The following is a 57,671-nucleotide window of genomic DNA, read 5'->3' on the forward strand; positions in this document are numbered from 1 at the left end:
ATGGGCCGCCTGCAGGATTTCGTGTCCTGGGGCCGGAAGAATTCGATCTGGCCGTTCAATTTCGGCCTCTCCTGCTGCTATGTCGAAATGGCGACGGCCTTCACCAGCAAATACGACATTGCCCGTTTCGGGTCCGAAGTGCTGCGCGCCACCCCGCGCGAGGCCGACCTGATCGTCATCTCCGGCACCGTATTCGTGAAGATGGCCCCGATCATCAAGTATCTCTACGATCAGATGCTGGAACCGCGCTGGGTCATCTCGATGGGCTCCTGCGCCAATTCTGGCGGCATGTACGACATCTACAGCGTAGTGCAGGGCGTGGATTCCTTCCTGCCGGTCGATGTCTACGTGCCCGGCTGCCCGCCGCGCCCCGACGCGCTGCTGGAGGGGCTGATGCTGTTGCAGAACGCCATCGGCACCCAACGGCGCCCGCTGAGCTGGATGGTCGGCCCGCAAGGCATCGAACGCGTGACACCACCCAGCATGCGCGACGCCAGGCGCGACATACGCCGCGCGGCGCGCGACCTCCGCTCTCCCGACGCGCTCTGAACGGAGGCGACGATGATCGTGGCCACCCCACCCCGGCCGGCCGATCTTCGCGCGCCCGACACCATGTTCGCGCAGGTGACGCGCGCCTCCACGCCCGCGATCCTGGCCATCGAGCCAACACGCGACGCCGTGCCGACGGTCTGGATCGCACGGCACGATGTGCATGATGTCCTCGCCCGCCTGAAACAGCCGGACACGGCACTGCGCATGCTCTTCGACCTGACGGTGATCGACGAGCGCGAACGCACGCATCGCGGCAACCAGCCCGCATCCGCCTTCACCCTGGTCTATCACCTGCTCTCCTTCGCCGACGCCGGCGACGAACTGCGCGTGAAGGTCCCCCTGCCGGCAGACCGCCCGCACGCCCCCACCATCACCGACCTGTGGCCGAACGCGAACTGGTACGAATGCGAGGCCTGGGACCTGTTCGGCATCGTCTTCGACGGGCACCCGTTCCAGCGCCGCATCCTGACGCCGCCAACATGGGTCGGCCACCCGCTGCGCAAGGACCATTACGCCCGCGCCACCGAAATGCCGCCCTACAGCCTGACCGAGGACCAGGAGAAGCGCGAGCAGGAGGCCCTCCGCTTCGATCCCGGCCAATGGGGCATGCGGCGCCATTCGGCGAACACCGATTTCATGTTCCTCAATCTCGGCCCCAACCATCCCAGCGTACACGGCGTGTTCCGCATCGTGCTGCAACTCGAAGGCGAGCGGATCGTCGATGCCGTACCCGATATCGGCTTCCACCATCGCGGCGCCGAGAAAATGGGCGAGCGCCAATCCTGGCACAGCTACATCCCCTACACCGATCGCGTCGATTATCTGGGCGGCGTGATGAACAATTTCCCCTACGTCATGGCGGTGGAAACGCTGGCGGGCATCCAGGTCCCCCCCCGGGCGCAGATGATCCGCGTGATGCTGGCGGAACTGTTCCGCATCGCCAGCCACCTGGTGTTCTACGGCACCATGAGCCAGGATGTCGGCCAGCTTTCGCCCGTATTCTACATGTTCACCGACCGCGAGCGGGTGTTCGAGATCATCGAAGCCATCTGCGGCTTTCGCATGCACCCCGCCTTCTTCCGCATCGGCGGCGTCGCGATGGATCTACCCGTCGGCTGGGACGCCCTGATCCGCACCTTTCTCGACCATCTGCCGAAACGCCTCGACGAATACGAGAAAATGGTGATGCGCAACGGCATTTTCCGCGCGCGTACCAAGGGTGTTGGCGCCTACACGCTGCGCGAGGCGATCGAATGGGGCGTCACCGGCCCCGGCCTGCGCGCCTGCGGGCTGGAATGGGATTACCGCCGCCGCGCGCCCTATGCCTGCTACGACCAGCTCGAATTCGACATCCCGACGGCCACGAACGGCGATTGCTACGACCGCGTGGTGGTACACATCGCCGAAATCCGCCAGAGCCTGCGCATCGTCCGCCAATGCGTCGACAACATGCCCGCCGGCCCGACCAAGGCGGACCATCCGCTCACCATCCCGCCGCCCAGGGCACGGACGATGCACGACATCGAAACCCTGATCCATCATTTCCTGAATGTGAGCTGGGGCCCGGTCATTCCACCCGGCGAGGCGCGCGGCTGCATCGAGGCCACCAAGGGGCTCAACCAGTATCACCTGATCAGTGATGGCGGCACGATGTCCTACCGCACACGCATCCGCACCCCCTCTTTCCCCCACCTGCAGATGATCCCGCTGATCAGCCGCGGCGCCATGATCGCCGACCTGATCGCCATCATCGGCAGCATCGATTTCGTGATGGCCGATGTCGACCGCTGACGCCCCGCTTCCCCCCGATTTGCGGGCCCGGATCGCCGATCTCGCCCAGGCCGAGCACCGGCTCCGCGCAGCCTCGGTCTCCGCGCTGACGATGGTGCAGGACTATTTCGGCTGGGTCAGCGACACGCATCTGGCCGAAACCGCCTCCCTGCTCGGCATGTCACCGGCCGATCTCGACGGTATCGCCACCTATTTCAACCTGATCTTCCGCCGCCCGGTCGGGCGGCACGTCATCCTGCTGTGCGACAGCGTCTCCTGCTGGATCATGGGCCGAGACGCCGTCTGCACGCGCCTGCAAGCCCGGCTGGGCATCCGGCCGGGCGAAACCACGGCGGACGGCGCCGTCACGCTGCTGCCGATCGTCTGCCTCGGCCATTGCGACCACGCACCTGCCATGCTGGTGGACCGGACCCTCCATGGCGACCTGACCGCCGAGACGGCGGAGCAACTGGCCGACACCCTGCGGGCCCCCACGCCATGACCATATCCGACCGCCCCCTCACCGCCATGATCGGCCTGCCCGACGGCCCGCCCGATTGCGCCGCCTATGGCCGCGCCGGCGGCTGGCAGGCGGTTCGCCGCGCCCTGCGCGACATGACCCCCGATGCGGTGATCGACATGGTCACCGCATCGAAACTGCGCGGCCGCGGCGGGGCGGGCTTCGGCACCGGCCAGAAATGGAGCTTCGTACCCAAGGACCCCGCCGCCACCCGCCGCAAATACCTGATCGCCAACGCCGACGAGATGGAGCCCGGCACCTTCAAGGACCGAATATTGCTGGAAGGCAACCCGCTGCAACTGATCGAAGGCATGATCATCGCCGGCTACGCCATCCAGGCCGGCCACGGCGTGATCTTCCTGCGCGGCGAATATCATCTGGCGCTGGAGCGGCTGAACCGCGCAATCGCGGAAGCCCGGCAGGTCGGATGGCTGGGCGAGGACATCCTGGGCTCCGGCTTCGGGTTCGAGATCCACGTCCATGCCAGCGGCGGCCGCTATATCTGCGGCGAGGAAACCGCCCTGCTGACCGCGCTGGAAGGCCGCCGGGCCCAGCCGCGCAGCAAACCGCCCTTCCCGCAGGTCGGTGGCCTGTGGGGCGCGCCCAGCGTCGTCAACAATGTCGAGACGCTCTGCAACCTGCCGCACATCGTCACCAACGGCGCGGAATGGTTCGTCTCGCTCGGCCTAGGCCCGGACAGCGGCACCAAGCTCTACGGCGTCAGCGGTCGCGTGCGCCGGCCCGGCGCGTGGGAACTGCCGATGGGCACCCCCCTGCGCGCGATCATCGAGGAGCATGCCGGCGGCATACGCGACGGCTACCGGCTGCGCGCACTGCTGCCCGGGGGTGCCTCCACCGCGTTCCTCGACGCCGGACAGATCGACATACCGATGGACTATGGCGCGGTGGAAAAGGCCGGCAGCCGGCTGGGCACCGGCCTGGCCATCCTGCTGGACGACCGGACCTGCCCCATCGGCATGCTCCATAATCTGGAACATTTCTTCGCCCAGGAATCCTGCGGCTGGTGCACGCCCTGCCGCGACGGCCTGCCCTGGGTCGAGCGCCTGCTGGACGCCATCGAGAACGGCACCGGCGAGCCCGAGGATCTGGACCGGCTGCACGACCATGCCCGCATGATCGGCCCCATGGGCCGCACCTTCTGCGCGCACGCACCGGGCGCCATGGCCCCGCTGGCCAGCGGCCTGAAACTGTTCCGCGAGGATTTCGACACCCACATCCGCCTGCGGGCCTGCCCGCTGCGTCACGCCGCATAGAAGGAACGACGGGACCATGGCGACGATCCTGATCGACGGCCGCGCCTGCCCCGCCCGCACGGACGAGAATCTGCTGCAAGCCTGCCTGGAGGCCGGCGCCGACCTCCCCTATTTCTGCTGGCATCCGGAGCTGGGCTCGGTAGGCGCCTGCCGCCAGTGCGCCATCAAGCAGTTCAGCGGCCCCGACGACAAGACCGGCCGCATCGTCATGGCCTGCATGACGCAGGTCACCGACGGCGCGATCCTGTCCATCGACGATCCCCAGGCGCGGGAATTCCGCGCCGGTGTCGTCGAATGGCTGATGACCAACCACCCGCACGACTGCCCCGTCTGCCCCGAAGGCGGCGAATGCCACCTCCAGGACATGACGGTCATGACCGGCCATGATTCACGCCGCTATCGCTTCGCCAAGCGTACGCACCGCAACCAGGATCTGGGGCCGTTCATCAATCACGAAATGAACCGCTGCATCGGCTGCTATCGCTGCGTGCGCTTCTATCGCGACTATGCCGGCGGCGAGGATCTGGCGGCCTTCGCAGCCCATAACGACCTCTATTTCGGCCGCCACGAAGACGGCGCGCTGGAAAGCGCCTTCAGCGGAAACCTCGTGGAAATCTGCCCCACCGGCGTCTTCACTGACAAACCGTTCTCGGCTGTCTACAGCCGCAAATGGGACATGGGCGGCGCGCCCTCGGTCTGCGCGCACTGCGCCGTGGGCTGCAACACCATCGTCAATGCGCGGCAGGGCTCGGTCCGCCGGGTGATCAATCGCTATCACGAGGCGGTCAATCGCTATTTCCTGTGCGATCGCGGGCGTTACGGCCATGGGTTCACCAACGCCCCCACCCGCCCGCGTGCGCCCATCCTGCGGCAGGGCGGCATCCCCGTTCCCATCTCGATGGCAACCGCACTGGAACGGTTCGCCACCATGGCCAAGGACGGCCCGATCGTGGGCATCGGATCGACACGGGCGTCGCTGGAATCGAACTTCGCCCTGCGCTGTCTCACCGGCCCTGACCGGTTTTCAACCGGACTGGCGCAGCTTGAGCATGACCTGACCATGCAGGTCCCAGCCCTCCTGCGCGCAACGCCGGCCCGCAACCCCAGCCTGCACGACATGGAATCCGCCGACGCCGTCCTGGTACTGGGCGAGGATGTCTGCGTCACCGCCCCGCGCCTGAGCCTGGCCCTGCGCCAGACCCTGCGCCGGGCTGCTTTCCCCGCCGCCGACGCGGCGAAGGTGCCGCACTGGATGGACGCCGCCGTGCGCATGTTCGGCTCCGACGCCCCCTCGCCGCTGATGGTGCTGACACCCGCCGCCACCGACCTCGATCCGATAGCGGCCACGGCTCACCGCGCGGCACCCGACGCCATCGCGCGCCTGGGCTTCGCCGTCGCCCACCGCCTCGACGGTTCGGCGCCCGATGCGCCGGACCTGTCGGAGACGGAATCCCGACTGGCGGACACGATCGCCACCGCCTTGCGCACCGGCCGCCGCCCCTTGATTGTCGCCGGCCTGCAATACGCCAACGCCGCTCTCATCCACGCCGCCGCCAACATCGCCACCGCCCTGCATGCCACCGGCGCGGACGCGGCGCTGTCACTGGTGGCTCCCGATTGCAACAGCATGGGCATGGCTCTGACAGGCGGTATCCCGCTCGACGCGGTGCGCACCATGGCCCGCACAGGGCACATCGGCACGCTGGTGGTGGTGGAAAACGACCTGACCCGCCGGCTGGATACCGCAACACTGGACGAACTCCTGGCCGCCGTGCCCCACCTCGTGGTCATCGACCATATCGCCACAAGACTGGCCGAACGCGCGGACCTCGTACTGCCGGCCGCCAGTTTCGCCGAGAGCGGCGGCACGCTGGTCAGCACCGAAGGCCGCGCCCAACGCTTCCTGCCGGTAATCACCCCCACCATGCCGGTTCAGGAAAGCTGGCGCTGGACCCAACAGTTCACCCGGGCCGCCACCCACGCGGACGCACCCGAATGGACGAACCTGGACCAGATCGTAGCCACAATAGCGCACGATATTCCGGCCCTGTCCCGTATCATCGATGCCGCGCCCGACGCCGGATACCGTCTCGACGGCCGCAGGCTCCGCAGCGAACCGGCACGCATCAGCGGTCGCACGGCCGTCCGGGCCAATATCAGCGTCCACGACCGCCCCTTGCCGCAATCGCCCGACACCCCCCTCTCGCCCTCCATGGAAGGCGCCTATTCCCCGGACACGCCCGGCGCCCTGGTGCCCTTCTATCACGCCCCTGGCTGGAACTCCGTCCAGTCCCTCAACCGCTTCCAGCAGGAAATCGGCGGCCCGATGCGGGGTGGCGATGCCGGCGCACGCCTGCTGGATGACGGCATCCCCGCCCAGGCCCCCGAATGGCATCATGACATTCCCGCCCCCTCCACCGCCGCCCCCGACGACCTGCTGCTGCTGCCCGAACCCCGCCTGTTCGGCACCGAGGAACTCAGCGCCCTCTCGCCCCCCATCGCCGCACGCGTAACGCCAGCCACCCTGCGCCTCGGCACGCTGCCGGCAGGACTGCAGGATGGCGGCATGGTCAGCCTCACGCTGGCCGGCGAACGCCTCACCCTGCCCGTCCGGCACGATCCGGCACTGCCACCCGGCATCGCCCTGTGCCCGCCCCATCTGGCCGCCCGCGCCTTTACCGCCCCCGTCCGCGTGCAACTGCACAGGGACGATACGCCATGACCGTTCCAATGCCGCTGATCATCGGCGTGACCCTTGCAGTGCTGCTGGGGCTGGCCACCTTCCTGACCTGGTTCGAACGGCGGCTGCTGGGCCTGTGGCAGGACCGCTACGGCCCCAATCGCGTAGGGCCGGGCGGCATCCTTCAGGCCGTGGCCGACGGCGTCAAGATCCTGTTCAAACAGGACTGGATACCTCCCTTCGCCGACCGGGGGGTGTTCGTGCTGGCGCCTGCGATCGGCATGATGACGGTGCTGCTGTCCTTCGGCGTCGTGCCCGTCACCGCGTTCTGGAGCATCGCCGGCAATCTGAATGTCGGGCTGCTGTTCGTGCTGGCGATGATGGGGATGGGCGTCTACGGCGTGGTGCTGGCCGGCTGGGCCTCCAACAGCAAATACGCGCTTCTGGGCGGCATGCGCGCGGCAGCCCAGATGATCAGCTACGAAGTGTTCATGGGCCTGTCGGTGCTGGGCGTCGTGATGCAGGCAGGCTCGTTCAGCATGCGCGACATCGTGCTGGCGCAGTCCGGCCTGTGGTTCATCGTGCCGCAGGTGCTGGGCTGCATGGTGTTCATGCTCGCCGGCGTGGCGGAGACGCATCGCCTGCCCTTCGACCTGCCGGAAGGCGAGAACGAACTGGGTGCCGGTTTCCACACCGAATATTCGGGCATGAAGTTCGGCATGTTCTTCCTGGCCGAATATGCCGGCGTGGTCCTGATTTCGGCCCTGCTGGCCACACTGTATCTGGGCGGCTGGCAGGGGCCGTTGCTGCCGCCCCCATTGTGGTTCGGCCTGAAGACCGGGGCGCTGGTCTGCCTGTTCATCCTGCTGCGCGCGGCACTCCCCCGCCCGCGCTACGACCAGTTGATGGCCCTGGGCTGGAAGATCCTGCTGCCGCTCTCCCTGCTCAACATCGCCGCCACCGGCGCGATCCTGCTCCTGCATGCGCCGGGATAGAGGAAGACCATGCCATGTTCGGAATCCTGCGCACCCTCTGGCTGACCTTCCTGCATATGGGCCACCGCCGCGTGACGGTGGGCTATCCCGAGCACAAGCCTCCCCTGCCGCCGCGCTATCGCGGCCGGATCATCCTCTCGCGCGATCCCGATGGCATGGAACGGTGCGTGGCCTGCAATCTGTGCGCCGTGGCCTGCCCGGTGGACTGCATCAGCCTGCAAAAGGCCGAGCAGGACGGCAGATGGTATCCCGACTATTTTCGGATCAACTTCTCCCGCTGCATCTTCTGCGGCATGTGCGAGGAAGCCTGCCCGACCTACGCCATTCAGCTCACCCCCGATTTCGAGATGAGCGAATATCTGCGGCCGAACCTGGTCTACGAAAAGGAAGATCTGCTGATCAGCGGCACCGGAAAATATCCCGACTACAGCTTCTTTCGCGTCGCCGGCGTGAAAATTCCCGGCAAGGACAAGGGCGAGGCCGAACGCGAGGCCCCGCCCGTCGACATCCACACCCTCCTGCCATAGCCGGGAGAAGCACCATGTCGGACCTTCCCTTCATCCTCTTCTCGCTGGTCGCCGCATGCGCCGCCATCATGGTCGTGACGCGCGCCGTTCCGGTGCATGCGTTGCTGTATCTCGTCGTGCTCCTGCTGTCGCTCGCCGGCATATTCCAGGCATTGGGCGCACCGTTCGCCGCGATGCTGGAAATCATCATCTATGCGGGTGCCGTCATGGTGCTGTTCGTCTTCGTGGTGATGATGCTCAATCTGGGCCGGACGGACCGCGACCGGGAACGGCACTGGATGGCACCCGGAATCTGGATTGGCCCTGCCATCCTCTCATGCCTCCTGCTGGCCGCACTCTGCATCACGCTGCGCGCCCTGCCGCCCGCTGCAGGTCCCGATACCCTGGTTTCGATCGGGCCGCAGGCCGTCGGCATCATGCTCTACGGCCCCTACGTGCTGAGCGTGGAGCTGGCCTCCTTCCTGCTTCTGGCCGGTCTGGTCAGCGCCTTTCACATCGGCCGCAACATCCGCGGTACCGTGACGGGAGAAGCGTGAGATGAGCACGCCCTCTCCCACCGAAGCGCTGCTGCTTGCCAGCATCCTGTTCGCCACCGGCCTGCTGGGCGTGCTGGCCCGGCGCAACCTGCTGCTGATGCTGATGTCCATCGAGATCATGCTGAACGCGGCGGCGCTGGCCTTCATCGCCGCCGGCGCGCGCTGGCATGCGGCACAGGGGCAGGTGATGTTCCTGATGATCCTGTCGCTCGCTGCCGCCGAGGCCGCCGTCGGGCTGGCTATCATCCTGCGCCTGCATGCCGCCGGCCGCCCGACATTGGACGCCGATACCGGCAACCGACTGAAGGGATAGGGAAATGGACGCTCTACTCCTGCCGTTAATCGTCTTCTGCCCCCTTCTCGCGGCTGGAATCCTGTTCGTTTCAGCCGGCCGCATGCCTGCGCGCGCCTCCTGCATGATCGGTGCCGGGTCGGTCGGGCTCTCGGCCCTGCTTGCCGGCCGGCTCGCTGCCAGCTTCCTGGCGGCTCCCCTACCCGCCGGTACCCTGCATATGGCGCTTTGGTCGTGGATGCGGGTCGAAGGCTTCAGCACCCGGATCGCATTCGCCCTCGACCCGCTCTCGCTGGTCATGATGCTGGTCGTCACCGGCGTCGGGTTCCTGATCCTGCTTTACGCCTGCGGCTATATGCACGACGACCCCGACATCGCGCGCTTCTTCGGCTGCATGACCCTGTTCGTCGCGGCAATGCTGGTCCTGGTCTTCTCGTCGGACCTGCTGAGCCTGTATATCGGCTGGGAGGGCGTGGGGATCTGCTCCTATCTCCTGATCGGCTTCTGGCATACCGACACCGCCAACGTCGTCGCCGCGCGCAAGGCCTTCATCGTCACGCGCATCGGCGACGCGGCGATGCTCTGCGGCCTCCTGCTGCTTGCCACCCAGGCCAGCACGCTGGATATCGCGGCCCTGCTGCACATCGTAGCCACCGGTCCGGCCCAGTTGCTGCCGGCAACGGCCGCTTTCCTGTTGCTGGGGGGCGCCGCCGCCAAATCCGCGCAGGTGCCGCTCCAGACCTGGCTGCCCGACGCCATGGCCGGACCGACCCCGGTCTCCGCCCTGATCCATGCCGCGACCATGGTCACCGCCGGCGTCTATCTGATCGCACGCCTGCACCCCCTGTTCATGGCGGTCCCCGTCGCGATGAAAGCCGTCGCGCTGGTCGGATTGATCACATTGCTGCTGGCCGCCGGCAGTGCCCTGGTACAGACCGACATCAAGCGTATCCTCGCCTATTCGACCATGAGCCAGATCGGCTACATGTTCCTCGCCCTCGGCTCCGGCGCCTGGCAGGCGGCAATCTTCCATCTGGTCACCCACGCCTTCTTCAAGGCCCTGCTGTTCATGGCGGCCGGCGCGGTCATCCTGCGCGTCCATCACCGGCAGGATATCTACCAGATGGGCGGACTGGCACCCGCCATGCCGGTCGTGTTCTCCGCTTTCCTGGCGGGTGCTGCGGCATTGGCCGGCCTGCCGTTGCTGACGGCCGGCTTCTACAGCAAGGAGATGATTCTCCAAGGCGCGTGGCACGCCAATCCCCTGCTCTGGGCCGGCGCCCTGCTCGGTGCCTTCGCAACGGCGATCTATATCTTCCGCTGCGTCTTCATCGTGTTCCTCGGAACCCGGCACACGGAGCCTACGGGCCGCACCGGCGCGACGATGGCCATTCCCCTCGCCTGCCTCGCCATTCTCGCACTGGCGGGTGGATGGATGGAAATGCCCGACACCATCGCCCCGGTGCATCTCCTGTCGCACCTCCTGTCGCCCCTGTTCGGCACAGCGACGGCCGAGGGCCCCTCCTGGCTGTTGTGGGCAGGCTCGCTGGTGCCGCTCGCCGGTGTCGGCGTGGCATGGCTATTGTGGCGCCCCCGCACGCAGGCACGAACGGCGCCGGAGGATGCAATCGCCCGCCTGGCACGCACCGGCTGGGGATTCGACACGCTCTATGACACGCTGCTCGTGCGCCCGTTCATCACGCTCGGCCGACTGAACCAGAGCGATCTATGCGACCGCCTGTCCGACGCCACGGCGGCGACCACCCGCGCCGGCAGCCGGATGCTCAGCCGCATGCAAAGCGGGCAGGTCCGCCGCTATGCCGGCTGGATCGCGGCGGGCACGGTCGTGGCCCTGTGCCTGGGCATCCGGCCATGATCGCGCTTCCCGCCCTCATCCTGCTGCCGGCAACCGGTGGCCTCACCGCGTGGCTGTCCGACCGGGGCAGACAGGCATCGTCCCTGTCCTGGTGGGTTGCGATCACGACCATCCTGTTGCAGGCGCTGCTGCTGCTCTTCATCACCTGCACGGCCGAATGGGGCCACGGCCCATGGCTCGCCCATTTCTCCACACCCTGGATTCCGGCGCTGGGCATCGCCGCGCGCATGGACATGGACGGTCTGAGTCTCGTGATGCTGTGGCTGACGACCCTCCTGTCCTTTCCCTGCGTGATCCTCTCGGCACGCGACGTCGGTGAGCAGCCGGGTCTCTTCCATCTGCTGCTTCTCGCGACGATCGCCGGCATCAATGGCGTCTTCCTGGCCACCGACCTGTTCCTGTTCTTCTTCTTCTGGGAACTGATGCTGGTACCGATGTATGTGCTGATCCTGCAATGGGGGCATGAGGACCGGCGCCGCGCCGCCATCAAGTTCTTCCTGTTCACGCAGGGCAGCGGCCTGCTGATGCTGGTCGCCATCCTGGGCCTCGTCATCCTGCACCAGCACGCCACGGGCATCGTCACCTTCGATTACTTCGTCCTGGCCGACACGCCCCTGATGCCGACAACCGCCATGGTTCTGATGCTGGGCTTCTTCGTCGCCTTCGCCGTCAAGCTGCCGGTGGTGCCGCTGCATGTCTGGCTGCCCGATACCCATACCCAGGCCCCTACCGCCGGCAGCGTGCTGCTGGCCGGCATCCTGCTGAAAACCGGCGGCTACGGGCTGATCCGTTTCGTCGCCCTGCTGTTCCCCGAGGCTGCGGCCCGGTTCGCGCCCGTGGCCCTCGCACTGGGCGTGGCCGGCATCCTGTACGGCGCGTGGCTGTCACTGGCACAGGACGACATGAAGCGGCTGATCGCCTACAGCAGCGTGAGCCATCTGGGCTTCGTGCTGTTGGGCATCTTCTCCGGCTCACCCATGGGCATGCGCGGCGCAGTTGTGCAGATGGTGGCGCACGGGCTGAGCACCGGCGCCCTGTTCGTCATCGCCGGCTCGCTGCAGGACCGGCTGCACACGCGCGACATGCGGCGCATGGGCGGCCTGTGGCAGGCCCTGCCGCATCTCTCTTCCGTCGGCCTGTTCTTCGCCATCGCATCGCTCGGCCTGCCCGGCATGGGCAATTTCGTGGGCGAGTTCCTGACCCTGCTTGCTACCTGGCGCGTCAGCCCGCCGATGGCAATTCTCGGCACCGCAGGGCTGGTACTCTCGGCCGTCTATTCCCTCACCATGGTCGGCCGCGCCTTCCTGGGCCCGCCCCATGCAGGCCAGGGGACTATCCACACGCCACCGCCGGCTGATTTCGGCCCTCGGCAAATGACGGTGCTGAGCCTCACCATGGCCCTTCTGCTGTTGCTGGGCACCTATCCCCAGCCGGTCCTGGACCTGTCATTACCGGCGCCCGCCCACGCCACGCCGCAGCCGGAGGGCCTCCACCCATGACCACCCTGCTTTCGGGTCTGCCACCCTCACTGCCGATCCTGAGCGGCGGCATCGCACTCCTGCTGCTGTGCATCGCGTGGCGCCGATCCGAAGGACGCGCCATCGTCATCGCGCTGGCAACGCTGCTCCTGGCCTTTGCCAGCCTGTGGTGGCCCCTCCTCCCCTGGCCGGGCGATCCTATGGGCATGCTGTTCGTACCCGACGGATGGTTCACCTACATTGCCGCGCTCATCCTGCTATCCTCGACCGCCACCATGATCATGGCATGGCGGGAGACCGGCACGTCTTCCGACGAATTCTACCTGCTGCTGCTGCTCGGCACACTCGGCGCGCTGGTCATGGCCGGCAGCGCGGACATGGTGATCTTCTTCCTGGGGCTGGAGACACTGAGCCTGTCTCTGCTGGGCCTGATCGCCTGGCGCCGCACCCATCCCACGGCTGACGAAGCCGCGATCAAATATCTGATCCTGGCCGGCCTCTCATCGGCGATCCTCCTGTTCGGCCTCGCACTGTCCCACGCCGACAGCGGCAGCCTGCGTTTTGCAGCACCCTCCCTGGAGGGGCCGGAAGGGCCGGCCCTTCCCCTGGCGGCAACGGCTCTGGTGCTGACCGGACTATTCTTCAAGCTTTCGGCCGTGCCCTTCCACACCTGGCTCCCCGACGTCATGGAGGGCGCCCCCACACCGGTCGCGTCCTTTATCGCCGTCACCTCCAAGATTGCCCTCTTCGCGGCACTGGCACGCTATTTCGCAGGGGCCGATCTGCTCCGCCCCGACGCCGCAGGCACGGAACTCGCCATCGTCGCCTTACTGAGCATGTTCGGCGGAAACCTGCTGGCACTGGGGCAAAACAATCTCAAGCGCCTGCTGGCCGGGTCGTCCATCGCGCATGTCGGCTACCTGCTGCTCGCCCTTCTGTCTCCCGGGCCGTTCGGCCTCGCCAGCGCCGCCATCTACCTGGCGGCATACGCGGCCGCGACCTCCGGCGCATTCGCGGCACTCGGCGGCGCATCCGTCCCTGCCGACATCGCCGGCTGGCGCGGCATGTTCCGCCATCGCCCCGCCTTGGCATTCGCCATGGCCATCATGCTGATTTCATTGGCAGGCATCCCACCAGCCATCGGATTTTTCGCCAAGACCTATATCGTCATCGCCGGCGTGTCGGCGCGCCGGATCGTGCTGCTGGTCGCGCTCGTCGCAAGCAGCATCATCGGGCTCTATTATTACCTGAATGTCGTGCGCGCGATGATGGAACCGGCCCCGGAAGAGCACCGCGCGGCACGCGGCACACCCGCAAATGCCGGCCTGATCGCCATCCTGGCCATCGTTACCGTCCTGGCCGGACTCTTTCCCGAGACGCTCGTCCGACAGACCCATTCGCTCCTGCGTCCCGCGCCCATCATGCGCGAAGCCAGCCTGCGCCCCGCGGCGCCTCACGACATCCTGTACAGGGAATGAGCGGATGCCGCACCCGCACCCTGTCTTTTTCCATTGCGCTTCCCATCTGAGCGATACGGACAGGTCCGCGACGCACACGCCACATCAATAATCCGAAAAAAGGGACACGACGTCATGACCGCCACCGTTCTCCAGGCCCTGGAAAACAAGGACCGCCATCTCTTCACTGTGCATGAAGACACACCAATCCGCGAAATCGCCAGCCTGATGACGCGGAACCGGATCGGCGCCGTTCCCGTGCTCGACGAGCACACCCATCTCCGCGGCCTGGTATCGGAACGCGACCTCGTCGCCGCGCTGGCCGGCCACGGCATGGACGTGGCTCATCTGGCGGCCCACGACATCATGACCCGCAACGTACCGACGACAACGCTGGATGAACAGATCCTGAAGGTCGGGCGCAAGATGACCGATTGCCGGGCACGTCATCTCCCCATTATCGACAACGGTGCCGTCATCGGGATCGTGAGCATCGGCGACATCGTGAAATTCCGTGTGGACGAAGCCGAACGCCTGGCATCTGCGATGCAGGATTACGTCTGGCGCAACGATCACGGCTCGGTCGGACATTGAAAGACTGAACGGCCATTCCAAACGGCCCACTGGCAGCACACCCCAGCAGGGGTAAATTTTTTCTTATTACATATAAGAAACAACAAAACAACCAAGTTTCCCCGCACCATTGAATGTGACATTGCACGTCTTTTCTTTCATTTTATTTCTAAATAATAACAACGAATGTCACACGCGATATATATGCAACAATGTTTGTGCCCCGAACAAATTCGTTGCAGACAACATGATTTTGTATTGAAACGAAACCGCGATCCGCCTCACGTTATCTCGATAACGTAGCAAATGGCGCGGGAGCACAGTAATTCTATGACCCTAAGGCGAAGCCTGATCGCAGCTACCATTCTTGCCATCCAGTGCGACGTCGCCAGCGCGATCGCTCAGACCGCCACGACATCCGCAGCCTCCACAACCGGCCACCGCACTGCCACGAAGAGCCGGAAAGTGACCAGCACGCCCGCCGTTTCCGCCGGGGCGCCCCCCGCTCCCATTCCCGCTGCAGCTCCCTATCAGGCACCGCCCGATGCGGGCGAAGCCGTGATCGTGACCGGCACCCACGACAGCAACCGCCACGCCCGCCAGAGTACTTCGCCGGTCTCGGTCGTGACCGCGGCCACCCTGACCCGTTCAGGACAATTGAACCTGGCTGACGCGCTGACGCGCACCTATGCCTCCATCAACATCCAGGCCAAAGGCAGCGACACCGCAGCCCTCACCTCCTCGATCCGCATGCGTGGCCTCAACCCCAATCAGGTTCTCGTCCTGGTCGATGGCAAGCGCCGTCACGTGACAGCCAACATTATCCAGAATTCCGGTCCGAGCTTCGGCGCAACCGGCGTCGACCTGAACATGATCCCCGCCAACATGATCGATCATATCGAGGTTCTGGAAGATGGCGCGGCGGCCATGTACGGCTCGGACGCCATCGCCGGCGTGGTCAACATCATCACCAAGAAGACCAGCCACGGCCTCAACGTTTCGGCGCAGACCGGCGCGAACGCCTATAACGGCGACGGCTGGCAATATCAGGTCAACGCCGATGGCGGGTTCAAGCTCGGCAATGATGGCTATATGCATCTGAGCGGACAGGTCTACCATACCGACCATTTCGTTCCGAAAGGTACCAAGGACCACCGTCTTCTCGGCTACTGGCCACAAGGGGCCACCACCAGCGGCTATTATAACGGCATCGTGGCCAACCCGCTCAAACTTCCCCTCGACTCGAACAAGATCATGAGCACGCCGGAAGAAACGCGCGAGAATCTGGGCATCGATTTCGGAAAACCGATCGGCGAGAAGGTCGATTTCTACGGGCAGATCACCTACGGCCACCGTCATGCGGAAGCGATCCAGAACTACCGCATTCCGACCATCGCGCCGACGCTCTACCCCGCCGGCTTCTCGCCTTTGGAAACGATCGAGGAAAATGACTACGCGGCCATGCTCGGCATCAAGGGCCACGATTTCCTCGGGTTCGACTGGGACCTCAGCACCCAGTATGGCGCAGATGAAGACAATATCGGCAACAAGCACACAGCCAATCCGGGGCTGCTGAGCAGCCGATGCAACAATGGTAACGTCGCGAACATCTCAACCACCGGCTGCGGCTATTCGCCGACCACAGTACACACCCAGAGCTACCGCAACGCCCAGTGGACCAACAATCTGGACTTCCGGCGGCATATCGACATCTTTCACACCGTACCGATGACCCTGGCCTTTGGCGGCGAACATCGCCTGGAAACCTACGAAATCGTGGCCGGCGAACCCGCCTCCTACGAAGTCGGCGGCACGCAGGGCTATGTCGGCATCGCGCCGCAAAGCGCCGGCAACTGGAGCCGCGACATCTGGGCCGCCTATATCGACGGCGATTTCCGTCTCCTGAAGAACTGGGATCTCGATTTCGCGGGACGTTTCGAGCATTATACCGATGTCGGCAATACCCAGAACGGTAAGGTCTCGACCCGCTACGACATCACGAAGCGGATTGCCTTACGTGGCACCATCAGCACGGGCTTCCGCGCCCCCACGATGGCGGAACAGCATTTCAGCACCATGAGCGTCAGCCCGACAGGTGCGGCCGGCCTGCTCCCCGTCAGCTCCGCCGCGGCCGCGCTTCTCGGTGCCCAGCCGCTGAAACCGGAATATTCGGTCAATGCCAGCGGCGGCCTCGTCGTCGAACCGGTTGATGGCTTTCATGTCGAAGCGGACGTCTACCAGATCAACCTCCGCAACCGTATCGGCCAGGGCGGCGTGACCAAGGGGCTGACCGCGATCAATGCGATCCAGGCGATGGGCTATGTCCTGCCGGTCAACGATATCGATCCGCAGAACGTCTCGGCCTATTATTTCGCCAATATCGGCAGTACACGGACTCAGGGCCTCGACATCAAGGCCGACTACACGTTCCACCTGCACCGTTACGGCAATCTGATGCTCTCCATGGCGCTGGACCTGAACCGCACACGCCTGCATCATGCCGCCACAGATGCGAATGGCAGGTCCTTGCTCAATGCCCAGACTATAGGATATCTCACGACCGCCTATCCGCGCAGCAAGATCATCCTGAATGCCTATTATACAATCGGGAAATGGGACATCAACGTCCGCCAGACCCGATACGGCGAGACGACGGATATGATGACCTATCAGGACTGGACGAACGGCGCGCTCACCTGCGCCAGCGGCGGCGCCCTGCGCTACTCCAATTCGTGCTTCGGCCAGTTCAAGAACACGCCGCGCTGGCTGACGGATCTCGAAATCGGCTATCGTTTCGACCGTCACTGGCATTTCGCGATTGGCGCGAATAACGTCTTCAATGTGCGCCCGCGCCGGCTGCCCGATATCCTCAATAGCGGCGGCACCGCCGTGTATGACGCCAGCTCGTCGCAGGTCCCTATCACGGGTGGGTATTATTATGGGCGCGTGAATGCCACATTCTGACATCCGTTCCTGCGGATGCAAGGGAGGGGCATAATGCCCTTCCCCGGCGCTATTTTTTCACTAGGCTTCGTGCATGACCAATCGAAACAGAAATATCGGGCGGAGGCATCTTGTCGCCGGCGCCTCCGCCTCCAGTCTCGTCGGGGCACTCGCTGGCAGCCGCCTCCTCCATGCCCAGACCCCACCTGTCTCTCCAGCTCAGGCTTTCACGCCACAAAAGCCGCGTATCAGGCTTCAGCCATTCGACCTGCGTGCCGATCAGATCACCGACATCAAGGTCTGCCTGCGCCCTTTCCGTCCGATGGGGCCGCGCTTTGATGTCGAACGCGTGGGGAACAAACTCGTTTTCCATAATTACGGGCACGGTGGCAGCGGGTGGTCCCTTTCCTGGGGGTCGGCGAGCCTGGTGGTCGAGAAGGTCTCCACCACCCTGCAACGCAAAGTCGCGGTGATCGGCTGCGGCATCATAGGCCTCACCACCGCCCTGACGGCGCAACGCGCCGGATTCGACGTCACGATCTATACCAAGGACCTCCTGCCCCGGACCCGCTCGGTTCGTGCCAATGGTAGCTGGACACCGGATTCCCGTATTTCCCTGACGGCACCCGCAGGGCCGGGCTTCGCCGATCTGTGGGAAAAGATGGCGCGGATATCATGGGCCACCTACCGCGACTATCTCGGCCTTCCCGGTAACCCTGTCGAATTCATCGAACATTTTGTGCTGTCCGACCGGCCGTTCAACACACCCCACGAGGAAGGTCCGGATGGTCGCACGGGCGATTATGCATCCACCGGCATGCCCCAGCATGGCACGGAGTTCGCGCGCTATTCGGATCGCATCAAGGATATCGTGCCGACGGCTGAAGAGCTACATCCGTCGGAAAATCCCTTTGCCGCCCCCTATGCCAAGCGCAACACCCTCATGCTCTACAATTTCGCCTCCTATGGGCATCTGCTGATGTCGGAATTCTTCCAGGCAGGCGGGCATGTCGTAATCCGGGAGTTCCACGACCCCAGCGAACTGACTTCCTTGCCGGAGAAGGTCATCATCAATTGCCCCGGCTATGCGGCACGCGACTGGTGGAACGACAAGAGCCTGATCCCCGTCAGGGGGCAGACCGCCTGGTTGCCCCCCCGTCCGGACCTCCCGTACGGCCTGCATTATCAGGGCGCCTCAGCAGTCTCAAAGACGGATGGACTGATGGTTCAGGCATACGACCTGAATAACGAAGGAGAAATGGGCAGCATCGGAAATTCCTTCGAACATCCGGACCGTTCCGAATCGGAACGGGCCATCAAGGTTCTGGCAGACCTATTCGCCCGTTCGCCCCTTTCGGAAGGCTGACTCATGCCCCGCAAGTTTTTTTTTCGCCTCATGCGTTCAGGCCCGTTGGGCGCAATGGCCCTGTACGTAGCCTCCGCCTCCCCGCTTCACGCCGCCAGGCCCGCGGCCTCCTCGATTCCGTCATTCTCTGCCGAGCAGGCGCAAAGCGGAGCGGATCTCTACCAGAGAGCCTGCGCCATGTGCCACGGTGCCGATCTGAGTGGAAATTTCCAGACACCGTCCCTCAAAGGACGGCTGGTGGCAAGCTGGGCCGGAATTCCCCTTTCGCGCCTGACGGGCTATATCCAACGTGCCATGCCACTGATGGCTCCCGGCACGCTGTCGCCGGAAGATGCCACCGCCCTGGTCGCGTTTCTCATGCGTGAAAACGGCGCGTCTCCAGCCAAGACCGCATTACCGGTCACGGAAAAACGTCAGGCATCCCTCAAATTTCCCGCATTGGCCATACAGCCCGACACATCGCCCTCAAAATAGACCACGCATAAAAACGGGGCTGTATCCGTAACCCACATGAACGGATACAGCCCCACCACATTCCGGCGAGGCGGCCCAATGGCCCACCCGCCCGCGTTTCAACCGATGAGAATCAGGCGAAGACCCTGTCGGTCGCCGCACAGAATTTCTTCATCTCATCAGCCGATCCGACCGTAATACGCGACATATTGGGCCAGATCGGCCAGCTCCGACCGATATCGATCCCCTGCGTGGCGTACTGCTCCTTCACATGGCGGGCAGGCTGGTTCCAGTTCACCAAGAACATGTTGGCATTGCTGGGGATGAACGCGATCTTGCGCTGCTGGCCGTTCGCTACCCCCACAATCACCGGTGATGGGGTTCGCTCCATCACCAGGCTGATGATCGCGGATCCACAGGTCACTCCCCTGATAAACCACTACAAGACACCCCTCCCCGCCGACCGCCTGGACCATGTCCCCGCATCCGGCGAAAGGGTCGTTCTCGGCACGGTCGCCTCCCTGCGCGTCGACGGGCGTTATGAAAATGCCATGCGACTGAACATTCCGGATCTCGAACAGAAGGTCGAGGCCATCGCACATTCGATGAACGGCTGCCATTTTGGCCGCCTGGACGGACGCTTCAGCAGCGAAGACGCCCTAAATCGGCGAGAATTCAAGATTATCGAGCTCAATGGTGCCGGATCGGAAGCCAGCGAATTCCGGGACCCGACACTGAGCCTGTGGCGGCCTATCGCGGCGTCTTCGCCAAACAGAAAACCCTGTTCGAGCTGGCGGCCGAAATGCGTAATGCCGGCCACATCCCAATCGGCATCGCTCCTCTCTTTCGCACACGCTACGGCAATTGAGATTGATACGCCACTACCCCCGTCAAGTTGAGGGGCAACCAAACAGATCGGACTTAGCCCAAACCCATCAGGGCCTGAAGCTCCCGGTTTCGATCAGGTTTTTCACGGCCAAACCACGCATGCGCGCGCCCGAAGAGTCATTCATGTGGCGGGTGAACAATCCGAACCATGAAGCGTTATCAGGACAACCACTCCCGGAGTCCCCACGATGCTGACCCTTCTCGTGATCATCCTCATCCTCTTCGCCATCGGCGGCGGCGGTTACGGCATTCGCTCCGGCTGGTATGGCGGCCCGCGAAGCACGGGGTTCAACGGGCTCGGCCTGTTGCCGATCATCGTAATCATCATTGCGCTGTTCCTGCTCTTCCGCGGCACAGGCGGCCCATGAACCCGCTGGGAGAAGCGGAGATTGATTTGATCAGATCACGGAACATGAAAACAAAAAAAGCCCGGTTCTGCGTAATAGAATGGGCTTTTTGAATTCCATGATTGCCGGGCAAGACAATCAACGATACTTGCGATTTCTGGCCCGCGAGATATCGCGCCTCGCACATGACAAGAATAAAGATGCCAGAACGCACTCAATCAGAATCCATACCGTAGGCATGTTGCCTCCACATGATCGCATAATCCAATATATTGAGACGGTTCGGCATGTCTGAAGCCATATTCCTCGCCGAGGGCCAGACGGCCCCCTATCCGATCCTGACGACGATGCGCGATTTCCCCGCCCTCTACGAGGCGCGGTTGCGGCCCGAGGCCTTTGTGCCGGATGTCGACCTCCATGCCGCATTGGCGGACTCCGCCGCCCTCCAGGGCCACCGCCCGGTAGACGAGGACATCTGATCATGGAGGACAGGCCGCTCCGCTTCACAATCGACGGAATCACGGTCGCGGCCACCGAGGGGCAGACCATCATCGCGCCCTGCTGACCGGCCGGGAACCTACGCTTCCGTACCAGCTTCCCAAACCTGTCGATATAACGGTCGTTACCCAGTCCTTGCGACCACGTCTCGATATCAGGTGGGGCGCGGCACCACCCTGTCGGATGGCATGCGGGAAGTCCGCCGAACTGTCCCGATTTTCTCTGCCGACCGGTATATTCTTCGCCGTTCGAATGACGAGCCGATCCCCAATCCCTCCCGGTATTTGACAACCGTCCGACGTGACAGAACGAAACCGAGCCGATGGAGCGCCTGGACGATCCGCTCGTCCGACATCACCAGATCGGCGGTTTCGTTCCGAATCAGGCGACGGATATGGGCTCGGGCTGCCTCGGCGGAACGCACTTCGTTATGCGTTCCTTCGACGACCGCCGAAAAAAAGAATTTGAGAGGAAACAGACCGAACGGCGTGGCGACATGCTTGTTGGCCACGATCCGGCTGATCGTACTGTCATGCAGGCGCAAATCCTCGGCGACACGCCGCATCGTCAGCGGGCGCAAGGCCTCCGGCCCACACATCATGAAATCGGCCTGCCTGAACAGGATATGTTCGCCCACCGCCATCAGGCTGCGCTGGCGCCGCGCCAGTGCATGCACCAGCCAGCGTGCGCCGGACAGCCAGCCCGCGACACGCCTGCGCTCGTCCTCACGGCGCAGCCCCCCCAGGCGTTCCGCCAGGGACATGTTGAGGCCGACCGTATCGGACGGATCATGCCCCGCCACCAGGCACCAGGTACCGTTCTCGCCATAGCGCACGATCAGATCGGGGATGCGCGTCCGGACGGGCTCGGCCAGGTCCTCGATCCATGGCCGCGGGTTCAGCGCGCGCAATTCGGCGATCATGTCTGCCAGGTCGTCCGCGTCCACGCCGCATACCGCGCGCAGCCGCGTCATGTCGCGCCGCGCCAGCATATCCAGGTTCGCCAACAGCGCCGCCATGGCGGGGTCGAACCTGTTTTGCTCCTGCAACTGCACTGCGAAGCATTCCGCCAGCGACACCGCCGCCACCCCGACCGGGTCGAAACGCATCAACCGCTGACGGACCGCCTCGATCCGCTCCTGTGCGACATCCAGGCGGCGGGCCAGATCTGCCCTGTCGACCGTCAGCCGCCCCGATGCGTCCAGTTCGTCGATCAGCGTCGCGCCAATCCGCCGGTCGGTGCCATCGGGCATCGCCCGCATCATTTGCCGCAGCAACCGTTCGCGGATGCTCATGGGGCCGGCCTGCACGCGCAGTGCGGCATCGTCCGGCCCGCATGCCTCGGCGCGCATCGGCCCTTCGGCCGCAAAGGCTGGCGGATCGAAGCGTTCCAGCAGAGGGTTGTCATCGACCTGGGCAACGATGAAGCGTTCGAGATCGACCTGCGACATGTGCAGGACACGCAGGGTTTCGCGCATGCGCGCCGTCATCACCAGCCCATGAGCCGGCCCCTGGCGTTGGCCGACTTTCTGGCCTAGCGCGACGGACATGAGGGGACGGCCTTCACGGGCGCGGTTCCGTCGGCCGAGGCGGCAAGGTCCCTGCGCGATCGGGGACAAACCGGTCCAGCCCGGCGGACACCACCCAGATCGCCAGGAACAGGGCGGCAATGCCCAGCCCCACCACCGGAAAATGATCGCCAAGCGCCCGGGCCGCCCGCACCGCAAGCCCGGCAGGGGCGGCTTCGTCGTCATCCAGCATCTGCACGGCCTCGACCAGCCCGACGACGACGGCGGCCATGACCGAGGCCATGGTGACGACCAGGTTATAGATCATGCGCCGCCGCCCGGACCGTGCGCTCCACCCGAAGGCACGGATCATCAGCATGGCCTCGATACTGTCCACAAGCGCCATTCCCGCCGTGAACAGCAATGGAAAGACCATGATGCCCGCTATGCCCAGCCCGTGCGCGGCGTGGGCCGCCGTCAATCCCAGCAGGCCGATTTCCGTGGCGGTGTCGAAACCCAGCCCGAACAGGAAACCCAGAGGGTACATCTGCCACCCCCGGTTGACCAGGCGAAAGGCCGGATGGAACAGCCGCGCCAGCATCCCGCCCGGCACGGACGGCCCAGCGCTCTCCACGCCACGCGCGCGCAAGACCCGCCACTGGGCCAGCGCCACATCGGTATTGACCAGGGCCATGGCCAGCAGGAAGGCGATCGAGACCACCGACCCCACCGTGCCGCCGATCAGGTGCCAACGGTCCAGCCACCCCCGTGCCGGCAGGATCGCCAGCAGCAGCGTCGCCAGGACAACGACGCTGGAATGCCCCAGCGAGAACGACAACCCCACCCATAGCGGCCGTCGTCCCTGCGTCATCAGCTTGCGCGTCACCACGTCGATAGCCGCGATATGATCCGCGTCCATCGCATGACGCAGGCCGAACGACCATGCCAGCAGGGCCGACGCCATCAGCACGGGCTGGCCGCCCAGCGCGTACTCGGCCCAGTTCCAGGCCGCGATATTGACCACGGCCAGCCCCACCAGCAGCGCACGCATCGTCCCAGGCGCGACGGCGGACGGCCGGGCGTTCATGTCGGCAGATCCCATATCAGCAGATTCGCGGCAATTGTTCGCCCGATGGCATGCTCACCACGCGCTGTCCGCCGAACCGGTTGGCCAGATGCACCGCGCTCCGTCCCGGCGCGGCGGTCTCCAGGCGGCCGATGACCGCGGCGTCCCGCCCCAGCGGATGCGCCCGCATTGCCGCCAGGGCAACATCGGCGGCAGCGGCCGGTACCACGGCAGCCAGCTTGCCCTCGTTGGCCAGATAGAGCGGGTCCAGGCCCAGGATCTCGCACACGCCGGCGACCTCGGGCCGGACCGGCAACGCGGCTTCATCGATCCGTACGGTAACAAGGCTGGCCTCGGCCAGTTCGGTCAGCACCCCGGCCAGGCCGCCCCGGGTGGCGTCGCGCATGCAGCGCACATCCGGTACCGCGTCCAGCAGAGCCTCGGTCAGCCCGTTCAGGGGCGCGCAGTCGCTGCCAAGGGTGACATCCAGCGCCAGGTCGCCGCGCGCGCACAGGATCGCGGCCCCATGATCGCCCAGCATACCGTTCACGATCACCACATCGCCGGGGCGGCCGGAGGCGATGCTGATGGCGCATCCAGGCCGGATCACCCCGATCCCGGTCGTGGTGACGAACAACCCGTCGCACGCGCCGCGCGGTACCACCTTGGTGTCGCCGGTCACGATCCGCACCCCCGCCGCCCGGGCGCATGCCGCCATCGAGGCCGCAATACGTCGCACCACCGCCAGATCCAGCCCTTCGGCCAGGATGAAGGCCGCCGACAGCGCCACCGGCCGTGCCCCGCCGACCGCCAGGTCGTTCACCGTGCCGCAGACCGCCAGAGTCCCGATGTCGCCGCCGGGAAACTCCAGCGGATCGACTACGAAAGAATCGGTCGTGAAGGCCAGACGGTCACCCAGCGCAGCCAGGTCGGCCATGGCAAAGCGTGCCTGATCTTCCTGCGGTGCCGCGGGATCGTCCGAGAAGGCGCGCAGGAACACGCCGTCGATCAATGCACGCATCGCCGTCCCGCCGCCGCCATGGGCCAGGGTGATCCGCCCGTCGGCGCCGACGCCCGGAATAGTATGGTCGCTCATGCCGCGCCTTTCTGGCCCTGATACTGATAATAGGCCGCGCACGCGCCCTCGGACGAAACCATCAGCGCGCCGGACGGACAATCCGGCGTGCAACTTGTGCCGAACGCCGGGCACTGCGTCGGGCGGATACGCCCCGTCAGCACATCGCCGCAGCGGCAGGCCCCCGGATCGGCCACATGATGCGGTATGACGGCGAACCGCTGCTCGGCATCGAAGGCGCGCCATGCGGGCCGCAGGCTCAGCCCCGATCCCGCGATGGTGCCCAGGCCCCGCCACTCGCAGGCCGGCCGCGTTTCATAGACCCGGTCGATCGCCGCCATCGCGGCCGGATTACCGTCTGCGTACACCACGCGGGCATACTGGTTTTCGATCCGCGCCGTGCAGGCATCGACCTGGCGCAGCACCATCAGCAGCGATTGCAGGATATCCAGCGGCTCGAACCCCGCCACCACCAGCGGACGATGGAATTCTGAGGCAATGAAATCGTAGGGCCGGGTACCGATCACCATCGAGACGTGACCGGGGCCAATGAATCCGTCCACCCTGAAATCATCCTGCGACAGCAGGGCACGCAGCGTCGGGATGATGGTGATATGCTGGCACATGATCGAGAAATTCCCGATCCCCTCTGCCGCCGCGCGCAGCACGGTCAGCGCGGTCGACGGTGCCGTGGTCTCGAACCCCAGGGCGAAGAACACCACCTGCCGCTCCGGATTGGCCCGTGCCAGCGCCAGCGCGTCCAGCGGCGAATAGACCATCCGCACATCCGCCCCGGCAGCGCGCGCCTGCAACAGCGTGCCCTGCGCGCCGGGCACGCGCATCGCGTCGCCGAATGTCGTGAAGATCACCTCGGGCCGCCGCGCGATCGCAATGGCGTCGTCGATACGCCCCATCGGCAGCACGCAGACCGGGCAGCCCGGACCATGCGCGAATTCGACGTTCTCCGGCATCCGCGATTCCAGCGCATAGCGGAAGATCGTATGCGTATGGCCGCCGCAGACCTCCATGACCGTCACCGGGCGCGTTCGCGTCCGGCCGATCCGTTCGGCGACACGGGCGATTTCGGAAAAAAGGCGATCTGCCAGTTCAGGATCGCGGAATTCGTCGACAAATCTCATCGGTTATTCCCGACCATCAGGGCTCCGTCCTGAAACCCGCCAAAGCGCATCGCCCTCTGGAAATCCAGGCGTTTATTCATGATCGCGTGCCGGAGCCTGGGCGCTGGCGCGCATTGTCGCAAGCTCGCTGTCCAGTTCGCCGATTTCGGCCAGAAGGCGCAGCGTTTCGCGGGCTTCGTCCTCCTCGATCCGGCTCATGGCGAAACCGACATGCACCAGCACCCATGTCCCCAGCAATGACGACAGCGGATGCCCCGTCTCGGCTACGCACAGGACGTTGACCGCGCGCCTGACGCCCGAGATCTCGACCTCGGCCATCGCCGATTCCTCGTCGAGAATGGCCGTCACCTGACCGGGAATGCCCAGACACATTGCGTAATTCCCTTACTGTATTGTCCGTTGTCCGGCATTCGGCACGATTCCATACCGATCCAGCTTCGCCCGCAGGCCGACGCGCGACAGACCCAGTTCGCGCGCGGTCAGGCTCTTGTTCCAGCCGCAGCGCACGATGGTTTCCATCAGGATCTGCGCTTCCAGCACCTCCATGCGCTGTTGCAGGGGGCCGCTGTGCGGAATGCTCTCTATCGGCCCCGCGCCTTGCGGCACGCCGTCGTCGGCCCCGGTCGCGCGCACGCCCGGCGACAGCAATTCCACGCCCAGCGTATCCTGTTCGGCCAGCACCAGCATGCGCAGGACCTCGTTCTGCAATTCGCGGACATTGCCGGGCCAGTCATGGCGGACCAGCGCGGCCATGGTGTCGGGCGTGAAGCCCCGGACATGACGGCCGTGGCGCAGGCAGGCGGCATCCAGCAGATGGTTGGCCAGCACGCGCACATCGTCCGGCCGGTCACGCAGCGGCGGAATCGTCAGGACCATGGCCGACAGGCGGAAATACAGATCCTCGCGGAACCGCCCGGCCCGCACCTCCTCGCGCAGGTCGCGATGGGTCGCAGCCAGGACGCGCACATCCACCCGCGTCGTCTCGTTGGTGCCCAGCGACCGGAATTCGCCTTCCTGCAAAAAGCGCAGCAGCTTGACCTGAAACGCGGGCGAGATGTCGCCGATCTCGTCAAGGAACAGCGTCCCACCATCGGCCTCCTCCACCAGTCCGCGCCGGTTGGCGTGCGCCCCGGTAAAGGCCCCTTTCCTGTGGCCGAACAATTCGGATTCCAGCAATTCGTCCGGAATGGCACCGCAATTGACGGCGACGAACGCTCCGGTATCGCGCTGGCTGGCGTAATGCAGCGCGCGCGCCATCAGCTCCTTGCCGGTGCCGGTTTCCCCCTGGATCAGCACGGGGATATCGAACGCCGCCGCCTTGGCCGCCTGGCGGCAGGTCTCGTTCAGCGGACTGGCCGGCGTGCGGATGATGGATTCGAAATGATAGCTGCCGCGCACGCGTTCGCGCTGCCGCACCAGCCGCCCCTCGGCCACCGGAGGCGCCAGGCGCAGTTCCAGCGACAGGCGTTCGTGGTCGCGCTGCATCGCGAACAAATGCGTGGCGTTGCGCGCCGCCAGCAACAACTGGTCCGGGTGCCATGGCTTGGTGATATACTGATAGATGCCCGCCGCGTTGATCGCGTCGATCATGTCGTCAGGCTCGGTATAGCCGGTGACGATCATCCGCACGATATCGGGCCAACGGTCGCGAACCTCGGAGAGAAACTGCACGCCCGTCATGCCGGGCATCCGCTGGTCGCAGAAGATTGCCTGGATCCAGTTGGCTTCGAGAATGCCCCGTGCCTCCGCCGCGTCCGAGGCGACATGGACATCGAATTCCTCGCGCAGGATACGAGCCATGACCTCGACCGAACGCGGTTCGTCGTCGATGACGAGGATAGACGGCGGAATGCTCACGCCCCGGCTACTCCGCCGCGCGCAGCAGGGCCGCGCGAGCCTCGGCCTCAGTGGCCAGGCCGTCCAGCCATGCGCGCCGCCGCGCCGACAGCCAGTCCAGCCACTCCGCCATCCCCTCGCCGGTACGGGTCGAAACGCGCAGCACCCGCGCGGTGGGCGCCACACGCGCCACATTCGCCTCCAGGGTTGCCATGTCGACATCCAGATGCGGCAGCAGATCGGTCTTGGTCAGCAGGACAAGGTCGGCATCCTGAAAGATATCCGGATATTTAAGGGGCTTGTCCTCCCCCTCGGTCACGGACAGCAGCGTAACGCGGTGGTGCTCGCCCAGGTCGAACGCGGCGGGACACACCAGATTACCGACATTCTCCACGAACAGCACACCGCCAGCCGCAAGATGCAGGTGCTCCATCGCATGGCCGACCATATGCGCGTCCAGATGGCAGCCCTTGCCGGTATTGACCTGCACGGCAGGCACCCCGGTCGCGCGGATGCGCTCGGCATCGTTGCTGGTCTGCTGGTCGCCTTCGATCACCGCGGCGGGCATGGTGCCATCGATCCGGCGCAATGTCTCCACCAGCAGCGTGGTCTTGCCCGCGCCCGGCCCCGCCAGAAGGTTCAGCGCCAGCACGCCGTCACGCGCCAGGCGCGCGCGGTTGGCGGCGGCAAACCCGTCATTCTTCGACAGGATGCTGCGTTCGATCTCGACCATGCGGGCCTGCGACAGGCCGGGCGCATGCGCGCGCGCCGGCCCGGCCCCGTAATCCAGCAGACCCTCGGCATGCTGGTGATCATGGTGATCATGGTCATGTCCGTGACCGTGCGCATGATCGTGGCTGTGACTGTGGCTGTGGCCATGGTCATGACCGTGACCACCAGCCGCGTCGATCGTGGCCCCGTCGCCAGCGCATCCGCATGTCGTGCACATCAGACTACCTCCATATCCCTGATCCTGATTTCCATCCCGCCCGAGGGTTGAAGCCGCCCGCCGCCGCAGCGGGGGCACGGGTCCAGCCGACCGTCCAGGCCGACGGTGTCGCTGCAGTCGAAACACCAGGCCGCACCGGGAACCTCCAGGATCTCCAGTTCCGCCCCCTCGGCCACCGTGCCGCGCGTAACGGCGTCGAAACCGAAGCGCATGGCCGACAGTTCCACCCCGGCAAAGCGCCCGACCTCCAGCCGTATGCGCCGCACGCGGGTGAAACGCTCCCGTCGGGCGGCATCCTCGATCACATCGACGAGGCTTTCACAGAGCGACATCTCGTGCATCCGGCCTAGTCCTCCGCCACCGTCACGGGGATACAGGGATTGACCGCGGACAGCATCATGCAAGTCAGCACCGGCCGCCGCCGGTCCACCGGCAGGGCTGCCGCGATCCGCTCCATCAACCCCCCGGGCGCGGCATGCCAGACGGTCGGCGAAAGGATGTTATACGCCACCACCCGTCCGTCGCGCACCACCGCCTGATGCGCCAGGATGCCGCGCGCCGCCCGTGCGATGCCGATACATGGCGCGCACGACGCCGCCAGGCGGCGCGACCGGGCAAACAGGTCACCCCCCGGCGCGCCCAGGCAGGCCAGCAGGTCCAGCACGCGCGCCAGCATCCGCGCGAACAGCGACACCCCATCGCGCGCGACCAGCGCGCGCAGGACGGGACGATCCAGATGATCCGCCAGGATTCCCGCGTCCCGCGCGGCATCGATCCGGCCGTCCAGCGCCGCCCCGATATCAGCGGCCGCAAGCGCCATCAGGTCGGTACGGCCCCAGCCGGCGGGCGCAACATCCCGCAACCGTGCCAGGACACGCGGCAGGACAGGTGCCGCAGCGTCCCGCCCCAGATCCAGCCAGTCACACAAGCCGACGAGATCCAGCGCACCGATCTCAGCATCGGTACCGGTCAGCTCGCGATGCAGCGCCGCCGCATCCCCCTCCTGCCGCGCGATCAGGCGCGACAGCAGCGCCCGCGCCGGCGGCAGGCCCAGCCGCCCCGGCCAATCCAGCAACAGGGCAATGGCGTGGTCGCGCAGGATTTCTCCGCGCATCGCCGCCTCGGCGGCCCCTCCCCCGGCGCGCAGGCCCATCGCCCCGGCCGCGGCCATGCCATGCGCGGCACCGCACAGGCTGAACAGCCCCGACACGCGGGCCATGGCCTCGGCGGGCGTCAGGCCGACGCAGACCCGGCCGGCTGCGACCGGCGCCTGGAGCGCAATCCGCCAGGGACGTCCCCCGGCGCCGCCCGAAAGAGTGAGGTGACCGATCATGCGCCCGACGGCGACGCCTCCTGCCGTGCGCCGAACAGCAATCCGCGCCGCCCCATTGCGGCCGCAGGCGCGACGGGCGGCGGGGCCACGTAATCGGGGTGCAGCGTCGGGTCCAGCAGCCCGCGCAACGTGGCCTCGGCCGTCTCGACAGCCTGCAACATCGTGGAAAATTCGAACATCGGCGAAAACAGCGCGCACGCCTTGTAGGGCAGCAGATCCACCCCCTGCGTCTGGACCGTCCGGTTGACGGCGGTGAATTCGTAGGTGCCGGACGGAAAGACGATCAACTCCTTGTCGCCCGACACCGACGACGACCAGTCATCCTCCGCGCCCGGCGCCAGGATCAGGTTCATGAACCACGGCGTGACCAGAACACCCAGCAGATGTCCGTCATAGGCCCGAAAGCCCACGGCCCGGACGCCCAGGGCCTCGTTCAGCAGCGGGATACCCCTCATCTTCCCGACATGGATCTCGCGGAATGCCTCCTCCAGCCGGCCTGCCAGCAGCGCGGCCGGCGTCGGCCCGGCCTCGCGCAGCAGGGCGGCAGGCGCCGGAACCGGCTGGACCGGACCGGACGCGGCAGCGCCATGAACGACCATGAACTGGTCCCGCGCACCGTCGCAGGTGGGGCAGCGCCAATGCTCCGGCAGGGCCGCGAACGGCGTGCCCGGCGGCACCTGCCAGGTCTCGCACCCCTGCGCCGGGTCGTAGACCGACCAGCAGATCTTGCATTCCATCACCGCATCGGGCGCCAGCCGCGCGGCATCGCCCAGATACGAGCCTTCAAAACCGTGGAATGCGCCGCTCATGCGTCGCCTCCGGCCAGGGCCGCACAGATCTCGGCCAGGCGCGCGGCGGAATCCGCGATGTCCTCGGGGGCCGCGCAGGCGATCTCGGGCACCTCGGCGACCTCGATCGTATCCAGGATCAGCGTGTCCATCGAATTGAAATAGCGCACGCGCCAGACATGCGGCGTGGCCGTCGCCTCGATCCGGCAATTGCCATAGCCACGCGACAGGATCGTCACCCCGCCCCGGCCCAGCACGCTGGCGATCAGGTCCAGATCCTCGGGCGTATGCGGCAGCAGGCTGAGATTGATGACATGCGCGGCGCAACCGGGCCGCCATGCCGCGCTGCGGTCCAGAAGCTCGGTCAGGATGGCGGGCGCATTCACCACGCCAGGGCTCGCCAGGGCCGCGATATCCGGCGCGGTGGCCGAGCGGGCCGGAAAGGCCCGCGCCAGCACGGCACGGGGAAAGGCGCCGATTTCCATCTGCTCCCGCACCGCCTGGGAATCGTCAGGCGACAGGGCCCGCAGGGTCCAGATGCCCGCGAACACCGTTTCCTGCACCTCGATCCGCCCGGCCCCGTCGTCCAGCAGCACCGACACCTCGCCCTCGCCCAGCGCATCATCCACCACCGCGCGACTGGCCGCGTCCAGCCCGTCGCGCTTCAGCAGCAACGACCGGCCCGGCCCCCACTGGGCCGCCATGTCGCGCAGCCCTTCCAGAAAGGCCATGGCCGGGCGCACGCGCTCGGGGTCGTCGATCTCGGGCAGATGGGCGGCATAGACGCTGACCCCGGACGGCATGGCCAAATATTGCAGTCCATCCTCACCCTCGGGCGGGGCGGAACCGGGGCCGAAGCCGATGGGGGGGAAGGCGAAGGACGCGCTCATGCCGGTTGATCCGTCAAGGTGGAATGGGCAAAGGGAGCCAGCAAGGCCGTCAGGCGGCGGCCATATTCGTCCCAGTCACGCATGCGCGAAATGGCGCCCGCCGGGCGACCATCATGCAACAGCACCAGCGCCGGCAAGGACAGATCGTCGATTTCAGCGCGCAGGTCCACTTCCAGCGCCGCATCCGCCACCGCTCCCACAGGGGCCGAACCGGACGGTACCAGCCCCGCGCAGGCCTGCAGCAGATCGGGCAGCACGGCAGCGATATCCGGCGTTTCCAGGTGCGGCCGCGCATGGCTGGGCAGGAACAGCAGCACCAGCCCGCGCGGCGCGTCCGCCCTGTCATGCAGCAGCGCCATGCCGTAGCGGTCGATCAGCCCCGCGACCAGAGGCGAATCATGTAGAACAGACATCAGGCTTCCTCCAGACCGGCGGCCAGCGCCGCTTCAAGATGCGGGGGCAGGCGCGGCGGCGCGTCGCACAGATCGGCAAAGCCGCGCGCCACCACATCCTGCACGCGGGCAGCATCCGGGCCGGGCCCGGCCAGCGCCGCCAGGGCCCCCAGCGCCGCGCGGATGCGGCTTGCTTCCTCCGCGTCCAGCCGGCTGCGGGCCAGCCCTAGAAACACCAGCAGTTCGTCGCCGGGCCGCGCATCGGGCACCAGCGTGATATCCACCAGCTCGCGGCATGCCGGCTGGCCCTCCGACCGTTCGGCCTCGCACTCGGCCATGACACCGCGCACCGCACGCACGGTCATCGGAATCCCCACGCACATGCGCCTATGCCTCCAGCCGCGCCAGCAGGCGTTCGTCGCCATGGCGGCAGGCCGCCTGTTCATCAGGACGGCCTGCCTCGTACGGCGCGCGGGCCACCGCCGGGGTCATCAGTCCGGCGCCCATGTCGGCCGGCCCCGCCAGCGGCAGGGGCCGGACTCCATATTCGCGCGCCAGCAGGTCCAGCACCGCCTGGGCGGCAGGCGCCACCTGGGCGGCAACCCGTTCCGTCAGGCCGCCGCCATAATCCTCCATCGTCACCGGCTGCACGCCGATCAGCGAAACCCGGCGCGGCGCATGGCCCCGCAAATCCAGCAGCGCCAGAACCTCCTGAAATCCGGTCTGGTGCAGGCTCATCTTCCGTGCGCCGATGGTGGCGGGCACGTCCGCGCCATGCACCTGGTGCAGGGTCGCGGGCGGCAGGCCGAAATCGATGGCGTCAACGATCACCAGACCGGCCAGGTCCTCGAGATGCGGCAGCAGGTACAACCCCTGCGTGCCCCCATCCATCAGTTCGACCGGCGCCGGAAAATCGTGGCGAGCAGCCATATATTCCACCACACGCACCCCGAACCCCTCGTCCGCCCACAGGATGTTGCCAATTCCCAGCACCAGCACCCTGCCGCCCGTCTGTCCCGCTGCCTGTTCGGCCGTCATCCGGATGTTCCTGCCTTCGTTCCTGCCGCCGGCCGCCTGTGCAGCGCGGCAAATCCTTACGGAAAGTAAGAGAAGCAGATTTCGTGCCAACTTCCAGGCTGGTCATGCAATGACCGTTTCCAAAGCAAAACCCGTTATCACGGAACCGTGATAACGGGTTTTTTGGAAGACAAACTTCCAATTCAGGCCGAACTGGATAGATCCCGATCAGTCAGGCCGGTCGTCCCGGAACGTACGATAGCCATTGGTCATCGCTGAGATCAGGGACTGGCGGGACATGATATCCTCGCGCGAGACCGTATAGATGTGGATCATCACGAACAGGATGATCACCCACATGCCCCAGTGGTGCAGGAAATGCGTCGACAGGTTCCCCCCCAGCCAGGGCATGATCCAGCCGAACACATGCCCCTCCCAGCTATCGATGCCGGTGCCGTCGGAATAGAGCGCGAAACCCGTCACGATCATGAACAGGCCCGTCAGCGTGAAGCAGAAGAACAGCGCCGTGCGGGCCAGCGCGTTATGCCCCACCACCGTCTTCGCATGCTTCTTGACGAAAGCGTAGACCAGCACCTCATCCAGCAGTTCCTTCCAGTATTCCAGCTTCCAGAAGGGGATGAAGAACAGTTCGCGCGCATAGACATTGCCCATGAAGGCCCAGGCCACCCGGCCCGCGAACCCCACGGCAAAGATCCACGCGGCGGCGAAATGCAGATAGCGGATCCAGCCCATCTGGAAATGGCTGCTGGCCTCGCCCGACAGGCTGGGCGGGGGAGAGCCGATCAGGTACCCCGTCGCGGCCAGTACCACGATCGCGGCCGCCGTCATCCAGTGCCACAGCCGGACCGGGGCCTCGTAGACATAGACCGTGGTCAGCCGGCGCGCCCGCAGCGGACGGGCCTTCAGCCCGTCCAGATTGGTGCCCTTCAGGTCGCCATCCGTCAGGATGGCGGAATCCGGTGCGCTCATGTTCCGCCCCCTCAGCGTACGGTGACGCGGGCGAGTTCCTCGCCGTCGGGCGCCATCACATGGGTGGCGCAGGCCATGCACGGGTCGAAGGAATGCAGCGTGCGCAGGATTTCCACCGGCTGTTCCGGGTTGCTCATCGGCGTGCCCAGCAGCGATGCCTCGAACGCGCCGATATTGCCCCTGGCGTCGCGCGGGCCACCGTTCCAGGTGCTCGGCACCACGCACTGGTAATTCTCGATCCGGCCGTCGCGAATGCGGATCCAGTGTCCCAGCCCGCCCCGCGGCGCCGCGACGATACCCACCCCCTTGGCTTCCTTCGGCCAGGTGGACGGGTCCCATTTCGACACGTTGGCGGTCGCCAGGTCGCCATTACGGATGTTGGCGATCAGCGCGTCGTAATCGTCCAGAAGCTGCTGGGCGCAGTAATGGGCCTCCAGCGCGCGGGCCAGGGTGCGGCCGATGGTCGTCGGCAGGGCCTGCTGCGGCGTCAGCGCCGTGCCCGCCAGACTGTTGAAGCGGCCCAGCGCGTCATCGACCTGCGCCTTCACGTACGGCACGCCCTTGGCATAGGCTAGGATATAGCGGGCCAGCGGCCCGACCTCGCACGCATGACCGCGCCAGCGGGGGGCCTTCACCCACGAATATTTGGCGTTCTCGTCGACCTCGACGATGTTGGTACGCGTGCCCTTGGCGCCGGCGCCCAGCGCGTAATGCGGGTCGGTCACGCCGTCCCAGGGGTGCAGGCCCACATCCTCGCGCCCCTTGCCGTATTCGTACCAGCTATGGGTGACGAATTCCTGCACCTGCTGCGGGTCGCGGGGATCGACGGGGTGGATCTCGTTCCAGTTGCCGCCGATGATCGCCCCGCCCGGCAGCCGGTCGGTCGATTTGTCGCCCTGCACGGTGGGGTAGTCGCCGTAATCCATCAGATTGCTGGCCGCCAGCCCGCCACCATACAGCCAGCCCTTGTAATAGCTGGCGATGGCCAGCACGTCGGGCAGGTACACGTTCTTCGAAAACTCAAACGCGTCCTGGATCTTCTGCTGGATGAAGTTCAGGCGCTCCATGTTCAGCGGCGCGCCGGCCGCCATGTCGCCATCGATATTGATCGCGCAGGGCACACCGCCGACCATGTAGTTGGGGTGCGGGTTCTTGCCACCCAGGATGGTGTGGATCTTGACGATTTCCTTCTGGAAATCGAGCGCCTCCAGATAATGGGTCACCGCCATCAGGTCCGCCTCGGGCGGCAGCAGATACGATGCGTTGTCCCAATATCCGTTCTTGAAAATCCCCAGTTGCCCGCTTTCCACAAACTTCTTCAGCCGGTTCTGCACATCGCGGAAATAACCCGGCGAGGATTTGGGATGATCGGGCGAGACTGATTGCTGCAACGCCGAGGTCGCGCGCGGATCGGCCTTCAGCGCGTTGACCGGATTGACCCAGTCCAGCGCATGCAGATGATAGAAATGCACGACGTGATCGTGCCAGGCCAGCACCTTGGCCATGATCTGGCGGATCAGGAAGGCATTGGTCGGGATGCGGATATCCAGCGCGTCTTCCACCGCGCGGACCGACGCCAGCGCGTGGCACCCGGTGCAGACGCCGCAGATGCGTTCCACGAAGGCCCAGGCGTCACGCGGATCGCGTCCCTTCAGGATCACTTCCAGCCCGCGCCACATCGTGCCGGTGGAGACGGCATTGCGGATGATGTTCTGCGCGTCGACATTGACCTCGACGCGCATATGTCCCTCGATGCGCGTGATCGGATCGACCACGATGCGCCTTCCGGCATTGTCCAGGCTGAAGCCGTTCGGTGTCTGGATGGTCATTGGGCGTCATCCCCCTTGTAGCGGACGCGGCTGAGCGCGCTGATGGCGGCATGCGCCGCAAGTCCGGCGCCCACGGCGCCCGCGGCGACAAGGCCGACCTTGTCCGCGCTGGCCTCGATGCCGAAGCCGCTGACATCCTGAAGCCGCGCGTACCACGACCCCTTGTCCCAGAACCCGTCCTCGGAGCAGCCGATGCAGCCATGGCCCGACTGGATGGGGAAGGACACGCCATCGTTCCAGCGCACGGTGGAGCACGCGTTATAGGTCGTCGGCCCCTTGCAGCCGACCTTGTAGAGGCAATACCCCTTGCGCGCGCCCTCGTCGTCGAAGGCCTCGACATACTGGCCGGCGTCGAAATGCGGGCGGCGATAGCATTTGTCGTGAATGCGCTGCGAATAGAACATCTTCGGCCGCCCTTGGCGGTCCAGTTCCGGCAGCCGGTCGAAGGTCTGCATGTAGGTGATGACCCCGGTCATGACCTCGGCGATCGGCGGGCAGCCCGGCACCTTGATGATCGGCTTGTCCAGGATGACCTTATGCACCGGCGTCGCCTGGGTCGGGTTCGGCCGCGCGGCCTGCACGCAGCCATAGGACGCGCACGACCCCCAGGAGATGATCGCCTTGGCGCCCGAGGCCACGCGCTTCAATTGCTCCACAAAGGGCTTGCCGCCGATGATGCAGTACATCCCGTCCTCGTTAAGCGGCGGATTGCCCTCGACGGCCAGGATGTAGTTACCGTGATATTTCTCCATCACCTCGTCGAGAATGGCCTCAGCCTGATGACCGGCCGACGCCATCAGCGTGTCGTCGTAATCCAGCGAGATCATGGACAGGATCACATCCTTGACCAGCGGATGCGCGGCGCGGATGAAACTTTCGGAACAGCAGGTGCATTCCAGCCCATGCAGCCACAGGACCGGCGTGCGCGGCTTGGTTTCCATGGCGTGGGCGATCTGCGGCACGAATTCCGGCCCCAGCCCCAGCGCCGCCGCCGTCAGCGAACAATATTTGACGAACGACCGGCGCGTTATCCCCTGCCGCCGCATCACGTCATAGAAGGTTTCGAGAACAGCCATCAGCGAAGAGTTCCTCCCTCGGCTGCGGATCGCCCCGGACCCGCATCACATCAGGAAGGAAGCAGAAAGCGTACCAATTGCCGCAGGGACCGCGAACGGCGAAAGGGCCGGCCCGATCGCGAGAGGAAAGTGGAAGCAGGCTGATCGGACGGATCGGACAGACGATCAGACGCCTTCCAGCATCCGGGCCGCCGCCACCGCCGCCTGCCCCAGCGCCAGTCCACCATCGCCGGCCGGCGCCCGCACCGGCAGCAGCACGCGCAGCCCCGCCGCGCGCAGCCGCACCGCCAACGTTTCGGCCAGCACGGCGTTGTGCATGGCCCCGCCGGACAGCGCGACGGTGTCCAGCCCTTCGACCTGGGCGGTGCGACACGCCAACTCGGCGAAGGCGCCGGCCAGACCGGCATGGAACGACGCCGAGATCCGGGCCGGGGCCACGCCGTCCCCCCTGTCCCTCAGGGCGGCGCGCCACATCGCCGCCGGGTCGATCTCCGCCAGCCCATCGCGCGTCCGCAAGCCGAACGGCGCGGAGTCAGCCGCCTGGTCCGCCCCGCGCGCCAGGGCTTCCAGCCGCATCGCGGCCTCGCCTTCATAAGACATCCGCGCGGGCGCGACATCCAGCAGCGCCGCCATGGCGTCGAACAGCCGCCCGGCGGAACTGCACGCCGGCGCGTTGACACCCGCGCGGATCATGGCGCGCAGAACCGGCAGCGGACGGCCGGCCAGCGCGGGCGCCAGCCCCCTCGCCACCGCCGCGTCGGTGCCGTCCGGCCCCAGCGCCGCGTCCAGATGCGCCAGCAGCATCCGCCACGGTTCGCGCGCCGCCACATCGCCGCCGGCCATCGCCACGGGCGCAAGCCGCCCCACCCGTCGCGCGGCACGATAGTCGCAGACCAGCACCTCGCCCCCCCAGACCGTGCCGTCCTGGCCCAGCCCGGCCCCATCCAGCGCCAGCCCCACCACCGCCCTGCCGTCGGTGGGCAGGCCATGCTCGGCCATGCAGGCTGCGACATGGGCGTGGTGGTGCCACACGGTCTCGACCCGCAGCCCCGCCTCCGCCGCCAGACGGCGGCCCAGCGCATGGCTGCGATAATCCGGATGGGCGTCCACCGCCACCACGGCCGGCGCCTGCGCGAACAGGGCGCGGTAATCGGTCAGGGCCGCCAGCAGCGCGTCCGCAACGCCGGCATCGTCCAGATTGCCCATATGGTGCGACAGCAGGGCCTGCCCGTTCCGCGTCAGGCAGAAGGCGGCTTTCAGGTCCGCCCCCATCGCCAGCACTGGCGGAGCCACCGCAAAACCGGGGGGCAGAGTCAGCGGTTCGGGTGCCAGCCCGCGCCCCCGCCGCAGGACGCGCGGCTGCCCGTCCACCACAGCCATCACGCTGTCATCCAGCCGCCGCGCGATCGGGCGGTCATGCATCAGCCAGCCATCGGCGATGCCCGCCAGGTCGCGCAGCGCCACCGCATCGTCCGTCACCTGCGGGCAGCCGGATGCATTGCCGCTGCTCATCACCAGCGGCGCATCCACGCGCGCCAGCAGCAGCGCATGCAGCGGCGTGTAGGCCAGCATGACCCCCAGCCGATCCAGCCCCGGTGCCAGCCCGGCGGACAGCGGCGCGCCGGCTCGCGTCGCCACCGGCACCACCGGAGCGGCCGGATCGGCCAGAAGCTGCTGCTCGGCCGCACTGGGGCGGCAGAACGCCTCCAGCATGACCGCGTCGCGCATCATCACCGCCAGCGGCTTGGCCGGTCGCCCCTTCCGCCCGCGCAGCAGGGCAACTGCCGCATCGGACGTGGCAAGGCAGGCCAAATGGTAGCCGCCAATGCCCTTCACCGCGACGATCCCGCCGGAAAGCAGGAGGGAGGCGGCAGCCGTCAATGCCGCCTCCCCTTCCGACCCGGCCCCCCGCCCGACGAAGCGCAGGCGCGGACCGCATGCGGGGCAGGCAATCGGCTGCGCATGAAAACGCCGATCGGTGGGGTCATCATATTCCGCGCGGCAGGAAGCGCACAGGGCGAACCCCGCCATCGTCGTGCGCGCGCGGTCGTAGGGAAAGCCGGACACGATGGAAAAACGCGGCCCACAATCGACGCAGTTGGTAAAGGCATATCCATGGCGCCGCGCAGCAGGAGAGCGGATTTCCTCCACGCAGGCCGTACAGGTCGCCAGATCGGCCACGATCCCGGCGCTGACGCCGCCCGCCACGCTGGGCACGATCTCGAAACCCGGTCCTCCGTCATACAGGTCCGGCTGGCGCGCCACGGCCAGGACCCGCGCGCGCGGCGGCCCGGACCACAGCGCCGCGACCAGTGCGTCGCGCGCCGCCCCAGGCCCCGTCACCAGGATTTCGACCCTGTCGCCCATATTGCACACCGTGCCCCGCAGACCCAGCCGCCGCGCCACGCGCCAGACGAAAGGACGAAAGCCCACCGCCTGCACCAGGCCGCTGACCACGATCCGCTCGGCGGCAATCTCCACAGGCCTATCCGGCACCGTCAATGCACCGTGCAGGCCATGCAGGGGTCGAAGGAACGAACGATATGCTGCACCGACAATGGCGCGCGCTCTCCGGGCCGGACCGGCGCACCCACCAGTGCGCGCTCCAGCGGGCCGGGCGTGCCCGACCCATCGCGCGGCGAGAAATTCCACGTCGTCGGCGCGATGATCTGGTATCCGGCGATCCGCCCGCCCTCGACGCGCAGCCAGTGCCCCAGCGCGCCGCGCGCTGCCTCGGTCATGCCGACGGCGCGCCCATCGGGTACCGCCCCCTGCACATGGCACCACGGGGCGCCGGGGCGAAGCATCCGCACCCATCCCTCCATCGCAATCAGCAGGCGCGCACTCTCGACCAGGCGCGCCACAACACGGGAGAGGACATTGCCGCCACCGCGCGCCACCAGATCCCGCGCCAGAGGCTGACCCGCGACAAGCTGCCGCGCCAGTGCGCCGGTCTCATACGGCAGGCCGGACAGGCGCGGCGCCTTGCACCAGCTATAGGCCGCCCCGTCGCGCAAGCGCGGAATGGTGGACCCGGCGAAGGGCGGATGCGGATGGTCGTGATCATCCATATGGCTGACCGCGTGATCCTCGGTCACCGCCGCGATCTCCAGCGCTCGCGTGCCGCCGTCCACGAACAGGCCGCCGGGCCACAGCCGCGCCTCCTCCCCGGCCGCCAGCCCGCCGGGATAGGCCCCATAGCTGAGGAACCGGTCATAAGCCCGCCCCGACCGCTCCAGCTCGAGGTCGGCCGCGATTTCCAGAAACAGGCGAAAATCACCCTGCGGCCCCTGGGTGCGCCATGTCTCCAGCGCCGCCACATCGGCCAGGGCGGCCACCTCTTCCAGCACGGTCCCGAACAGATTTTCCTCCAGCGCCGCGCGCACGCCCGCCAGAATGCTGCCCAACCGCGCGCACTCCTGCATGCCCACCCCGCGCGATACGCCCCCCGGCTGGATCGCCAGCGTATGCGGCCAATGCCCGGCCAGTACCCCCATAACATGCAGCAGCAGGGCGCGCGTCTGCAGGATCGACCGCGCCGCCGTCCCGCGCATGGCCGCGAAGCGCGCATGCGCCCGCGCGAACCACGGCCGCCCCTCATAATCCGCCCGCGCGAAATCCGGCATGAAGAACAGATGGAAGTGCGTCAGATGATCAGCCAGATTCTCCGTCGCCAGAATCAGGTTCGTCGCCACCTGCCCGTTCGCGGCAGGGCCAATCCCCATCACCCCGGCCAGCGCCAGCGCCACGGCATGCGATTGCGAAACCGAACAGATGCCGCAGATCCGGGGCGCGATCGCCAGCGCATCCATCGGGTCGCGCCCTTCCAGAATCCGCTCGATCCCGCGAAACAGCGTGGCGTTGACCTGGGCCGCGCGCACCTGCCCGTCCGCGATGTCCAGCCGTACCTCCAGATCGCCCTCGACACGATTGAACGGCCCGACCACCAGCCGCGTGGTGCCTTGTTCGGTCATGCCGGACATACCTCAGGGCTCCCCCTCCGTTGGCTTTCCATCGGCCGTTCCGGCCGACGGAACCTTGGCCAACTCCGCCCTGAAACCTGCCAAAAGGCCGTGCCCTTTGGAAACCCGGTCGTTTCATTCATGATAGGGGTCCAGTATCTTAGGCCCTGGTAGGTTCGGGCAAAGCCCGATCCGTTCTCATCCGCTCTCATCCCTACCGCCATTTCGGCGTACGGCAGGGCGGCGAGACAACCTGATGATCGCTGACGGCATTGCGGGCCAGGCGATCCGGCGTGGCGGCCTTGGCCAGCGACGACAGCGCCACGAACCACGCCTTGGGCATGTCGGTGGGCAGGCCGACGGGAATACCCGCGATCTTGGGCGTGCGGGCGAAGGGGTGACCGGGCTCCTCGAATTCCGGGGCGGTGCAGTTGATGCAGGCATAGCCGCCGCGCGTGCACGACCCGCCGCCGTTCCACAGCCGCGTATTGCAATCGCCATGCGCCTGGGTGCCGATGCAGCCCATATGCTCCATCATGCAGCCCTGTTCCGAAGGATGCAGGGCACTGGCCTTGTATTCATAGAACTCGTTGCGGGTGCAGCCATGATGCACAAGCTGGTCGGCATAGAAACGCGGGCGCCCGAACGCATCCAGCCCGTCCCCGTCCAGCGCCCCCTGCGCCAGCAGCATCAGCGTTTCGGTCACCCAGTCCGGATGGGTGGGACAGCCCGCGACATTGACCACCGGCAGGCCGCCGCGCGCGCGGAAATCGGCGCCCAGCGCGCCGCCCGGATAATATCCGTCGAATTGCAGCCCGCAGGCGTCCAGAATGTTCGGTGAGGCCGCCGTCACCCCGCCATAGGCCGCGCAGGTGCCGACCGCCACCACATGCCGCGCCACCGCCGCCAGATCGCGCATCCAGTCGATCATAGGGCGCTCCGTCCCGGCCAGGACGTGAAAGCGGCCCGTACCCTCCGGCCCACGCAGCATCGCCCCCTCGATGCACAGGGCATCCAGCGCCTGGCGGCCGCACAGGATGTCATCGAACAGGTCCCGCGCCTCACCCCCCGTGCGTTCGGACAGGCTGGGGTGCCACAGAAGTTCGATCCCTGCCCCCCGCAACGTGGTCAGCAGGTCGGGCGATTCCCCGCACAGCAGGGACATGGAGCACCCCCCGCATCCGCCCGATTGCAGCCACAGCACCGTAAACGCCACGCTCAGGCCTCCGTTCTGCTGTTATCTGGCCCCTCATCGGGCATGAAGGCCGGCAGGTCCAGTGTCATCGTCGTCCCGCCCGCGGGATGACGCGACGCCGCCAGCATGCCCCCATGCTCGGTCACCATGCGATAGCAGATCGCAAGCCCCAGCCCGGTGCCCTTGCCGACCGGCTTGGTGGTGAAGAACGGGTCGAAGATCCGGTCCATGATCTCGGGCGCGATACCGGGGCCATTGTCGCGGATGGTCAGGCATACCCGCCCGCCCCGCCGGGTGCCGGCGATGTCGATGGTCGGGCTGTCGCTCCCCTCCACGGCGTCCACGGCATTCTGCACCAGATTCATGATGACCTGCTGCATCTGCCCGGCATGGCCATCGACCTCCAGGGCGCCGTCAAGGTCGGCATGGACGGTCACTGGACGCCCGCAGGTGGCCAGAACCCAGTCCAGCGCCGTACGCGCCACATCCGCCAGGTCGAATATCGTGCCGGGCGTACGCCTGTCCGAGGAAAAACGCCGCAGATCAGCCACGATGTCGCGCACACGCTCGGCGCCCTCGACGATACCGGACAGGGCCCCGTCCAGCTCCGACAGCACCATGTCGATGCGCAGCTCCTCGCGCGGCCGCGCAAAATCCGCCGCACGCGGATCGGCATGGACCGCCGCCAGATAGGTTTCCAGCCGCCTGGTGAAACGGCGCAACGTATGCGCGTTGCCATAGACGAAGGAAATCGGGTTGTTCAGTTCATGCGCCACCCCGGCCACCAGCCGCCCCAGCGACGCCATCTTTTCGGCCTGCACCAGTTGGGCCTGTGCGTCTTTCAGACTGCGATGCGCACGGTCCAGCTCGGTATAGGCGCGGCGCAGTTCGCCCAGCGGCCGCGCCGCCAGAACCACGCCTGACGGGCGCCCCCGCCCGTCATACAGCACGGTGCCGTTGACCGCGAAAGGCATCGGTCCCCCGGCCGCCGCCAGGATGAATTCCCGGTCCTCCAGACGCTGCCTCCGGACGATGGTGTTCGCGACATCCGCTACCGTGGTGGGAGAGTGCGGATCGACCAGCTCCGTCAGCAGGCGTCCCACCAGCCCGTCCGCACCGCCGGGAAACAGCCGCTCGGCCGCCTGGTTCGTACGCACGACGCGCAGCGCAGTATCGCACGCCACCAGCACGTCGGACATGGAATCGAACACACCGGCCATGAAGGCATGCGCGCCCTCAAGCTCGGCGTTCTTGCGTTCAAGCTCGATCTGCTGCCCGACCAGCTCGGCCCAGGTCTCGTCCATCTTGTTCATGACGCTCAGCCATAGTTGGTCGTCATCAACCAGTGGTCTGGAAGCGGTAGGCTGCACCGCATCAGTCATGATCGCTTTCCTCAGGTCAGCATGACCCTTAGTGTCTGGCCGAAAATTAATTGATTTATTTCAGCAGATTATGATTCATGGGTTTGTGAGAACCTGATGAGATTAAGATGGCCTGGACTGAAATTACCCGCGCGCAGTATCGCCGGGACGACCTGGAGTATGCAAGCGACCTTCGCGATGCGCGAGTGGGCGCCAATTGCGTCGCTGATGCCAGAGATGTCCCCGGAAAATCGGATAGGGTGATAAGCTATCGCGGACTTGGAGAGGGACTGATGGGCAAGGCGGCCAGCTTCTGGTGGAACGGGATTTTTTGCGGGATGCCTCTGTTCGCTGTCGCGTGACCAGAGGCGGAAAATGATCGCCCCGCAGCGTCGCCGCCTGTCGGTTGTCCGGCAATGTGCCCTGCTGAGGCTCAACCGATCGGAGGTATATTATCAGCCTGCGCCCGAAATCGCATCGGGCCAGACGTCAGGAGACCAACAATTTTTTTCGAGTAATTTTTCCAGACCTGGTTGTCGGCAATCGGTCCACGAAGCGGATTTCTCTGAGTCCTACCCATCGACCCAGCGCATGATCGACGTGTCTGGAAATTTCCTTACTTACCGATGCACAGTCGAGAACAAAAGCAGGCACGACATAGGCGACAGGCCTCTGCCCTCTCAGTTCGTCAGGAACAGCGACCACGGCACAGGCATGGACGGCCGGATGAGCCGCAATGATTTTTTCAATTTGCACGCCGGAGATACGTCGCCCGGCAACTTTGATTACATCGTCGGAGCGGCCAAGCATATGAACGGCATACCCCGCATCGATCATACCTTCATCGAAAGTGCGATAGTACTTGCCCGAGTCATCAAGGTAGCCCACTGGAACATGGAACGCCTTGTCCTTCCATACACCCGCAAGACAGCCGGGCGGTAGCGGAAGAGCTAGAACAATCTCGCCGCACGGCTCATCAGGGGTCGACGGAACGATGACCGGACGGAATCCGGGTGCAGGCCGTCCGATATCATTCACAAGGGTAATGGGTTCCGGCTCGGGAATACCGAAGAAATGAGCGGTGATGCTCCATCCCGTTTCAGTCTGCCACCAATGATTGACAACCGGTCGTTGGAAATATGACCGCGCCCAATCCAGCAATGTCGGGTCTGCATACTCCCCCGCAACAAAGACGCGAGCCAGCGTCGACATCACACCTTCCGCCGGATTGCGGCTTTCCTGTCGCATAAGCCTGACTTGGGTCGGGGTCGTGAAGAGGCACGTAACAGCGTGCTCGAGACAGAGGGCACGAATGCTTGCAGTATTCTCACCCCCCTCCATGATCACACTGGTGCAGCCGCTGAGCAAGGGTGCATAGACACCATAGGAATGACCAACAACCCAACCAAGGTCGGATGTGGTGAAAAACGTATCCCCGGTCCCGCAGCCGTATATAAGAGCCATGGACAAGGCCAAGGCTACCGCATGGCCGCCATTGTCCCGAACGATACCCTTCGCAGCGCCCGCCGTCCCGGACGTATGAAGAATATAGAGGGGATCTTCGGACCGCAGCATAAGCGGCTCGACAGGGGCAGATTGCTCCAGGAGATGGAAATCGTGGTCCCGCCCAGGGAGAAGAGGTGCCGGACATGCCGCGCGCTGTAGGATGATGCAAGCCTGTGGCCTGTACGTGGCCCCGGCTAAGGCTTCGTGAAGCACGGGTGCCGACGGAATGGCTGTCTGACGCTGAAAGCTGCAACTGGCGACGATGACGACCTTCGGGGTCACATCATCAATTCGTCGCCCGAGTTCGGGCCCGGCATAACCGCCAAAAACCACGACATGCACAGCACCTATCCGCGCGCAGGCGAGCATGGCTATGGCCGTCTCGATCATAGTCGGCATGGCGATCAGGACACGGTCGCCCTTTTTCACTCCCAGCGAGCGCAAGCCTCCAGAAAACCCGGCCACCCTGCCCTGCAGTTCCCGGTAGGTTACGGCCTGCCGTTCCTTCGTGGCACAGGAATACCAGATTAAGGCGGCCTGCTCACCCAGGCCACCTTCAACATGCCGGTCTACAGCATTGTAGCACGTGTTGAGTGTGGCATCGGGAAACCAGTCGTGCCAGCCGTCTGCCCGCGGCTGGCAGGCTGTCACGGGCGCCTGTTTCCATGTGATACGCCGCGCCGCATCCAGCCAGAACGCCTCTGGCTGGTTTATGGACGCACCATGCATCGCTTCATATGTTGCCCACGGAATCAAGGCGCCTTAACTCCGATCATGCCACAGGGACGTCTTTGCCGGTGATCTGGCTGGCAAGCCACGCGGCATCACGGGAAACGCCCGAGAACCGCCCCGATCCCCAAGTGTGCAGCCACGGCAGTCCGAGGAAGTAGAAGCCCGGGGCGTCTGTCACGCCCCGATGCCAGACGGGTTTGTTGGCACCATTAAAGACCGGCACGTCGATCCATCGGTAATTCGGACGGAAGCCAATGCACCAGACGATGGACGTAATTCCCGCAGCCTTCAGATCCAGCGGCGCGTTACTTCCGTCCGGCTCCCAGACGGGCACATACGGCGCTTCAGCCGGGGCAGCGATGCCTTCGCGAGCGATATAGGCATCAATGGATTTTTTAATGTCGGCATTGGTCTTGTCGGCATCGTCGAGATTTTCCCTCAGGTCCGGCAGAAAGTAAGCCACTTCATCACGGACCGTCTGCAGTGTGCCATGCAGGCCCACACCCTCTTTAGCAAAGAGGCGCAGATCGAGATCATGGCCTCCATTTCGACCGGTAACGTAATGATTTGTCTTGTCGCGCGCGCCGTCACGCAAAGGGTGGTTATCCACCGTCAGGTCGTAAAAATGCATGTCTGCAAGCCAGTCGACAATATCGCGGCCGCGATAGAAGCGCGAGACCCGGGGGGCCTCGCCCACGCACAGATGGACCTTGCGTTTTTCGAGAAACAGATCCTCGACGATCTGGGCGCCGGACTGCCCACTGCCGACAACCAGAACGGAGCCTTCCGGAAGCTGGGCACCATTACGATAATCCTGCGAATGAACCTGATAGATGGAGGAATCGATCGCGCTGGCATAACCCGGGATTACGGCATCCTGATAAGCACCCGAGGCGATAACGACATGCCTGGCATGCCAGACTTCCTCGTTGGCCACGACGCGATAACCGCCATTTTCATGGCGCGTAATGGACGTGACCGCCGTATGTTCGCGCAGAGGAGGGCTGAACGAGTCGGCAAAGCCTTTTACATAATTGATAATTTCTTCCTTCACCATGAATCCGTGTGGATCTTTCCCCTGATAGGGATGTCCGGGGAGCTGGCACTGCCAGTTGGGGGTGACGAGGCAGAAATTATCCCAGCGTTCGTCGTCCCAGGAATGACAGGCAGTTTTCGCCTCGAAGACGATGTGATCGACGTTCTCACGACAGAGGTACCAGCTCATGGAAAGGCCGGCCTGGCCTCCGCCGACGATGATGACGGGAATCGTTTTTTCATTCTGTGTCATGGTAATGTTCCGTCTCAGGAATTGAAGGACAAGACGCGCACCTGCGCGTCGGAGCGATCAAGGAAGAACGAACCGGTTTGCCGAATGACCTGAAGCTGGCCGAGCGCTCGGCTGCACGGAAAGCCGTAGCGGGCACGGACCCGCTCACTCGCTTCGGTCAAAGCTGCGTCCGCTTTCTCGATAAACTTCGCGACCGGGTAATCTTCTCCAGCCGTAAAATGGTCCCGAATGACCAACGACGGGGAGTAACAGTCGGTCTCCTTTCCATCTGGCCATCGCACACGGAAAATCATTTCGGGCATATTGACGACGCTCCTGATTCAGTTGGGACGCGGCAGGGCTGCCAGGCGCCGGTATGCGGGAAGGTGACGGCCAGCAACGGCGCGCCAATCGAAGCGCCTGGCCGTCGCGGGGCCGCTGACCCGGAAAAAATCACGGCTCCCGATGCTCAAGGCCTCCCGCAAAGCCAGGAACAGCGTGTCCGGGCGATCCGGCCTGCACCATAGGACTTCTGCTCCATGCAGATGCTCGATGAACGGGGCGATATCCGGCACGATGACCGGCGTCCCACAGGCCAGCGCCTCCAGCGGGCACAGGCCGAACCCCTCTGTGCGGGACGGATAGGCCAGAGCTGCCGCCTGCCGATAAAGCGCGGGCATGTCTTCATCTGCCACCGGTCCGGTCACAGTGACATGATCCGCTTCACCGCTCTCCCGAAGGCGCTTTTCGAAATGAGCCCGATAGGACGAATGATCGAGCAGCGAGGCCCCACCGGCCACGACCAGATGCAGGTCCGGGTATTCCAGACGAAGGGTCAGAAAGGCGTCCAGCAGCAGAAGGGTGTTCTTTCGGCGCTCGATTCCTCCGACAGAGAGGATAAGCCGCTTGTCCGACGGCAAATGATGCCGCGCGCGCAGTCCGGCATCCTGTGCAACAGGCACGGGCGAGAAACGCACGGGATCGACCCCATTGCCCACGATACAGGCCTCTCGTCCATGTTCGACGCGCAGGACGTTTTCCCAGAGCGCGCTGACGGTGAACAGTTCGGTCGCCGCCATAAAACCGCGTTGCTGCCGTTCAGCGAGTCCAGGGTCAGAGAAGCTGTCCAGATGGTGGATCGTGCGGGCGAAACCCGGGATCCGTCCCTCTTCCATCAGAATGGCAAGGGCATTGGCACTGATGGGGTCGTGAGCGTGCAACACATCGAAGCGCTCGCCGCGCAGTGCGTCCCCGATTTCACCAATACGGCGCTCCACCAGTGTCGGCAGGTCCCGTTCGGATTTGGCCGGGATGCAACGTGTCGGGCAGCGCGGAACACGGAAAAACCCGGTCCCTGCGTCATCCGGCGCGATCAGGCTCACGTCGTGACCGGCTTCGTACAGGGCTTCCGCCAACGCCATGCCATGCACCACGCCACCGCGAGGATTGGTGGAATGAGTGAGGATACCGATGGAAAGGCTCATGACCCACAGCCCATGAGGGGGGCGTGCGTAAGATCCCAGAACGTTTCCTGCTCGGCCGCCCACGTAATATCCAGCCGCTTCGTGTCGTCACACCGACCGATAATGGCCGCGGCGATACCGCGCCCGTGAAAGCGGGCCATGATCGCCCCGGCATCCTCGGGGCGACCCGTCAGCAGGTAGCCATAGCTGGGAAATGCGGACAGCCAGCGTTCCATCGGCGCGTCCCCCGGTCGGGGAATGTCATCCAACGTGATGGTGATGCCCACGCCGGAGCACTCAGCCAGCATAAGGGCGGTGCCCAGCAGACCGGCCATGCTGATGTCCTTGGCAGCACGGCTCAGGCCATCTTCGGCAATAGCCGGCAGAAGTTCGAGATCGCCCCTCAGGCGCACCGCCCCTTCGGTGCCGCAAAGTGCGGAACTTGCGTCCCAGAACGGATGCGGATCGTGCCACCGGCCACGCAGATCGATCGCGGCGATCAGGACCTCGCCAGGACGGGCATCGAAGCTGGTCAGCAACTGACGGGCCCGCCCAAGGATCGCCACCGACAGGGAGTTGTGGGTACTGCGGATATTGGTGTGACCACCCACAACAGGCACACCGTAAGTCCGGGCTCCATCATGCAGACCGGTCAGGATCGATGCCGCGGATTCCGAGGTGTCGCTCCATAGTGCATCGACAACCGCCACAGGACGTCCGCCCATCGCAGCAATGTCGCTGGTATTGACCATCACGCCGCAATAGCCGGCGAACCATGGCATGGCACGGACAAAACTGTCCTGAAAACCCTCGCTGGCCAGCAGAAGATAGCCGTCTCCATCCGGGATTGCCGCACAATCGTCACCAAGCCGAATGGCATCCCGCGTGCCATCTCCAAGGATGGAAACCACTGCCGCAATATCCTGCTTGGCCGACAAGGCACGGCCAGTGCGCAGGGTGCGGAGCATATCGGCCAGCAAATGTGCCATCACGCCACCTGCCGCTCGCGCGGCTGCGGGCGCAGGAGCCATGTCTGCTCCTGACCGTGTGCCGGATAGCGAGACAGATCGGCTTCCATCTCATGATGCGGCAGGCCGTGCAGGACAATCTTTCCCAAGCTCTTCCAGTGCAGACGCCGGAAAAACAGCACGTTCTGCTCCTGCACCTGCGCGAGGAACCGGGCAGCTCCCAGACCATGCGCCGTGCTGACCGCCATGCGAATGAGTTCCGCCCCGATCCGCCCGAGCTTGCGGTGATCGGCGTGGACGGCCAGACGCGACCCGCACCAAACCCCAGGCTCAGGTTCGTGGATGCGGACAGTTCCCACGATCCGGTCAGGCATTCCAGCCATGCAGCAGGCCGCGATAATGGGAATGGCAGCCTGATCGACCGCATCCCGGTCATCATCGGCGAACACATGCTGTTCTGCGCAGAACACCTCACGTCGCAGGGCATGATAACCGGCCCGCTCCCACGGCGTACGGGCGAAACGGATAACATATTCCGTGGGGATAAACGGCCGGTCGTCCACTCCTTCGACCATCATGGTCAGTGCTCGTAGGCCGAGAGGGAAGAACAGGCACCACAACGGCCGCACCCAGCCCGGATATCGGTTGATCTCATATTCGCCTCCCGCAGCATGCGCCCAAGCGGCGCGAGCACGGATTTCATGAAATCGGCGGAGGGTGGCGCATGATCTTCCAGCGGGGTTCCGGAAATCGGCACGAACGGCACCACGAACGGATAGACCCCGAGCGCAATCAGACGCTCGGCCAGCGCCAGAATATCTCCGGCACTGTCGCCAAGCCCGGCCAGAATATAGGTGTTGACCTGGCCGCGCCCGAAGATGGGCACTGCGCTCGCAAAGGCCTCCATGTAGCGATCGACGCTGACGGTGGCCTTGCCGGGCATGATCTTCTCACGCACAGCCTGCGTAGCAGCTTCGAGATGCATCCCCAGGCTATCGGCACCGGCGTCACGCAGGCGCTGGAACCAGACATGATCGCGTGGCGGCTCACACTGGACCTGCAACGGCAGGTCAACGGCTGCCCGGATGGCACGAGCTGTTTCCTCCAGCACGGCGGCACCCCGGTCGACCACGTTGGGCGTGCCGGTCGTCAGCACCATGTCGCGCACGCCATCCAGTTCCACCGCGGCTTTGGCGACCTCGGCGAGTTGCTGGGGTGTCTTGTACGCAATCGTCCGATCGGCCTCCAGCGACTGGCCGATGGCGCAGAACTGGCAGGACGTACGCCGATCGGCATAGCGGATGCAGGTCTGATGCACCGTGGTTGCCAACGTATCCCGCCCGTGCAGCAAGGCAATTTTCCAATAAGGAATGCCGTCGGCCGTCGTCAGCCCATAAAAACGCGGGGCTGCCGGGAAATGGATCGTGCCGAGGGGCTGCCCATCTCGCACCAGCGTGCTGGCACCGTTCTGATCCGGCGGGCTTGCCTGGAACGGAGAACGGCGCGCCCCGGACGTATAGACCGGGACCATAACGGTCTGGCCTGCGATGGTGATCGTCTTGTGATCCGAGGGACCAGCCCCACCTTTTCGGGCGATACCACCCGAATCCTCGCCGATCTGAAGGCCTAACGACTGCAGATCGGTGACGAGTTGACGACCAGAGAGAGTGCCGAGTGTCGGAACAGTCATGAGACAACTTCATCAGAAGAAAGAAGAACCGAGACGTCCGAGCCGACCTCACCGACATAGTGAACGGTGCCGGCAGGACGCCGATCCTGCAGCAGACTGAGCAGTTCGGGGCGTGCGTAATGGCCCACGGAATCCATCATCCGCTTGCGCTTGGTGATGAGGGCGAAGTCGAGATCGGCAATCACCATCCCCTCACCCTCCGTCAGCGGCGCACCGAGGAGCTTGCCTTCGGGCGAGACAATGGCGGTGAAACAGCCACCCCGCAGCGGCCCTTCCAGGGCCGGGTCACGTGCGATGTCGCGGATCTGGTCTTCCGTGAGCCACCCAGTGGCATTCACGACGAAGCAGCCGGATTCCAGCGCGTGATGACGGATCGTGACTTCCATCTGATCGGCAAAAATCTGCCCCACCAGCGAGCCCGGGAACTGGGCGCAGTGGATCTCCTCGTGCTGGGTCATCAGCGCGTAGCGGGCGAGCGGATTATAATGCTCCCAGCACGCCAGCGCTCCGATCCGGCCGGCAGCACTGTCGACGACCCTGAGCCCCGCACCGTCGCCCTGCCCCCACACCATGCGTTCATGGTAGGTCGGCGTGATCTTCCGTCGTTTGAGCAGGATGTCGCCGGTGGCATCGAAGATGATCTGCGTGTTGTAAAGCGTGCCGAAATCGCGTTCGTTCACGCCCAGCACCACGACCATGCCCGTGTCGCGGGCGGCCTCCGCCACCATGTCCGTCACCGGGCCTGGAATGACGACGGCGCGTTCGTAGAGCTCCAAATGCTCACCCCCGAAGCGGAAGGCCGGCTGGATGAATGAAAAATAGGGATAATAAGGCACGAAGGTCTCAGGAAAGACCGCAAGCTTGACGCCTTTTTCGGCAGCATCGCGGATGGCCTGACAGACTTTCCGGGCCGTACCCAGACCATCGTCACCGAGGACAGGGCTGATCTGGATAGCAGCGGCGCGAACGATACGGGACATGCTGGCGGTCCTTCCTGACGATCCTCAGACCGTCCAAGTATCGAGAATGAAGGCGTTATCACGCCGGGCAAGCAAGATCAGGTCCAGCACGTCCTGCGGGTTGATGGGCGTAATGCCGGGGATCAAGGACTGCTCACCATGGCCGTAGAGGGCCTGGAGAGCGAAGCGGCAGGCGTAAACCTTCCCACCCTCTTCAAGGATCTTGGTGATCTGCTTGTTGCAGTTCATGTGCCCAGGAAAGGCTTCATCGCCGAGACGCGGGAACCCGCGCTGCACGCCCAGGGTCACACCGGGTCCATAGAGCAGGACGGATGTCTCGAATCCCTTGCGGATCAGGCGGGTCGCCTGAAGCAGATTGACGAAGCCGATCGAACCTTCGAAAGCAACCGTATGAAAGGTGATGAGAGCCTTTTCACCGGGATTGGCTTTGACGTCTTCAAAGACCTTGTTTTCGTAATCGACGAAAACGTCACCATCCTTGTGGGGGGCATGCTCGACTTTGGGCATTTTCATACTCCAGCAAAGGCCGACTGATCGATCGGCGGTTGTGAACCGAAGACATTACGTTGCATACGATGGGGACAATTCCAACCGCAAGCTTTCACCATAATCCATACAATATATGGCACATATCGAGAGAAGCCGCTTTTTTTAACATACAATGCCATACACGATGGTATGCCCGCGCAAACACTCAAAAAGTTATACCCCTATGTAATTGAATTATTATAAAAAAATAGTTCTCCACCGGACCTGAATAATTCTTATTGTCTGCATGGCATCAGGCTAAAACCCGGTCTGAAGCGACGCATAGACCTCTGCCTGGTCAATGATACGGCGCGGTCGTCCCCAGAGGGACATGAGCCAGCGTCACGTTCAGATGCTTGTTAACGAAGTAGGTCGCGCACGCGTCAAAACAATTACCTTCAGGCATGAAGTTCTGATTTCGCGGCTTGGTTCTATATTCAACGCCCACGACCAGCCCGGGCACGAAGGACGGAAGATAAGCAATAGATCCTTCGAACTGCGGATGGTAACTGTCGTTACAATTTCCGCCGAAACCAATGATGCCCCGTTGATTTCCCTTGGTAAGACGCATCGTCGCGTCAATGATGACATGAGCTTTCCCGAACAGCTTTGTGGTCGCGATATACACATCGCCACCATCAGCCGAGCGTGCGCCGATAGAGTGGATCACATGATTGTCGCTGTCAGGCTTGATACGTCGCACCAATCGCAACCTGCGGAAGTAAAATAAAATGCCGTTCCGATCCCGTTATTGCTGCAGCATACGCCAATAGTTGCTCAACTAGGGTCTGTTAGATCTTGATCCAATCTGAGGCGGCTGCGAGGTGAAGGATAGCGAGGAACGAGGTGACGGTCTTTTCGTATCGGGTTGCGACGGCGCGCCATTCCTTCAGACGGGCCCATAGGTTTTCCACCAGATGCCGGTTTCGATAAACCCATTGTGGACAGGCAACGGCAGCGTCCCGGCGCTTGGGCGGGATCGCTGGTCGCGCGCCCATGGCCCAGACATGGTCCCGGAAGGCATTGGAAGCATACCCCTTGTCACCGACGACCCATAATGGCTCGCGTGGCAGGCGGTCGAGCATGGCGGGTGCCAGCGGCAGTTCGTGCGCCTGACCGGGCGCCAGGTTGAAGGTGACGGCACGGCCACGTCCGTCAGCGACTACGCAGACCTTGGTTCCATAGCCACCACGGGCCCAATTCCGAAGGAATGCTGCGCCATTTCGCGCCGTTCTGATGACGCCAGAACACCGCCGATATCGTCCGCCGCAGGTCTTTCGGCGGCGTCTTGCCCCGCGGGCGCACCGCTTCGATCAGTGGCTCCCAAACCGCCCACGCTTCGTCGGTGAAAATCTGTGTCGCATTGCTTTCAGTCATTCCTCATATATAGGAATAATCTACAAGATCTAACAGGCCTCAATCGGATGTTCTTGCCATAGATAAAACGCCTGATTCGATAAATGGTCAATACATGAGGCAATATGGAGCACCGGCACCAATCAACTTGTATCCTCTTCCGGCCAAACCGTCATTCCTCGCACAACAGAGAGGGGTTGCCGTCCTCTCCAAACGGCATCGCAATATGCCAACGTGATGGTTGTGAACAGAAACTGAAGAGAAAAGACGACACATGAAGGATACGATGATTGGTGTGGACAGGAGAAATCTTCAGGCCAGAAGACTCAATCGTCGCGCCCACCTTCGGGCTTTCCACCTCTGTCACAACTCTTGTTCTTTCTCGCCGCCATGCGACCCGACACGAGAGAGACGCCGGAATCCTTGGGGCGTCTGACCATACTGGCGGATAAAGGCCTCGCGCAGGCGTCGGCGGTCGACCAAGCCCGTCTCCTGCGCGATCTCATCGAAAGAAAGCCTTCCTTCATCAATCAAAAGCCGCGCGGCCTCGATCCGAAGACGCTCCACAACCTTCGCAGGGGATTGACCAGTTTCCGCGCTGAAGGCACGACTGAACTGGCGCGGACTCAAATTGACTACAGCCGCAAGCTCCTCAACCGAGAGAGGGTTTGCCAGGTTGCATCGGGCGAAGACAAGCGCCTTTTGAATCCGATCGGATTTTGGCGCCAGATCCAGCAGTTCGGAATGCTGGGACTGCCCGCCGGTCCTGCGATGACTCATCACCAGTCTGCGTGCGACAGTGCGCGAGAGTTCCAATCCGAGGTCCTTCTCTACAAGCGCCAGCGCCAGATCGAGCCCCGCTGTAAGACCCGCAGACGTCCATACCGGACCTTCATTGATGAAGATCCGATCTTCCTCAACCTTCACCAGGGGATGATCGGCCCGCATGCGGCTAGCATAAAGCCAATGCGTCGTGGCGCGCCGTCCGTCGAGCGCACCGGTTTGCGCAAGATAAAATGCGCCAGTACACAAGCCAGCGACACGGCGCGCCCGTCGCATGTGATGCTGAAGCGTTGCAATCTGCTCCGTTGGCAGGCGCTGCGGAACTGTCACGCCGCCGAGCAGAATCAACGTATCGACCGCTTCTAGCGCATCGACATGCCCGGTACCGATATCGAATCCCATCGAGGATGGCACATTGCCGCCCGTCAACGAAACCAGATGGAGCGTATAGTACGGGCTGCCAACCGCCATGTTGGCGATTTCGAAAGCTGTCTGTGCTGCGAGCCCCATGAACTGGACTCCCGGAAAAAGTAACATGGCGACGTCCGGCATCGCTCTCTCCCTATCTGGCTCAGATCATGGCGCGAATACGTAGCATCTGCGTCATTTCAGACGCAACGGCGACGGCGTATGAATTCGGAGTCATGACGCAGCCGGCACCGCGGACGTCCATGACGGAAGCTGAATTTCAGGAAGGATATCCGCATGACCAGCAAAGGAACGGCCGTCGTGACGGGGGCGTCATCAGGTATCGGCGCCACATACGCGGACCGCCTTGCCCGCCGAGGCTACGATCTCATTGTCGTCGCCCGCAATCGGGCGCGCCTCGAAGCGTTGGCCAAGCGGCTGAGTGACACGACAGGCCGCGCGGTGAAGGTTCTGGTCGCCGACCTCGAGGACAAGGCAGATCTTGCACAGGTCGAAATGGTGCTGAAGACCGATGCCAGCATCACGATGCTGGTAAACAATGCCGGCTTCGGCACCTTTGCGCCTCTGTTGGAGAGCGACATTGAAAGAATGATGTCGATGATCGACATCAACGTGACCGCGCTAACCCGTCTGACCTATGCCGCCATTCCGGCGATGGTGACGCGCGGGCACGGGGCACTGATCAATATTTCTTCGATCGTGAGTGTGTCGCCTGAAACTCTTAATGGTGTCTATGGCGGTACGAAGGCATTCGTTCATGCATTCAGCACCTCTCTGAACCACGAGTTGAAGGACAAGGGTATCCGTGTCCAGGCAGTACTTCCCGGTGCCACGGCCACGGAATTCTGGGATGTGGGCGGTCTTGCGGTGGAACACCTTCCAGCCGAAATCGTCATGACCGCCGACGACATGGTGGACGCGGCATTGGCGGGGTTCGACCAGGGAGAAACGGTGACGATTCCGGCCCTGCCCGACATCGAAGAGTGGAACCGCTTCGAGGCAGCGCGCCGCGCCATGGCAACGCGTCTATCCGCCACCAAACCTGCAGTTCGCTACGGCGTGGCCCAATAAAGAGAGGGCGTCAGAGCCCGGAGAACCCTCATGAACACCATTCTTCCGTTAACCGATGACGCAGTCGACGATCATGTCGCCACCATCTTCAAGACCGCCAAAGCCAACATGGGAAGAGTGCCCAATCTCTTCCGCGTCATGGCTCACGCACCTGCAGTGCTCGAGGTTTATACCCAGACACATGCCTCTCTCGGTCATGGTGTCCTACCGCGTGCCCTGAGGGAGCAAATTGCCATTGCCGTCGCGACCGCCAATCACTGCGACTACTGCCTTGCCGCGCACACGCTTGCTGGAAAGGCAGCTGGCCTGACAGCCGCGGATCTGACGGCAGCCCAGGACGGCATGGCATCAGACCCGAAATCTCGGGCCGTTCTCACGCTCGCGCGCCTCATCAACGCGACACATGGGCGCGCCCACCCGGAGGCCGTCGCATCCGCTCGGGCAGCCGGACTGAGCGATGCCGAGATCCTTGAAACGGTCGCCCACGTGTCGATCAGCGTGCTGACCAACAGCATCAACAACATCGTCGATACACCGCTCGACTTTCCCCCCGCCGTCCGCTCGGACGTCGGTTGAGTCACGGCTGAAACACAGGAGATTTACCATGAATCTTACAGGCAATACGATCTTCATCACCGGCGGTGGGTCGGGTATCGGGCGAGGATTTGCCGAAGCGCTCCATAAGCTCGGTAACCAGGTCATCATCTCGGGGCGGCGCCAGGCGTTGCTCGACGTAGTTACGGCGGCCAATCCGGGAATGGCGTCGGTGACCCTCGATGTCGCCAATCCGGCGGACATCGCACGGGTCGCAACTACGCTCATCCGCGACTATCCGTCCTTGAACGTCTTGTTCAACAATGCCGGAATCATGCCCTTCGACGACGCCGAACGCGCACTCGACCTTGAAACTGTGCAAAGTATCGTCGCTACCAACCTCCTCGGCCCGGTTCTGATGACCTCGGCGTTGATCGAGCATCTCAAAACTCAGCCGCGTGCAACGGTTCTTTATAACAGTTCGGTTCTGGCGTTCGTGCCGCTAGCGACGAATGCCGTTTACTCGGCGACCAAAGCGGCAATCCATTCCTATGCCCTGTCGCAAAGGTTCGTGCTGCGCAATAGCCACGTCACAGTGCAGGAAATCGCTCCGCCGTGGGTCGATACTGATCTTATCAAGAAGAGCGGCGATCCCCGCGCCATGCCGCTCGACACCTTTATCGAGCAGGCGATGACGTTGCTCGCGACGGACGCACCCGAAATCGTGGTCGAGGCTATACGCTCGCTCCGAGATAATCCTGGGTCCGGAGAACATGCGCTGGTCACGGCGTTCAATCAATCAATCGTCGACGATCCGATCCCGGTGTAAGAGCAGAAAGTGCATGCTGACAGCGGTAAATATCAACATGTCCACGTACCCGCTGGACTGCGCCCATATCGGTTGCGGTTTCCCGAGGATGCCCAACTAATTTGA

General features: G+C 64.5%; 55 protein-coding genes and 3 pseudogenes (1 of these 58 only partly in view). 24 read left to right on the forward strand and 34 right to left on the reverse strand.

Features of this window, described 5'->3' with window-relative positions; translation table 11 throughout:
- The 16 genes from HLH36_RS06355 to HLH36_RS06430 all read left to right on the forward strand — a co-directional run.
- Positions 1-549, forward strand: the 3' portion of a protein-coding gene (locus HLH36_RS06355) for an NADH-quinone oxidoreductase subunit B (protein ID WP_182985589.1). 93 nt of this gene lie to the left of the window's left edge; only the last 549 of its 642 coding nucleotides appear in the window; its start codon lies beyond the left edge, outside the window; it ends in the stop codon at positions 547-549.
- A gap of 12 nt (positions 550-561) precedes the next feature.
- Positions 562-2,343, forward strand: coding sequence for an NADH-quinone oxidoreductase subunit C/D (gene nuoC / locus HLH36_RS06360; protein ID WP_182985590.1), 1,782 nt, complete (start codon positions 562-564; stop codon positions 2,341-2,343).
- Entirely contained in the window at positions 2,330-2,824 is a 495-nt protein-coding gene (gene nuoE, locus HLH36_RS06365; RefSeq protein ID WP_182985591.1) for an NADH-quinone oxidoreductase subunit NuoE, read from the forward strand. Before nuoC ends, nuoE begins: the two co-directional genes overlap by 14 nt.
- Entirely contained in the window at positions 2,821-4,116 is a 1,296-nt protein-coding gene (gene nuoF / locus HLH36_RS06370) for an NADH-quinone oxidoreductase subunit NuoF (RefSeq protein ID WP_182985592.1), read from the forward strand. Before nuoE ends, nuoF begins: the two co-directional genes overlap by 4 nt.
- A gap of 16 nt (positions 4,117-4,132) precedes the next feature.
- Entirely contained in the window at positions 4,133-6,838 is a 2,706-nt protein-coding gene (gene nuoG, locus HLH36_RS06375) for an NADH-quinone oxidoreductase subunit NuoG (RefSeq protein WP_182985593.1), read from the forward strand.
- Positions 6,835-7,791, forward strand: a complete 957-nt coding sequence (gene nuoH / locus HLH36_RS06380; protein WP_182985594.1) for an NADH-quinone oxidoreductase subunit NuoH — start codon at positions 6,835-6,837, stop codon at positions 7,789-7,791. The genes nuoG and nuoH overlap by 4 nt, the downstream gene beginning before the upstream one ends.
- 14 nt (positions 7,792-7,805) lie before the next feature.
- Positions 7,806-8,318, forward strand: coding sequence for an NADH-quinone oxidoreductase subunit NuoI (gene nuoI, locus HLH36_RS06385; protein WP_182985595.1), 513 nt, complete (start codon positions 7,806-7,808; stop codon positions 8,316-8,318).
- A gap of 14 nt (positions 8,319-8,332) precedes the next feature.
- Entirely contained in the window at positions 8,333-8,854 is a 522-nt protein-coding gene (gene nuoJ, locus HLH36_RS06390) for an NADH-quinone oxidoreductase subunit J (protein WP_182985596.1), read from the forward strand.
- 1 nt (position 8,855) lies between these two features.
- Complete coding sequence (nuoK, locus tag HLH36_RS06395) at positions 8,856-9,167, forward strand: NADH-quinone oxidoreductase subunit NuoK (RefSeq protein WP_182985597.1); 312 nt, start codon at positions 8,856-8,858, stop codon at positions 9,165-9,167.
- A gap of 4 nt (positions 9,168-9,171) precedes the next feature.
- A complete protein-coding gene (gene nuoL / locus HLH36_RS06400; RefSeq protein WP_182985598.1) occupies positions 9,172-11,022 on the forward strand; it encodes an NADH-quinone oxidoreductase subunit L in 1,851 nt (616 codons plus the stop codon).
- Positions 11,019-12,521, forward strand: a complete 1,503-nt coding sequence (locus tag HLH36_RS06405; protein WP_182985599.1) for a complex I subunit 4 family protein — start codon at positions 11,019-11,021, stop codon at positions 12,519-12,521. The genes nuoL and HLH36_RS06405 overlap by 4 nt, the downstream gene beginning before the upstream one ends.
- A complete protein-coding gene (locus HLH36_RS06410; protein ID WP_182985600.1) occupies positions 12,518-13,978 on the forward strand; it encodes an NADH-quinone oxidoreductase subunit N in 1,461 nt (486 codons plus the stop codon). The genes HLH36_RS06405 and HLH36_RS06410 overlap by 4 nt, the downstream gene beginning before the upstream one ends.
- 114 nt (positions 13,979-14,092) lie before the next feature.
- Entirely contained in the window at positions 14,093-14,551 is a 459-nt protein-coding gene (locus HLH36_RS06415) for a CBS domain-containing protein (protein WP_182985601.1), read from the forward strand.
- A 309-nt stretch (positions 14,552-14,860) separates the two neighbouring features.
- Positions 14,861-17,494 carry a TonB-dependent receptor plug domain-containing protein gene (locus HLH36_RS06420; protein ID WP_182985602.1) on the forward strand — a complete coding sequence of 878 codons (2,634 nt, stop codon included), beginning with the start codon at positions 14,861-14,863 and terminating at the stop codon, positions 17,492-17,494.
- 73 nt (positions 17,495-17,567) lie between these two features.
- The gene (locus tag HLH36_RS06425) at positions 17,568-18,839 is read left to right on the forward strand and encodes an FAD-dependent oxidoreductase (RefSeq protein WP_220792726.1); all 1,272 of its coding nucleotides are present in this window, start codon (positions 17,568-17,570) and stop codon (positions 18,837-18,839) included.
- Positions 18,840-18,842: 3 nt separating this feature from the next.
- A complete protein-coding gene (locus tag HLH36_RS06430) occupies positions 18,843-19,313 on the forward strand; it encodes a c-type cytochrome (RefSeq protein WP_182985603.1) in 471 nt (156 codons plus the stop codon).
- Between the two features lie 112 nt (positions 19,314-19,425).
- Here the strand turns inward: HLH36_RS06430 and HLH36_RS06435 are convergent, their stop codons facing one another.
- A complete protein-coding gene (locus HLH36_RS06435; RefSeq protein WP_182985604.1) occupies positions 19,426-19,686 on the reverse strand; it encodes a hypothetical protein in 261 nt (86 codons plus the stop codon).
- A gap of 7 nt (positions 19,687-19,693) precedes the next feature.
- On the opposite strand from HLH36_RS06435, the gene HLH36_RS06440 reads away from it, so the two are divergent.
- The 3 genes from HLH36_RS06440 to HLH36_RS06450 all read left to right on the forward strand — a co-directional run bounded on the left by HLH36_RS06440 (position 19,694) and on the right by HLH36_RS06450 (position 21,006).
- Positions 19,694-20,191 (forward strand): hypothetical protein, encoded by a 498-nt coding sequence (locus HLH36_RS06440; RefSeq protein WP_182985605.1) that lies wholly within the window; start codon positions 19,694-19,696, stop codon positions 20,189-20,191.
- A 177-nt stretch (positions 20,192-20,368) separates the two neighbouring features.
- Positions 20,369-20,548, forward strand: coding sequence for a hypothetical protein (locus tag HLH36_RS06445; RefSeq protein ID WP_182965099.1), 180 nt, complete (start codon positions 20,369-20,371; stop codon positions 20,546-20,548).
- A gap of 266 nt (positions 20,549-20,814) precedes the next feature.
- Positions 20,815-21,006 carry a hypothetical protein gene (locus tag HLH36_RS06450; protein WP_182985606.1) on the forward strand — a complete coding sequence of 64 codons (192 nt, stop codon included), beginning with the start codon at positions 20,815-20,817 and terminating at the stop codon, positions 21,004-21,006.
- Between the two features lie 173 nt (positions 21,007-21,179).
- On the opposite strand, the gene rpoN is transcribed toward HLH36_RS06450, so the two are convergent.
- The 21 genes from rpoN to HLH36_RS06555 all read right to left on the reverse strand — a co-directional run bounded on the left by rpoN (position 21,180) and on the right by HLH36_RS06555 (position 43,451).
- On the reverse strand, positions 21,180-22,574 hold the full coding sequence (gene rpoN, locus HLH36_RS06455; protein WP_182985607.1) for an RNA polymerase factor sigma-54: 1,395 nt from the start codon (positions 22,572-22,574) through the stop codon (positions 21,180-21,182).
- Between the two features lie 13 nt (positions 22,575-22,587).
- Entirely contained in the window at positions 22,588-23,619 is a 1,032-nt protein-coding gene (locus HLH36_RS06460; RefSeq protein WP_182985608.1) for a HoxN/HupN/NixA family nickel/cobalt transporter, read from the reverse strand.
- 16 nt (positions 23,620-23,635) lie between these two features.
- Positions 23,636-24,694 carry a hydrogenase expression/formation protein HypE gene (gene hypE / locus HLH36_RS06465; protein WP_182985609.1) on the reverse strand — a complete coding sequence of 353 codons (1,059 nt, stop codon included), beginning with the start codon at positions 24,692-24,694 and terminating at the stop codon, positions 23,636-23,638.
- The gene (hypD, locus tag HLH36_RS06470) at positions 24,691-25,812 is read right to left on the reverse strand and encodes a hydrogenase formation protein HypD (RefSeq protein ID WP_182985610.1); all 1,122 of its coding nucleotides are present in this window, start codon (positions 25,810-25,812) and stop codon (positions 24,691-24,693) included. Before hypD ends, hypE begins: the two co-directional genes overlap by 4 nt.
- 72 nt (positions 25,813-25,884) lie before the next feature.
- Positions 25,885-26,184, reverse strand: coding sequence for a HypC/HybG/HupF family hydrogenase formation chaperone (locus tag HLH36_RS06475; protein WP_182985611.1), 300 nt, complete (start codon positions 26,182-26,184; stop codon positions 25,885-25,887).
- A 12-nt stretch (positions 26,185-26,196) separates the two neighbouring features.
- Positions 26,197-27,669, reverse strand: coding sequence for a sigma 54-interacting transcriptional regulator (locus tag HLH36_RS06480; protein ID WP_182985612.1), 1,473 nt, complete (start codon positions 27,667-27,669; stop codon positions 26,197-26,199).
- Between the two features lie 7 nt (positions 27,670-27,676).
- Positions 27,677-28,597: a hydrogenase nickel incorporation protein HypB gene (gene hypB, locus HLH36_RS06485; RefSeq protein ID WP_182985613.1), complete on the reverse strand. Its 921-nt coding sequence runs from the start codon at positions 28,595-28,597 to the stop codon at positions 27,677-27,679.
- Positions 28,597-28,929, reverse strand: a complete 333-nt coding sequence (hypA, locus tag HLH36_RS06490) for a hydrogenase maturation nickel metallochaperone HypA (RefSeq protein ID WP_338030401.1) — start codon at positions 28,927-28,929, stop codon at positions 28,597-28,599. Before hypA ends, hypB begins: the two co-directional genes overlap by 1 nt.
- Before the next feature lie 14 nt (positions 28,930-28,943).
- Complete coding sequence (locus tag HLH36_RS06495; protein ID WP_182985615.1) at positions 28,944-29,930, reverse strand: hypothetical protein; 987 nt, start codon at positions 29,928-29,930, stop codon at positions 28,944-28,946.
- Positions 29,927-30,739, reverse strand: coding sequence for a [NiFe]-hydrogenase assembly chaperone HybE (gene hybE / locus HLH36_RS06500; protein WP_182985616.1), 813 nt, complete (start codon positions 30,737-30,739; stop codon positions 29,927-29,929). Before hybE ends, HLH36_RS06495 begins: the two co-directional genes overlap by 4 nt.
- Positions 30,736-31,608, reverse strand: a complete 873-nt coding sequence (locus HLH36_RS06505; protein ID WP_182985617.1) for a hydrogenase expression/formation protein — start codon at positions 31,606-31,608, stop codon at positions 30,736-30,738. Before HLH36_RS06505 ends, hybE begins: the two co-directional genes overlap by 4 nt.
- Entirely contained in the window at positions 31,605-32,021 is a 417-nt protein-coding gene (locus HLH36_RS06510) for a thioredoxin domain-containing protein (RefSeq protein ID WP_182985618.1), read from the reverse strand. The genes HLH36_RS06505 and HLH36_RS06510 overlap by 4 nt, the downstream gene beginning before the upstream one ends.
- Positions 32,021-32,446 (reverse strand): HypC/HybG/HupF family hydrogenase formation chaperone, encoded by a 426-nt coding sequence (locus tag HLH36_RS06515; RefSeq protein ID WP_408871848.1) that lies wholly within the window; start codon positions 32,444-32,446, stop codon positions 32,021-32,023. Before HLH36_RS06515 ends, HLH36_RS06510 begins: the two co-directional genes overlap by 1 nt.
- Positions 32,388-33,038 carry a HyaD/HybD family hydrogenase maturation endopeptidase gene (locus tag HLH36_RS06520; protein WP_182985620.1) on the reverse strand — a complete coding sequence of 217 codons (651 nt, stop codon included), beginning with the start codon at positions 33,036-33,038 and terminating at the stop codon, positions 32,388-32,390. The genes HLH36_RS06515 and HLH36_RS06520 overlap by 59 nt, the downstream gene beginning before the upstream one ends.
- A 207-nt stretch (positions 33,039-33,245) precedes the next feature.
- Positions 33,246-34,007: a Ni/Fe-hydrogenase, b-type cytochrome subunit gene (cybH, locus tag HLH36_RS06525; protein ID WP_182985621.1), complete on the reverse strand. Its 762-nt coding sequence runs from the start codon at positions 34,005-34,007 to the stop codon at positions 33,246-33,248.
- An 11-nt stretch (positions 34,008-34,018) separates the two neighbouring features.
- Positions 34,019-35,836: a nickel-dependent hydrogenase large subunit gene (locus HLH36_RS06530; RefSeq protein ID WP_182985622.1), complete on the reverse strand. Its 1,818-nt coding sequence runs from the start codon at positions 35,834-35,836 to the stop codon at positions 34,019-34,021.
- Positions 35,833-36,912 carry a hydrogenase small subunit gene (locus tag HLH36_RS06535; protein WP_182965080.1) on the reverse strand — a complete coding sequence of 360 codons (1,080 nt, stop codon included), beginning with the start codon at positions 36,910-36,912 and terminating at the stop codon, positions 35,833-35,835. Before HLH36_RS06535 ends, HLH36_RS06530 begins: the two co-directional genes overlap by 4 nt.
- Positions 36,913-37,077: 165 nt before the next feature.
- Positions 37,078-39,408, reverse strand: coding sequence for a carbamoyltransferase HypF (gene hypF / locus HLH36_RS06540; RefSeq protein ID WP_338030403.1), 2,331 nt, complete (start codon positions 39,406-39,408; stop codon positions 37,078-37,080).
- A 2-nt stretch (positions 39,409-39,410) separates the two neighbouring features.
- Entirely contained in the window at positions 39,411-40,886 is a 1,476-nt protein-coding gene (locus tag HLH36_RS06545) for a nickel-dependent hydrogenase large subunit (RefSeq protein ID WP_182985623.1), read from the reverse strand.
- Between the two features lie 202 nt (positions 40,887-41,088).
- Positions 41,089-42,090: an NADH-quinone oxidoreductase subunit B family protein gene (locus tag HLH36_RS06550; protein WP_338030404.1), complete on the reverse strand. Its 1,002-nt coding sequence runs from the start codon at positions 42,088-42,090 to the stop codon at positions 41,089-41,091.
- A 2-nt stretch (positions 42,091-42,092) separates the two neighbouring features.
- The gene (locus HLH36_RS06555; RefSeq protein WP_182985624.1) at positions 42,093-43,451 is read right to left on the reverse strand and encodes a sensor histidine kinase; all 1,359 of its coding nucleotides are present in this window, start codon (positions 43,449-43,451) and stop codon (positions 42,093-42,095) included.
- Positions 43,452-43,558: 107 nt separating this feature from the next.
- Between HLH36_RS06555 and HLH36_RS06560 the strand changes: the two are divergent.
- Positions 43,559-43,667 (forward strand): annotated as a pseudogene (locus HLH36_RS06560) (IS5/IS1182 family transposase); the annotation flags it as partial.
- A 67-nt stretch (positions 43,668-43,734) separates the two neighbouring features.
- Positions 43,735-43,901, forward strand: a pseudogene (locus HLH36_RS19735) (IS3 family transposase); the annotation flags it as partial.
- A gap of 18 nt (positions 43,902-43,919) precedes the next feature.
- Here the strand turns inward: HLH36_RS19735 and HLH36_RS06565 are convergent.
- The 12 genes and pseudogenes from HLH36_RS06565 to HLH36_RS06620 all read right to left on the reverse strand — a co-directional run bounded on the left by HLH36_RS06565 (position 43,920) and on the right by HLH36_RS06620 (position 55,255).
- Complete coding sequence (locus HLH36_RS06565; RefSeq protein WP_182985625.1) at positions 43,920-45,692, reverse strand: AMP-binding protein; 1,773 nt, start codon at positions 45,690-45,692, stop codon at positions 43,920-43,922.
- 16 nt (positions 45,693-45,708) lie between these two features.
- Positions 45,709-46,956 carry an MSMEG_0569 family flavin-dependent oxidoreductase gene (locus HLH36_RS06570; RefSeq protein ID WP_182985626.1) on the reverse strand — a complete coding sequence of 416 codons (1,248 nt, stop codon included), beginning with the start codon at positions 46,954-46,956 and terminating at the stop codon, positions 45,709-45,711.
- A 14-nt stretch (positions 46,957-46,970) separates the two neighbouring features.
- A complete protein-coding gene (locus HLH36_RS06575; protein WP_182985627.1) occupies positions 46,971-47,258 on the reverse strand; it encodes an MSMEG_0570 family nitrogen starvation response protein in 288 nt (95 codons plus the stop codon).
- Between the two features lie 18 nt (positions 47,259-47,276).
- Positions 47,277-48,419 carry an MSMEG_0565 family glycosyltransferase gene (locus HLH36_RS06580; protein ID WP_182985628.1) on the reverse strand — a complete coding sequence of 381 codons (1,143 nt, stop codon included), beginning with the start codon at positions 48,417-48,419 and terminating at the stop codon, positions 47,277-47,279.
- Positions 48,416-49,387, reverse strand: a complete 972-nt coding sequence (locus tag HLH36_RS06585; protein ID WP_182985629.1) for a sll0787 family AIR synthase-like protein — start codon at positions 49,385-49,387, stop codon at positions 48,416-48,418. Before HLH36_RS06585 ends, HLH36_RS06580 begins: the two co-directional genes overlap by 4 nt.
- On the reverse strand, positions 49,387-49,941 hold the full coding sequence (locus HLH36_RS06590; protein WP_408871854.1) for an MSMEG_0567/Sll0786 family nitrogen starvation N-acetyltransferase: 555 nt from the start codon (positions 49,939-49,941) through the stop codon (positions 49,387-49,389). The genes HLH36_RS06585 and HLH36_RS06590 overlap by 1 nt, the downstream gene beginning before the upstream one ends.
- Before the next feature lie 5 nt (positions 49,942-49,946).
- On the reverse strand, positions 49,947-51,056 hold the full coding sequence (locus HLH36_RS06595) for an MSMEG_0568 family radical SAM protein (RefSeq protein WP_182985630.1): 1,110 nt from the start codon (positions 51,054-51,056) through the stop codon (positions 49,947-49,949).
- Positions 51,053-52,036: a Nit6803 family nitrilase gene (locus HLH36_RS06600; RefSeq protein ID WP_182985631.1), complete on the reverse strand. Its 984-nt coding sequence runs from the start codon at positions 52,034-52,036 to the stop codon at positions 51,053-51,055. Before HLH36_RS06600 ends, HLH36_RS06595 begins: the two co-directional genes overlap by 4 nt.
- 24 nt (positions 52,037-52,060) lie before the next feature.
- The gene (locus HLH36_RS06605) at positions 52,061-52,543 is read right to left on the reverse strand and encodes an MSMEG_0572/Sll0783 family nitrogen starvation response protein (RefSeq protein ID WP_182985632.1); all 483 of its coding nucleotides are present in this window, start codon (positions 52,541-52,543) and stop codon (positions 52,061-52,063) included.
- Positions 52,544-52,862: 319 nt separating this feature from the next.
- On the reverse strand, positions 52,863-53,267 hold the full coding sequence (locus HLH36_RS06610) for a DUF3034 family protein (RefSeq protein ID WP_338030405.1): 405 nt from the start codon (positions 53,265-53,267) through the stop codon (positions 52,863-52,865).
- An 88-nt stretch (positions 53,268-53,355) separates the two neighbouring features.
- Positions 53,356-53,917 (reverse strand): annotated as a pseudogene (locus HLH36_RS06615) (IS5 family transposase).
- A gap of 366 nt (positions 53,918-54,283) precedes the next feature.
- Positions 54,284-55,255, reverse strand: a complete 972-nt coding sequence (locus HLH36_RS06620) for a GlxA family transcriptional regulator (RefSeq protein WP_182985633.1) — start codon at positions 55,253-55,255, stop codon at positions 54,284-54,286.
- A 153-nt stretch (positions 55,256-55,408) separates the two neighbouring features.
- Here HLH36_RS06620 and HLH36_RS06625 point away from each other — a divergent pair, with 153 nt between their 5' ends.
- The 3 genes from HLH36_RS06625 to HLH36_RS06635 are packed head-to-tail and all read left to right on the forward strand — an operon-like array spanning position 55,409 to position 57,566.
- The gene (locus tag HLH36_RS06625; RefSeq protein ID WP_182985634.1) at positions 55,409-56,203 is read left to right on the forward strand and encodes an SDR family NAD(P)-dependent oxidoreductase; all 795 of its coding nucleotides are present in this window, start codon (positions 55,409-55,411) and stop codon (positions 56,201-56,203) included.
- A gap of 30 nt (positions 56,204-56,233) precedes the next feature.
- Entirely contained in the window at positions 56,234-56,779 is a 546-nt protein-coding gene (locus HLH36_RS06630; RefSeq protein ID WP_182985635.1) for a carboxymuconolactone decarboxylase family protein, read from the forward strand.
- A gap of 28 nt (positions 56,780-56,807) precedes the next feature.
- Positions 56,808-57,566 (forward strand): SDR family oxidoreductase, encoded by a 759-nt coding sequence (locus HLH36_RS06635; RefSeq protein WP_182985636.1) that lies wholly within the window; start codon positions 56,808-56,810, stop codon positions 57,564-57,566.
- The last annotated feature ends 105 nt before the right edge of the window (positions 57,567-57,671 follow it).

The sequence above is a fragment of the Gluconacetobacter aggeris genome, from assembly GCF_014174395.1.
GTDB classification, from domain to species: Bacteria; Pseudomonadota; Alphaproteobacteria; order Acetobacterales; family Acetobacteraceae; genus Gluconacetobacter; species Gluconacetobacter aggeris.

Coding starts and splice junctions, on each gene's coding strand:
- nuoJ (WP_182985596.1), top strand. CDS start 8,333: ATGTCGGACCTTCCCTTCATCCTCTTCTCGCTGGTCGCCGCATGCGCC.
- HLH36_RS06460 (WP_182985608.1), bottom strand. CDS start 23,619: ATGAACGCCCGGCCGTCCGCCGTCGCGCCTGGGACGATGCGTGCGCTG.
- HLH36_RS06530 (WP_182985622.1), bottom strand. CDS start 35,836: ATGACCATCCAGACACCGAACGGCTTCAGCCTGGACAATGCCGGAAGG.
- nuoG (WP_182985593.1), top strand. CDS start 4,133: ATGGCGACGATCCTGATCGACGGCCGCGCCTGCCCCGCCCGCACGGAC.
- rpoN (WP_182985607.1), bottom strand. CDS start 22,574: ATGTCCGTCGCGCTAGGCCAGAAAGTCGGCCAACGCCAGGGGCCGGCT.
- nuoE (WP_182985591.1), top strand. CDS start 2,330: ATGTCGACCGCTGACGCCCCGCTTCCCCCCGATTTGCGGGCCCGGATC.
- HLH36_RS06555 (WP_182985624.1), bottom strand. CDS start 43,451: ATGACTGATGCGGTGCAGCCTACCGCTTCCAGACCACTGGTTGATGAC.
- HLH36_RS06410 (WP_182985600.1), top strand. CDS start 12,518: ATGACCACCCTGCTTTCGGGTCTGCCACCCTCACTGCCGATCCTGAGC.
- nuoL (WP_182985598.1), top strand. CDS start 9,172: ATGGACGCTCTACTCCTGCCGTTAATCGTCTTCTGCCCCCTTCTCGCG.
- HLH36_RS06545 (WP_182985623.1), bottom strand. CDS start 40,886: ATGACCGAACAAGGCACCACGCGGCTGGTGGTCGGGCCGTTCAATCGT.
- HLH36_RS06420 (WP_182985602.1), top strand. CDS start 14,861: ATGACCCTAAGGCGAAGCCTGATCGCAGCTACCATTCTTGCCATCCAG.
- nuoH (WP_182985594.1), top strand. CDS start 6,835: ATGACCGTTCCAATGCCGCTGATCATCGGCGTGACCCTTGCAGTGCTG.
- hybE (WP_182985616.1), bottom strand. CDS start 30,739: ATGAGCGGCGCATTCCACGGTTTTGAAGGCTCGTATCTGGGCGATGCC.
- HLH36_RS06515 (WP_408871848.1), bottom strand. CDS start 32,446: ATGAACAGGCGGCCTGCCGCCATGGCGACGAACGCCTGCTGGCGCGGC.
- HLH36_RS06590 (WP_408871854.1), bottom strand. CDS start 49,941: ATGGTCGAAGGAGTGGACGACCGGCCGTTTATCCCCACGGAATATGTT.
- HLH36_RS06415 (WP_182985601.1), top strand. CDS start 14,093: ATGACCGCCACCGTTCTCCAGGCCCTGGAAAACAAGGACCGCCATCTC.
- HLH36_RS06425 (WP_220792726.1), top strand. CDS start 17,568: ATGACCAATCGAAACAGAAATATCGGGCGGAGGCATCTTGTCGCCGGC.
- HLH36_RS06520 (WP_182985620.1), bottom strand. CDS start 33,038: ATGACGGCCGAACAGGCAGCGGGACAGACGGGCGGCAGGGTGCTGGTG.
- HLH36_RS06600 (WP_182985631.1), bottom strand. CDS start 52,036: ATGTCCCGTATCGTTCGCGCCGCTGCTATCCAGATCAGCCCTGTCCTC.
- HLH36_RS06495 (WP_182985615.1), bottom strand. CDS start 29,930: ATGATCGGTCACCTCACTCTTTCGGGCGGCGCCGGGGGACGTCCCTGG.
- HLH36_RS06440 (WP_182985605.1), top strand. CDS start 19,694: ATGATCGCGGATCCACAGGTCACTCCCCTGATAAACCACTACAAGACA.
- hypB (WP_182985613.1), bottom strand. CDS start 28,597: ATGTGCACGACATGCGGATGCGCTGGCGACGGGGCCACGATCGACGCG.
- HLH36_RS06575 (WP_182985627.1), bottom strand. CDS start 47,258: ATGCCCGAAATGATTTTCCGTGTGCGATGGCCAGATGGAAAGGAGACC.
- HLH36_RS06620 (WP_182985633.1), bottom strand. CDS start 55,255: ATGCCGGACGTCGCCATGTTACTTTTTCCGGGAGTCCAGTTCATGGGG.
- hypA (WP_338030401.1), bottom strand. CDS start 28,929: ATGTCGCTCTGTGAAAGCCTCGTCGATGTGATCGAGGATGCCGCCCGA.
- nuoK (WP_182985597.1), top strand. CDS start 8,856: ATGAGCACGCCCTCTCCCACCGAAGCGCTGCTGCTTGCCAGCATCCTG.
- nuoF (WP_182985592.1), top strand. CDS start 2,821: ATGACCATATCCGACCGCCCCCTCACCGCCATGATCGGCCTGCCCGAC.
- HLH36_RS06430 (WP_182985603.1), top strand. CDS start 18,843: ATGCCCCGCAAGTTTTTTTTTCGCCTCATGCGTTCAGGCCCGTTGGGC.
- HLH36_RS06570 (WP_182985626.1), bottom strand. CDS start 46,956: ATGACACAGAATGAAAAAACGATTCCCGTCATCATCGTCGGCGGAGGC.
- nuoI (WP_182985595.1), top strand. CDS start 7,806: ATGTTCGGAATCCTGCGCACCCTCTGGCTGACCTTCCTGCATATGGGC.
- HLH36_RS06475 (WP_182985611.1), bottom strand. CDS start 26,184: ATGTGTCTGGGCATTCCCGGTCAGGTGACGGCCATTCTCGACGAGGAA.
- HLH36_RS06505 (WP_182985617.1), bottom strand. CDS start 31,608: ATGAGCGCGTCCTTCGCCTTCCCCCCCATCGGCTTCGGCCCCGGTTCC.
- cybH (WP_182985621.1), bottom strand. CDS start 34,007: ATGAGCGCACCGGATTCCGCCATCCTGACGGATGGCGACCTGAAGGGC.
- hypD (WP_182985610.1), bottom strand. CDS start 25,812: ATGAGATTTGTCGACGAATTCCGCGATCCTGAACTGGCAGATCGCCTT.
- HLH36_RS06625 (WP_182985634.1), top strand. CDS start 55,409: ATGACCAGCAAAGGAACGGCCGTCGTGACGGGGGCGTCATCAGGTATC.
- HLH36_RS06630 (WP_182985635.1), top strand. CDS start 56,234: ATGAACACCATTCTTCCGTTAACCGATGACGCAGTCGACGATCATGTC.
- HLH36_RS06585 (WP_182985629.1), bottom strand. CDS start 49,387: ATGGCACATTTGCTGGCCGATATGCTCCGCACCCTGCGCACTGGCCGT.
- HLH36_RS06595 (WP_182985630.1), bottom strand. CDS start 51,056: ATGACTGTTCCGACACTCGGCACTCTCTCTGGTCGTCAACTCGTCACC.
- HLH36_RS06635 (WP_182985636.1), top strand. CDS start 56,808: ATGAATCTTACAGGCAATACGATCTTCATCACCGGCGGTGGGTCGGGT.
- HLH36_RS06445 (WP_182965099.1), top strand. CDS start 20,369: ATGCTGACCCTTCTCGTGATCATCCTCATCCTCTTCGCCATCGGCGGC.
- HLH36_RS06450 (WP_182985606.1), top strand. CDS start 20,815: ATGTCTGAAGCCATATTCCTCGCCGAGGGCCAGACGGCCCCCTATCCG.
- HLH36_RS06605 (WP_182985632.1), bottom strand. CDS start 52,543: ATGCCCAAAGTCGAGCATGCCCCCCACAAGGATGGTGACGTTTTCGTC.
- HLH36_RS06405 (WP_182985599.1), top strand. CDS start 11,019: ATGATCGCGCTTCCCGCCCTCATCCTGCTGCCGGCAACCGGTGGCCTC.
- nuoC (WP_182985590.1), top strand. CDS start 562: ATGATCGTGGCCACCCCACCCCGGCCGGCCGATCTTCGCGCGCCCGAC.
- HLH36_RS06535 (WP_182965080.1), bottom strand. CDS start 36,912: ATGGCTGTTCTCGAAACCTTCTATGACGTGATGCGGCGGCAGGGGATA.
- HLH36_RS06510 (WP_182985618.1), bottom strand. CDS start 32,021: ATGTCTGTTCTACATGATTCGCCTCTGGTCGCGGGGCTGATCGACCGC.
- hypE (WP_182985609.1), bottom strand. CDS start 24,694: ATGAGCGACCATACTATTCCGGGCGTCGGCGCCGACGGGCGGATCACC.
- HLH36_RS06580 (WP_182985628.1), bottom strand. CDS start 48,419: ATGAGCCTTTCCATCGGTATCCTCACTCATTCCACCAATCCTCGCGGT.